We start from the raw sequence: 56,470 nt of genomic DNA, 5'->3' as shown, positions 1-56,470 counted from the left end.
CCCGTTCGGGCCCGCACCGTGATAGGCATTGACGTTCTGTCCCAGCAGGGTGATTTCGCGCACGCCGCGGTCAACCAGATCCTGCGCCTCGCGGATGATACGGTCCGCAGGCCGGCTGACTTCGGCCCCCCGCGTGTAGGGAACAACGCAGAAGGCACAGAACTTGTCACAACCTTCCTGAACGGTCAGAAATGCAGTTGGCCCACGGCTGGCCTTTGGACGGTTCTTGAGCTTCTCGAACTTGTCCTCTTCCGGAAAATCCGTATCCAACGCCTTTTCGCCCGCGCGGGTCTTCGCCTCCATCTCGGGCAGGCGGTGATAGCTTTGCGGCCCCACAACCAGATCGACCAGAGGCTGGCGGCGCATGATCTCTTCACCCTCGGCCTGGGCCACACAGCCCGCAACGCCAATCTTGAGATCGGGTTTTTCGGCCTTCAACCCCTTGAACCGGCCCAATTCGGAATAGACCTTTTCGGCGGCTTTTTCCCGGATATGGCAGGTGTTCAGCAGGATCATATCCGCGTCATCCGGACTTTTGGTTTCGACATAGCCCTTCCCGCCCAGAGTTTCGGCCATACGCTCGCTGTCGTAGACGTTCATCTGGCAACCATAGGTCTTGATGTACAGCTTCTTGGGTTCTGACATGAAAACGGCCTTTGCATTCGCGGGATCGGCGTCGTCTATACCCATAGAACGCCGCTTGCAATGCCGACGCGATTAACCGATTTTGGCCGGCAATTCCAGCACGGCGGATCAAGACAGGCGATGCACTACAAGACCCTCGACACTTTTATGCAGTCCGGCAGCGCCGCCCTCGCCAAGGGACCCATTGCCCTGATCATCGCCGAGGACGACGTCGAACTTGACGGAACCATCCGCCACCATCTGAACCTTGGCTTCAAATCCCTGATCGCTTTGATGCCGCCGGAGTTTCAACTGGACCCGGAACTGTCCGAACGCATTCACCGGGTAGATCAGACCTGCGCGCCAAGAACCGTTGTCTTTGACGCCCTCAATCGGATCATCCAGGCCGCGCCGGGGTTGTGGCTGTACTACTGCTACAACGCCGAGTACCTGTTCTTTCCGTTTTGCGAGACCCGAAGCATCGGCGAAATGCTGACGTTCCACACCGAAGAGCGCCGCAATGCGATGCTGTGCCACGTGATCGACCTTTATGCCGAGGACCTGACCGTATATCCCAACGGTGTCGCCCCCGATCACGCCATGCTGGACCGAACCGGATACTACGCGCACGCCCGCCACGATGCTGACGGACATCCGCTTGAACGCCAACTGGACATGTCAGGTGGCCTGCGGTGGCGGTTCGAGGATCACATCCCCTACGAACGCCGCCGCATTGACAGGATTTCCTTGTTCATGGCGAAAAAGACCCTGACGCTTCTGCCGGACCACAGCTTTAACGAGGCGGAATACAACACGTATTCGTGCCCCTGGCATCATAACCTGACGGCCGCGATTTGTTCCTTCCGCGCCGCCAAGGCCCTTAAAAGCAATGCCGGTTCCACATTCGATATCCCGACCTTCCGCTGGCAGAATTCAGTGCCGTTTGAATGGACCTCGCAGCAATTGCTCGATCTGGGCCTGATGGAATCGGGACAATGGTTCTGACAAGCTTTTCGTCTGTTTGAAAATGCCGCAGTGGAAGCGCGGCATTGTGGCGATGGGGGCAGAGTCCCCTACCGCTGCAACAAGACCGGAAACCAGTCTTCGCGCAGACGTTGCCCCGGCTGCATGTCATGCCCCGGAAACGGGGGCGAAGTCCGGCCCGGGCGCTCGACATAGCGTGCGTCGTCACCGACCAGCCGCAACGAAAACGCCCGGCGGCGGCTGTCCGACTGATTGCCCCGCGCTCCATGCAGTGTGCGGTAATTGAAGGCGACCGCATCTCCCGGCTCCATCTCGAACTCGACGATCCGCATGCCTTCGGCATCCGGATCGGGCACGGGGATGTACTGGCCTTCATCCGCAAAGAACCCTTCCTCGGAAACCCATCGTGTCGGCAGGACTTCTTTTTCCCACCGGTGCGACCCGGCAACGCAGCGCAAGGTTGCCTGCTTGACCGGATCAAGTGGCGACCAGAAGCTGATCGTTTGCTGGCCATCAACAAAGTAATAGGGACCATCCTGGTGCCATGGGGTCGCCATCGAGGTGCCTGGTTCCTTGACCAGCACGTGATCATGAAACATCTGAACACTGCGCGACTGCATCAAGTCTGCAGCCACCTCGGCAGCCGGCGAGTTGCGGATCACGTCTTCAAACTGTCCGATTCGCGACCAGTTGCAGTAATCGTCAAAAAACAGTCCGGTCTCGCCCCGTTTATGGTTGTCGGACGCATACGGTCCAGGCTTGGCCATGTTTGCGGCCACCCCGTCGCGCAGAGCCTCTACGTGATCGGCAAATAGGCCTTTGATCAGGACCACGCCGTCTTCCTGAAAGGTGTCAATCATTTCCTGTGTAACAAGGGGGTGTGTCATCTCGGTCTCCGTGCGTTCCCTGCCCGATCTGCACATGAAAATTAATTCTGTTCAAATAATATCTTTCGAACTTAGAATTAAGGGTATGTTATACGTTACGCTCCGACATTATGAATATATCTGCGCAATCGGCCGCTACGGCAGCCTGTCTGCGGCGGCTCAGCAGCTCAATGTCTCGCAACCCGCGCTGTCCACCGCTCTGACGCGGGTCGAGTCGCAATTGGGGTATCCGCTTTTTGCCCGCAAGCGAGGCGCCGCGATGGCCGTCACGCCACAGGGCCGCCGGTTTATCGGCGAGGCTGAGGCGCTGCTGGACCGTGCCGCGCGGCTGGAATCGTCGGACCAGACCAACACCGGCGCGGCGACGCTGCGGATCGGGTGTTTCGTGGACCTGGCCCCTTTCCTGATGGCTCCGGCTTTGCACCTTCTTCGGAATGCCCTGCCTGACGTCGCGATCACTTATCAGGTGGACGGATTCGAGGGACTGATTTCGGGAATGATAGATGGGCGCATTGACATTGCTCTGACCTATGGGCTGAGCATGGATGCCGGTTTCTCGCGGCGCATCCTGTTCGACAACATCCCCCACGCGGTGATGCCGCCCGAGCATATTCTGACGGGCAACGACACAATTTCACTGAAGGAATTGGAATCGCACCCCCTAATCCTGTCTCAGGAGGGTTTGTCGGCGCAGCATGTTCTGGGCCTGTTCCGGCAAAACGGGTTGTCGCCCACCGTCGCGCACCGCGCGGCCTCGCTGGAAATCCAGCGCAGCCTTGCCGCCCACGGCGAGGGAATCGCAATCAGCTACGCCATCCCGCACAGCCATTTCAGCTATGACGGGCGACCGCTGACCAGCAAGCCGATATCCAACCCGGAAGCGGCAGAACCCGTGGTTCTGGCACGTCACGGAATCGGTCCGGCGGACAGCAATGTTCAAAAGGCGGAACAGGCTCTGACTGAACTCGGCGGTTGAGAGGTGTTACTGTGTTTTGCGAAGGCGGATAACAACGTCGACCGACGCGATCTCGACCCCTTCAGGCGCTTCGGGAAGACGCTGGATCACCAACTGATCCGAGGGCGCATCGCTCAGCCGGCCTTCGTCTTCCCAGAAGAAGTGCGGGTGGTCGTGCGTGTTGGTGTCAAAATAGCTTTTTGACCCGTCCACGGTGATTTCCTGCAGAACACCGGCGTCGCAAAAGGCGCGCAGCGTGTTGTACACGGTCGCCAGCGATACGGCGTCGCCATTTTTCTTCGCCGCATCAAACAGGCTTTCGGCGGTGACGTGACGGTGTTTTCCGTCGCCGACAAGCAGTTCAGCCAAAGCAACACGCTGGCGCGTCGGGCGCAATCCGGCGTCTACAAGCCAAGTCGTGGCTCTGTTCTGGCTTTGAGGTGTCATGATTTCCGATACCCGCAATTCTGGCTGACTTACATATAAGTGCTTCGCCCCCACAATTTCAAATGAAATTCATTCGCAAAGAATGGGCTGAGCGCGACATGATATGGACCACAACTCTTGCAGGCCCTTGCAAACGGGTGCTAGACGAGGCCAGATATAACGAACGGACCCCTGGCAGGAGAGGCGGCAGAATGGCCCAATTCCCGAGCAGTTTTGACAAGGATGATCTGCTGAAATGCGCCCGTGGCGAATTATTCGGCCCCGGGAACGCGCAATTACCTGCCCCACCGATGCTGATGATGGACCGGATCACCGACATTTCCGGCGATGGCGGCGCACATGGCAAAGGCCATGTGGTGGCAGAATTCGACATCAATCCTGACCTGTGGTTCTTTGACTGCCATTTCCCCGGCAACCCGATCATGCCAGGCTGTCTGGGTCTGGACGGGCTATGGCAGCTGACCGGCTTCAATTTGGGCTGGCGCGGCTGGCAGGGTCGCGGATACGCATTGGGCGTGGGTGAGGTCAAGCTGACCGGAATGGTGCGCCCCGACCGCAAGATGCTGACATATTATGTGGATTTCACCAAAGCCGTACAAACCCGCCGTCTGACCATGGGTGTGGCGGATGGCCGGGTCGAAGCCGACGGCGAAGTGATTTATCAGGTCAAGGACATGAAAGTTGCGCTGTCCGAAAGCTGAACCCGGCTGACGGACTGGTAACAAGGAACGGAATACAGGAGTACGCATATGCGTCGCGTCGTCGTCACCGGTCTGGGGGTCGTTTCCTCGATCGGCAACAATGCCGAAGAGGTTCTCGCCTCGCTCAAGGCAGGTAAATCCGGGATCGAAGCCAACGAACAGATGGTCGAACACGGATTTCGCAGCCAGATCGCCGGAACGCTCAAGATCGACGTGGCCGAGCATGTGGACAAGCGCACCCTTCGTTTCATGGGCCCTGGTGCCGCATACGCGCACATCGCCATGAGCCAGGCGATCGAAGACGCCGGCCTGACCGAAGACCAGGTCGTCAACCCGCGCACGGGTCTTGTTGCCGGCTCCGGTGGACCATCGACCAGCGCCATGCTGACAGCGCATCAGACTGTGCTGAAAAACGGTGCCACAAAGCGGATCGGCCCCTTTGCAGTGCCGAAATGCATGTGCTCGACAATTTCGGCGAACCTTGCGACAGCGTTCAAGATCAAGGGTATCAACTATTCCATCACGTCGGCCTGCTCGACGTCGCTGCATTGTATCGGCAACGCGGCGGAACAGATCATGCTGGGCAAGCAGGATGTGATGTTTGCAGGCGGCGGCGAGGAACTGGATTGGACCCTGTCCTGCCTGTTCGACGCGATGGGCGCGATGTCCTCCAAATACAACGACACCCCGGAAAAAGCCTCGCGTGCATTCGATCAGAACCGCGATGGTTTCGTGATTTCCGGCGGCGGCGGCATCGTCGTTCTGGAAGACCTGGAACACGCACTGGCACGCGGCGCCAAGATCTATGCCGAGGTCACGGGTTATGCCGCGACATCCGACGGACATGACATGGTTGCACCGTCCGGTGAAGGCGGCGAGCGTGCGATGCGCCTGGCCCTGTCCACCCTGCCCGAAGGCCGTAAGGTCGATTACATCAACGCCCACGGCACCTCGACCCCGGTAGGCGATGTGGGCGAGGTTGAGGCCGTTCGCCGTATCTTCGGTGAGGGCAGCGTACCGCCGATTTCGTCGACCAAATCGATGACGGGCCATGCGCAAGGCGCGGCCGGCGCGCTTGAGGCGATTTTCTGCCTTTTGATGCTGCAAAATGACTTTATTACTCCGTCGATCAATGTCGACACACTTTCCGACGGCATCCTGCCCGGTGAAATTGCAACTCAGGTGGTTGAAAACGCAGGCCTGGACAGCGTGATGACCAACAGCTTCGGCTTTGGCGGCACCAACGGCTCCATGATCCTGTCCAGGTATAACGGGTGACTATGATGTCGGATCTTCTCAAGGGCAAACGCGGCCTGATCATGGGCGTGGCAAATGACCGCTCGATTGCGTGGGGCATTGCCAAGGCGATGCATGAGGCCGGTGCCGAACTGGCGTTCACCTATCAGGGTGAGGCGTTCGGAAAGCGTCTGGAGCCGCTGGCACAAAGCCTCGGCAGCGATTTCATGGTAGATGCGGACGTCACCGACGACGCCTCGCTGGACCGCGCTTTTGGCGAGCTGGGTGAGCGATGGCCGACCATCGATTTCGTCGTGCACGCCATCGCCTATTCCGACAAGAACGAACTAACCGGCCGGTTTCTGAACACGACACGCGCGAACTTCAAACACTCGCTGGATGTCTCGGCCTATTCCTTTATCGAGGTCGCGCGCCGCGCATATCCGCTTATGAAGGACAATGGCGGCACCTTGCTGACCCTGACCTATCAGGGGTCTAACAAGGTTGTTCCCAACTACAACGTGATGGGTGTGGCCAAGGCGGCACTGGAATCGGCGACCCGCTACCTGGCCAATGATCTCGGCCCCGATGGTATTCGCGTCAACGCAATCTCTCCCGGGCCGATGAAAACACTGGCCGGGGCCGCAATTGGCGGCGCCCGCAAGACTTACAAGTTCTGCGATCAGAACGCGCCGATGCGATCGAACGCGACGCTTGAGGCAGTGGGCGGCACTGCGGTATATCTGGCGTCGGACGCCGGGTCCTGCACATCAGGCGAAATCATCCGTGTCGATGGCGGTTTCCATATCCTTGGAATGCCGCAGCCCGAGGCGATGTGACCATATCTTTCCCTGCCGACGCCTAGATTTGACCATCTTTCGACGGCAGGGATTGGCTTATGAGCAAGCTAGACCAGATCATCGCAAACAACGCGCGCGGACCTCAGGTCCGGCGCAAGTCGGGACTCCTGACCAATCGGGGTCGTGTCATGTTACTGACGCTGACATCCCTTCTGGTGCTGTTTGTCTTTTTGACTCAGCCACCGGTGCGTGAAGCTGTGGATCGCCTTATCGGCATGATTGCAGGCTGACGGTCTTTTCGCCTTTTCCGGTCAGTTTACCGAAACCACCTCAATCTCAAAGATCAGGTCCTGTCCCGCCAGGGGATGGTTCCCGTCAAGAGTAACAGTGGCCTCATCTGCATCGACAACGGTAACAGGCAAGGCTTGCCCGTCAGGCGTCTGCATCTGCAGCTGAGTACCAGGCTCCAGCGGAATATCATCCGGGATGCCTTCGCGCGGGATGGCCTGGCGCATCGCCGGGTTGATCGGCCCATAGGCTTCCACACAGGCGATTTCGACCCGTTTTTTGTCGCCTGCCACCAGACCCGGCATGGCCGTGTCGAGGCCGGGAATGATCTGGCCCGAGCCAACGACGAACTCAAGCGGATCGCGCCCCTCGGAACTGTCAAAGACGGATCCGTCCAGCAAGGAGCCGGTATAATGGATGCGCACTGTGTCGCCTTGTTTGATTTCAGTCATATTGAACTCCGACCGGTAAGGAATGAACCGGTCAACCTAGGGTATGACACGATAATGTAAACCCTTGCCCCTTTAACCCACGAAACTCCTGTGCCAACCTGCCGCCGAACGGCAGTGAGGGTCCGATGGTAGTTTCCACCTGTGTTTTTGATGCCTATGGTACGTTGTTCGATGTCACCGCCGCCGCAAGGCAGGCCGCAGTTGAACCGGAGTTCGAGGCGCTACAGCAGAAATGGCCCGAGCTGGCCAATTTCTGGCGCCTGAAACAGCTGCAATATACCTGGTTGCGGGCGATAACAGACGCGCATGCCGATTTTTGGGACGTGACGCAGGACGGGCTTGATTGGGCATTGGAAGCCACGGGGCTAGATGGCAATGCCGCCCTGCGACAGAGGCTACTGGATTTGTACTGGCAACTGCAGTCCTATCCGGAAGTGCCCGAGATGCTGAAGGCATTGAAAGCGGGTGGTTTACAGACCGCCATCCTATCCAACGGATCTCCGCCGATGCTGGAAGGTGCCGTGCAGTCGGCCGGCGTCGGCGATCTGCTGGACGACGTGCTGTCGGTCGAAACCGTTGGTGTCTTCAAACCACATGCGATTGTCTACGATCTTGTGCAGCAACGCTTTGGCTGTGAACGCGATCAGGTCCTGTTCGTCAGCTCCAATGGCTGGGACGCTGCCGGAGCCAGCGGATACGGATTCGTGACCGCCTGGGTCAACCGTGCAGGCGAACCCCAGGACCGATTGCCGTGGGCTCCTGCTCATATTCTGTCCGACCTGACTTCGATCCCAAAGCTGGCCGGTCTTTGATGGCGTTTTTCACGACCTCGGACAACAAGCGCATTTATTATGAGGACAACGGCACAGGCGCTCAGGTCCTGTGTCTGGCCGGATTGACGCGCAATGGTCGGGATTTTTCTTTCCTTGCGCCCCACATGGTCGATTACCGCATGATCACAATGGATTATCGCGGGCGCGGTCGTTCCGATCATGACCCGGACCACGCGAACTACAACATCCAGCGCGAGGCGCTGGACGCAATCGAATTGCTGGATCATCTGGCCCTCGACCGGGTGGTCATTCTGGGGACGTCCCGCGGCGGTTTGATCGCGATGGCGCTGGCAATCAGCCATCGCCACCGGCTGGCGGGCGTTATCCTGAACGATGTCGGCCCGGTTATTGGACCTGCAGGCATTGCCAAGATCATGGAATACGTCGGCAAACCGCCGGTTTCCAGAACACTGGATCAGGCGGCACGGCAACTGAAACAGGCTATGGACCCTCATTTCCCCGGTGTCCCTCTGAGCATCTGGCGACGGCAGGCCGAGTTTCAGTACGAAGATCAGGGCGGGCATCTGTCGTTGCGCTACGACCCCGCCTTGCGGACCGCGCTGATCGAACAGGCCGCTGCCGGGGTGGCGCCGGATTTGTGGCCTTTGTTCGGGGCCTTGCGCGATTTGCCGGTTGGTGTCATCCGTGGCGCAAACTCGGACATTCTGGGAAGGGAAACACTTACTCAAATGCAAACTCGTCACCCCGGACTTATCGTGGCTGAGGTGCCGGATCGCGGGCATGTTCCCTTTCTGGACGAGCCCCCTTCGCTGACCGTCATTCGCAAAGTACTGGACGCCGCATGAGCACCATTGATCTGATCGAAGCCGCCGCCACCCGACTGCAGGGACATGTGCGGGAAACACCGATCCTGACCTCGCCCTTTCTGGACGAAATCGCAGGTCGGCGGGTGCTGGTGAAACCCGAATGCCTGCAACATACCGGCAGCTTCAAGTTTCGCGGCGCGTGGTCGGCAATCTCGGCGCTGGAAGAAAGTGACCGGCAGCGCGGCGTCATTGCCTATTCCTCGGGCAACCATGCGCAGGGGGTTGCGCTGGCCGCGTCCCGGCACGGGATATCATCGGTCATCATCATGCCCTCAGACGCGCCACGGCTGAAGATCGAAAACACCCGCGCATTGGGGGCCGAGGTTGTTCTCTACGACCGCACAACCGAAAGCCGCGAGGAGATCGGAGAAAGTCTGGCGCAGGAGCGTGGATTGACGCTGATCCGGCCCTACGACGAACCGCAAGTAATCGCCGGACAGGGCACCACGGGGCTTGAGATTGCGCGTCAGGCAGCCGAAGCCGGGGTTGCCAATGCGGACGTTCTGGTGTGTTGCGGGGGCGGCGGCCTGTCATCGGGCATTGCCTTGGCTTTGGAAAAACACGCGCCGGACCTGCGGGTCCGCCCGTGCGAGCCGGAAGGCTTTGATGATGTCAAACGATCGTTGGAAAGCGGCCGCATCGAAAAGAACACGGCGGCAGCGGGCAATCTGTGCGATGCAATCCTGACCCCCCAACCCGGCCGGATCACCTTCCCGATCCTTCAGCGTTTGTGCGGTCCCGGGCTGGCGGTATCCGAGGAAGAAGCCCTGCGGGCAATGGCGCAGGCTTTTTTGCGCCTCAAGATCGCGCTGGAACCGGGCGGGGCCGTGTCATTGGCGGCAGCCTTGTTCCGAAAGGACGAGATTCAGGGCGACGCGGTCATTGTAGTGGCATCCGGCGGAAATGTCGATCCGCAAGTTTTTGGCCAGGCGTTGGAATTCCTGACCTGACAGCAGGCGGCAATCCGTGCAAGTTGACCCCGAACTGTGAATCGACAGGGACCGAAATCATGCAAATCGCCGATCTTGGTGACGTGCAACTGCATTACCAAACGGACGGCAACCCGGACGGGGCACCGATCGTGTTTGCCAATTCCCTTGGGACCGATCTGCGCCTTTGGGACAGCGTCCTGCCGCATCTGCCGGATGGCCTGCGGATCATCCGTTTCGACAAGCGTGGTCACGGATTGTCTTCGCAGCCTCCCGGCCCGTATTCGATGGGCGCCTTGATAAGGGATACCGAGGCCCTTCTGGACCATCTTGGTGTCCGGAATTGCGTGTTCGTCGGCCTGTCCATCGGCGGCATGATCGCCCAAGGCCTGGCCGTCAAAAGGATGGATCAAATCCGCGCGCTGGTTCTATCAAACACCGCCGCCAAAATCGCGACCCCGGCCATCTGGCAGGATCGCATGGCCGCGGTGCGAGCTGGCGGGATCGAAGCGCTGGCCGATGCAACGATGGAACGGTGGTTTTCGAAGGCTTATCGCACATCGGCGGATCATCTGCTGTGGCGCAACATGATGGTTCGCCAACCGGTCGAAGGTTATCTGGGGTGCTGCGCCGCCATATCGGGCACCGATTTCTATACGCCGACCAGCGGATTGCGCCTGCCCACATTGGGCATCGCCGGCAGCGAGGACGGCTCGACCCCGCCCGATCTGGTCAGAGAAACAGTCGACCTGATCCCCGGCTCCCGGTTTGAACTGATGCGCAAGGCGGGACATCTGCCCTGTGTCGAACACCCGAAGCAATACGCCGCCTTGTTGCGACGCTTCCTGTCCGATGTCGGACACATCTGAAGGAGAGACGACTGTGGCGGATTTTTTGCTGATCCACGGGTCCTGTCATGGCGCATGGTGCTGGCGCGATCTTATACCTGCACTTGAACGTTTGGGGCATTCCGCCCATGCCATTGATCTGCCCAGCCACGGTTCCGACCCGACCCGCATCTGCGAGGTTACGCTGGACGGGTGTCGGGACGCTGTTCTGGCGGCCACAACACCGGAAACACTCATCGTCGGGCATTCCTGGGGCGGATATCCGATCAGCGCCGCCGCCGAGGCTCAGCCAAACGCAATGCGGGGCCTGATCTATCTTTGCGCGTATGTGCCGCACGACGGTTTGTCGATGGTCGAGATGCGAAAACGCGCGCCCCGGCAACTGATTGTTGACGCCGTGGACAAATCTGCCGACGGCCTGTCCTACACCGTCCATCCAGACCGGGTGCAGGATCTGTTTTATCACGACTGCCCGACCGGCACGACCCAATATGCGCTGGCACGAATGTGCCCTCAGCCGATCCGGCCTCAGGACACCCCTTTGCCGCTGTCCGCAAGACACGCCGGCGTCAAAAAGGCATATATCCGTACAACCGACGATCATACGATACCGACCGAATACCAGGAAACGATGAGCCACTGCGCGCCGCCGAACCTGCGTCACACCATCGACAGTTCGCATTCACCGTTTTTCGCGCAGCCGGAAAAGCTGGCCAAACTGTTGAGCGAGATCGAGCATGGGCTCTGAACCCGGCTGACCGGACGTCACGACACGGTACAGGGATGTTCCCTTCCCTGCGGCCGGTCGCTAGGGTCCGCGCAGAAACCTCTGAAACCGGTAATCATGCGTCTGCCATTTCTGTTTGTTCTCAGCATTGTGATGATCGACGCCATGGGCATCGGTCTGGTGATGCCCATCATGCCCGAACTGATCCTCGAAGTTCAGGCAGGAACACTGGCCAGTGCTGCGATCTGGGGCGGGATTCTCAGCACCGCATTCGCTGCAATGCAGTTTGTATTCAGCCCCATTTTGGGAAATCTCTCTGATGCTTACGGGCGGCGCACGGTTCTTCTGGTGTCGCTGTTTGTCATGGCGCTGGACTACGTGGTCATGGCGGTTGCAGGCAGTATCTGGCTGCTTCTTGCCGGGCGAATCATTGGCGGCATCACCGCCGCCACCCACGCAACCGCGGCGGCTTTCATGGCGGACGTGTCAAAGCCACACGAGAAAGCCGCCAATTTCGGGCTGATCGGGGCCGCCTTTGGCGTTGGCTTCGTGCTTGGGCCGGTACTGGGCGGTGTGCTGAGTGAATACGGAACCCGCGCGCCGTTCTGGGCGGCGGCGGGGTTGTCTGCGCTGACCTTCGTCGTCGGTCTGTTCGTCATGCCGGAAACGATCACGGACAAGACCCGGCGCGCATTCAGCTGGCGACGTGCCAATACCGCAAATTCGTTGCGCGCCATCGCCGGACTGCCGGGAATTCGACCGTTGTTGTGGGTCTATTTCCTGTATTCGGTGTCAATCTATGTCTACCCCGCAATCTGGTCGTATTTCACGACTGAGCGCTTTGGCTGGTCACCGCAGATGATCGGGGTGTCGCTTGGGGTCTACGGCATGGCCATGGCGGCCGTGCAGGGCGGTCTGATCCGCCCGGCCACGCGATATCTGGGCGAGCGGGCAACCATCATCTACGGCATGGGATTCGAGATAATCAGTTTCTTGCTGTTGGCGTTTCTGACCAACGGAACTGTCGCCCTGATCCTGATCCCGATCACGGCCTTTGGCGCCGTGATCACCCCGGCCCTGCAGGCCATGATGTCGCGGGCCACACCGGATTCCCAACAGGGCGAACTGCAGGGCGTTCTGACCTCACTCCATGCTCTGTCGATGATTATCTCTCCCTTGCTGATGACCGGCGTTTTCGCGCATTTCGTGCGACCGGACACAGCTATCTATTTGCCCGGGGCGCCGTTTCTTCTTGCCCTAGTCCTGATGATTGCAGGTTTCGTGTTGTTTTCCCGGGCGCGCCCGCTTGTGGTGTAACAACGACATCGCGATGACGGATTCCGCCTTGCAGCCTGCGCGCCATAACGCCACCGTGTGCGAAAGGGAGAGTTAACAACAATGCAAACCATCAAAGCCGCTGTATGCCATGCGTTCGGGGAACCGCTTGTCATTGAAGATGTCCGGATTTCGGCTCCGGGCAATGGCGAGGTCGAAGTGACCCTGCACGCCGTCGCGATCTGTCATTCCGACATAACATACGCCAGTGGCGCCTGGGGCGGGTTTCTGCCTGCCGTTTACGGGCACGAGGCGGCTGGCATCATATCGGCGGTGGGCAAGGACGCAGGCGGATTCCAGGTCGGCGACCCGGTCGTTGTCACGCTGATCCGGGCCTGCGGGTCCTGCCCGTCCTGCGCCGGCGGCAAACCAACGATTTGTGAAACCCCTTACGACACGGTCAAGGGACCGCTGCGTACAGCCGACAACGGTCCGCTTGAACAGGCCATGGCCTGCGGCGCTTTTGCGGAAAAGGTGGTCGTCAGCCACAGGCAGATCGTCAAAATCCCGGAAACGCTGCCCAAGGACGTTGCCAGCCTGTTGTCCTGCGGCGTGATCACAGGCGTTGGCGCAGCCGTCAACGCAGCCGGTTTGCGCCCGGGTCAGGACGTAGTCGTGATTGGCGCCGGAGGCGTAGGCCTGAACGCGATACAGGGCGCACGGCTTGCCGGGGCGCGGCGCATCGTGGCTGTGGACATGACCGAAGAGAAACTGGAAATCGCCAAAGAGTTTGGCGCGACTCATGGCGTGCTGGGCAGCCTGGACGAGCCGTGGAAGGCTGCATACAAGGCTTTGGGCGGGCGCGGGGCGGATGCTGTTCTGATTACCGTTGGCGCAATACCGGCCTATGATCAGGCCCCGCGTTACCTTGGGCGCGGCGGCAAGGCCGTCATGATCGGTATGCCGCATTCCGGCGATCAGTCTACCTACGAACCCGTCATCCTTGCCGCATTGGGACAGGGCCTGGTCGGATCGAAAATGGGCGATGTGGTCATTCAGCGCGATATCCCCTGGATGATCGACCTGTACGAACAGGGGCGGCTGAAACTGGATGAACTGATCTCGGGGCGCTGGACGCTGGACCAGATCAACGAGGCGATTGCCGACACGAAGACCGGCTCGGCCAAACGCAACGTCATTATCTTCGACCAGAACTAACGCGACCCGGCAGGAGGGCAGCTGATGAAACTGCAGGATCTCGATATTATCGTCACGGCCCCTCCGGCCCCAGGCTGGGGCGGACGTTACTGGATACTGGTCAAGGTCACGACCGATACCGGGATCATCGGCTGGGGGGAATGCTACGCCTCGTCGGTTGGCCCGGAGGCCATGAAACATGTTATCCGGGACGTGTTCGAACGGCACATGCTGGGCGAGAACCCGGAGAACATCGAGCTGATGTTCCGCCGCGCCTATTCAAGCGGCTTCACCCAGCGTCCGGACCTGACGGTCATGGGCGCGTTTTCCGGGCTTGAAATCGCGTGCTGGGACATCTTGGGCAAGGACCGGGACCGCCCGGTTTACGCCCTGCTAGGCGGGCTGATGAATGAACGCATTCGCGCCTATACCTATCTGTACCCCCTGCCCCGGCACAATCTGACCGATTTCTGGACGTCACCCGAACAAGCGGCGGAAAGCGCGGCCGAAATGGTCCGGCGCGGCTTCACCGCGGTCAAGTTCGACCCGGCTGGTCCTTACACGATGCGCGGAGGCCATATGCCGGCGATGTCCGATATCTCGATGTCGGTGGCGTTCTGCAAAGCCATACGCGAGGCGGTCGGGGACAAGGCCGACCTGCTGTTCGGCACCCACGGCCAGTTCAACACGGCGGGGGCCATTCGACTGGGTCAGGCGCTCGAGCCGTACTTGCCGCTCTGGTTCGAAGAACCCACACCGCCGGACATGATCGAAGACATGGCGCGCGTTGCCCGCAACGTCCGCATTCCGGTGGCAACAGGCGAGCGGATGACCACAAAGGCCGAGTTCGGGGCGGTTCTGCGGGCTGGCGCGGCAGAAATCCTGCAACCCGCGCTGGGACGCGCAGGTGGGATATGGGAGATGAAGAAAGTCGCCGCCATGGCCGAGATCTTCAACGCACAGATGGCACCTCACCTATACGCGGGGCCTGTGGAATGGGCCGCGAATATCCATCTGGCCGCATCCATACCCAACTTGTTGCTGCTGGAAACCATTGAAACCCCGTTCCACAACCAGTTGATCAACGGCAGTTTGCAGGTGGACAATGGATTCGTGATCCCGCCCACTGCTGCCGGCCTCGGGATCGACGTCAATGAAGAACTGGCCCGCGCGCACCCCTATACCGGGGATGGCCTGCACCTGCAGATGCAGGAGGCACCTTGTGACTACGTCAACGGCAACGCATTTCAGGGCGGCGCACCGGCTGTCGAGGGGTGACAATCACGACTGTAATCAGGCATAATGCTGACAATACAGACTAGTAGACAGGTCGCGCGTGACGTTCAAGGAAGTGCAGTCCCAACAACTGAGCCCTGAAAAACCTGCGGATATGAGCGAAAGCGCCGCCCGCGCGGCCGCATTTCTCAAGACGCTGGCCCATGAAGGCCGTTTGATGATCCTGTGCCATCTGGGCGATGGCGAAAAATCTGTAGGGCAACTGGAGGAGCTGTTGCAGCTAAGGCAAGCGGCAGTCAGCCAGATGCTTGCCCGCTTGCGCGAGGAAAACCTGGTCTCGACCCGGCGGGATGGCAAGACAATCTACTACACGCTGAAAGACGGCAATACCGCACAGGTCATCACATTGCTCTATGACCTGTTCTGCAACCCCGAGGGCGGCATCTAGTTCGAAACGTAACCGGCAATGACCTGCAACAGCTTGAACGCGGTTGCGGCATCGTTTTCGACGACGGCAAGGAATTCTTCTTCACCGATACGCAGGCAGGACAGATCGGTTTCGGCAATCATGCTCAGCGCGCGCGGCTCTTTGCGGATCAGGCCAAGTTCGCCAACCAGCGCGCCGGGTCCGACCTTGGTGATCAACTGATCCGGTTCGTCCTGTTGCGGCAGGTACAAACCCGCCTCGCCCTCAAGAACAACGTAGGCCCCATCCGTCGGCTGGTCGTCTTTCAGAAAGATCACCTCGCCTTTCGCGGCCTCGAACCAGCGCGCACCAAATGCAAGCAGGCGCAGCTGTCTGCGGTTCAGACCCGAGAACAATGGCGTCTGCTCCAATGCCCGCAGTTTGCGTGCAAGGTCGGCTGAGGCGGCGCTGTCTTCCTCCACGTCGATCGGTCCCTCCCCTGAAACGACACGACCTTGCCTGATTTCCACATGCATGTCGAATGCATCCGGATTCTGGAACTGATCATTCAAGTAGACAACCGTGGTGTCCGGCAGCAACTCGCGCAGGTTCTTGTAAACCGCCACTTTGGTTTTCATGTCATAACTGGCCAGCGCGTTCTCAAGGACCAGAACGTCCGGCTTCTTGATCGTTGCACGGGTAAAGGCCAATGGTTCGGCAAAAACGGCCGGAAGGTTTTGCCCGCCGAGCGCAACCGGAACGTTGTAGATCAGTTCGATCACCAGTGGACGCGCGCCTTTTTCGGACAGCACATCGACAATCACCTTGCGCAACTCGTCGGACCGGGCCCCTCCAACCTGGCTGACCTTGCCAAAAAGGGCGTTCTCCATCACGGTCAGCCCCGGTGCAAACTCGCCCTCATCCAGCGGCACGAAGACGTCATGCAATGTCTCAAGCAGTTTGTCAGAATGGCTGTGACGCAACTCGAGAATCCGGTCCTTCAGTTCATTGGTAAAGGCCGGCCCGATCTGTTCGGCCGAGATCACCAACGGCACCGCCAGCAGGTTTGCCAGCTGTTCATCGTTCAGCCCTGTCGCGCCTTCGTCCCGGGTGCGGTCTATCAGCTCGACCGCGGCCTCATAGGTCTGGGCTTCAAGGCCAAGTTTGCGGAACAGAGGGTGATCGGTTCCATCCAGCCCAAAGATCTGGCGCAGCATGTCGATCACGTCCCGGGTCAGGCTGACCAGCGTTTCATCCAGTCCGAGTTCGCGTAATTGCCCAAGAAACACGGATTGGCGCGCCAGAAGATCCTGCGTGACCCGGACGCGCGGGGTGGCAAACAGCAGGTTTTCGGCCACAGGCAAAGCCGGGTTATAGATATCTCGACCGAAAATCAGCGCCTGCTGTTCCAACCCATTCTGCCGAACGGCCTGCTGCACCACCGGGCGCAGTTCGACCAGTTTTGCCGCCAGCTCGGGGTGCTCGGCTGCATCGAATGTCTGCTCGCTGCCCCGCTGGAACAGGGCCGCGCCAGAGCCCATACCCTCGACCAGTTGCAGCCACCACGCACGCAGTGCCTGCGCATTGTCCAGACCGGCCAGTGAGGGATCCAGCCAATCTGCCCGGAACGGATCGGGGCTGTTTCCGGCACGCTGGGTTTCGGCAAATCCGGGATCGGCCGGCCCGTCCGACAATGGCTTGAACCGCATCGGCATCATGACGTTGTCGCCCAGCGTTCCCTGAAACATCACGGGCCGCGACGTGGCATACCCGATCCGAGCCGCCACAACCCCCTGATGCATGTCGGCCAGGTTCTGCCCCCCGATTTCAACGCGCCCGGCACTTGGCAGGATTTCCCGTGTCAGCAGTTCCGCCAATGCACGCCGGTCTTCCTCGCTGGGGGCGGAAATACCAACCGTCTTTCCACCCGGAAACGTAAGATTCAGATCGTCCAGCACCTGATTTCCATCCATATCGCGCACCGAGACATGGTTCAGATGGATATCACCGTTCAGATGCGGGCGTGTTTCAGGTTCGCCGTCGAATAGTCTTTCATCCAGCATTCCCGAAGGCGCAAAGCGTTCGACCACCACGTCCCAGCGCAGGGACATGTCCTGTGTCTGGTTGTAATAGGTCAGCAGTTCCTTCCACGGGGAACTCAGGTCCTTGTAGGCAGCCAAGGCCGCGACCAGCGCCCCCAGCGAGACCGCCCCCTGAAGCACCAGAAGCCCGCCAACCAGATAGAACATGAACGGCGTCAGCTGCGAGATGAAGTTGTTTATGAATTTCATAAAAAACTTCTTTTGGTAGATCTCGAACCGGATGCCGAACAGCCGCCCCAGCTGATCCGAGACCATCGCGCGACGATACCGCCAGCCGCCGTTTGACCGCAAAGTCGATGCGCCCGCCGCGTTTTCACCAATCTGGGCCGCAAGCACGCGCACTTCCTGAATGCGTTTCTTGTTCAGCAGGTTGATCTGCTGTTGCAGGCGCGGGATAAGCCAGGCCTGCAAGGGGATCAGCGCCACTGCTGCCAATCCGAACCAGACGCTTTGCAGAAACAGGAACGACAGGATCGTGATCATCTGTCCGGCCTGCAACACCGGCTGGCTGATCGCATCGCCCATCAACCCGCCCATCGGCTCGCTTTCGGCTGTGACCATCGAGACCAGTTCACCCTGGCTGACCCGCTCGAAATAAGGTTGCGGAAAACGCAGCGCGCTGTTGATCAGCTGATAGCGGAACCGGCGCAACATCCGTTCGCTAAGGATCCCCTTCATCGTGTTGATGCGCATCTTCATCAAACCATGCGCCAGAACCGAGGCCAGAAATGCAAAGCACAGGATGATCAGGAAATTGGTCTGCGTCAGGCTGTAGCCCCAGACCTCGACCACGCTGCTGGTTGCGCCGATGGCGTCATTGATGATGCGCTTGGGCAGTTCCAGCGTCAGGTAAAGCAATGGAAACAGTGTCGCCGTCACGGCCAGCAGCACCAGCTGATCGCGTTTGGAGTACTTCCAAATAAACCGGAAAATCGTTCTTTCTATTGAACCCGCCCCTACTTCAGGTCATCGACCCGTACGTCATGGTAATCTTTAAATTCAGCAGTACGAATTTACCGCAATCCCAACAAAAGACGCAAATAGTTTCCAATTGATCGAAAATTCCCACCTTGTGTGAACTAGTTCATTTGCGCGAGCCCAATTTAGCACCTAGAGTTTGAGACAGACTGATATGGGGAAGGCGATTTTGACTGCTACACTTGGCGCGGTGTTGCTGATGATTTGCTTATTGCAGGTCAAACATATGTTCGCGGATTTTTATCTCCAGACAGCAAAAATGCTGTCGGGCCGCGGGGAATATATGCATTTGGGACGCGCGCAGCATGCAGCGGTGCATGCGGCGGGGTCTGCTATTGTGTTTCTGCTGTTCGGGACCGCGATAGCTTTCATCCTTGTTATCGCCGTTCTGGAATGGTTCGTGCATTTCAACATAGACTTTGCCAAGGCCCGGTACTCGGACAAGCGGCAACTGCAGCCCAATCAGGCGGCATTCTGGCGGGCTGCCGGGCTGGATCAGTTCATGCACAACCTGACTTACGTCGCCATGGTCTGGGCCTGGGTGGTCTACGCTTCCTGAAACCTTGGCTTCAAAGGTTGGCGCTGGGTCGTTCCTTGATCCCCTCGAACCATGCCAGCGTCGCCGTGTTTTCCTGAGGTATGCGCGTTCTGATGACCCGCGCAAAATCTACAAAAACAAAAGCCGAAATATCCGCCAGTGAAAACTCTGCCCCGGCCAAGAATGCGCTGTTTCGCAAGCGCTGCTCCAGAAGATCGAAAAACTGTGCTACACGGTCGGTGCCGCGCTGCGCCAGTTTGGGGATCTGCGCGTAGTTGACCGGTCCTGGGATCGCCCGGTCCCGAAAGAAGGGATTGGTGTTGCGCAGCACTTCGGCAATCGGGGCGCCGCCCTGTTGCTCGACAATACTGTTCCACATCAGAACAAGGCCCTTATCGTCCGGACCACGGCCCAACAAAGGCGGATTGGGAAAGCGCGCTTCAAGATAGGCAGCGATTCCAAGGTTTTCGGTCAGGACTGTGCCGCCATCCGTCACCAGAACCGGCACCGTTGCCCTTGGATTTACCGCTTTGAAATCGTCGCTCAACTGCTCTCGATCAGCGATCGAGATGTGCCGGGTTTCAATATCAAGCCCTTTTTCAGCGATGAACATGCGAGCCCGGCGCGGGTTGGGGGCGGTTGAGCAGTCATAAAACAGCATTGGCGCTCTTTCCTGTGGCCCGGATCAGCGGCGATAAATGAAACAGCGGCCTTCCACAGCACCTGCCGGCAGCGGCACTTCGGTTAGGGCCTGGAAATACATGCGATCACTGGACACCATCAATCCGCCCTCGGCCAGAAGCGGCTCGATCAGCGGCGATACAAATCGTGCGAACGCATCGTTCTTGGCCCTGTTATGCCCGCCCAGATCCGCATGTATCAAGCTGGCCGATGCGCCAAAACGGTCGACCGACGCGGGCAGAGTTTCCCGCACGTCGCCAAGGATCACCCGATCGTCGGGCGGTGTGGACTCCGGGTGCGACGCAACCGCCCGTTCAAAAACATAAACCGGGCGATCCTGAATACGACCGATCATGTGATGATAGGTTCGCCCGTTGCCCAGCCCGAGCTCAAACACGGGACCCGGCATGCTGCGGGTTTGCGCAATGGCAAAATCCAGGCAGGCGCGCTGTGACACCATGCGGTCGATGAACAGATCCAGACGGCTTTGATTGTCGGACACGGGGCAAGTCTCTCCTTGATGGCAGTCGACAGACAAGATGTGGCCGACACTGCCCTAGATGACAAGAACTCAAGACTTTGTGTAGATAAATTGCCCCCGGTTTCACGTTTCCGCGACGTTTGGGCCCAAGAACGGTTTGACTATGCGGCACTAACCGCGCGAAACTGAGCCAAAAAACACAGGGAGTCGAACAAGCCGATGCCGACCTACGGTCAAACAGGTGGTAAACCTGCATGAATGCTTTGTTGTCTGTCCAAGACCTCAGCATTGGCTTTGGCAGTGCGGAATCTGTTGTCAAAGGCGTGAATTTTGACGTCGAGGCGGGGCAAACGCTTGCTTTGGTCGGAGAATCCGGATCGGGCAAAACCATTTCCTGCCGGGCAGCGTTGCGCATTCTACCGCGCACGGCCCAGATTCGCAGCGGAACAATTACCTTGAATGATTCCAAGGGTCTGGTGGACCTGACCCGAATCAACGAACGCCAGATGCGCGATATTCGCGGCAATCGCGTTTCGATGATATTTCAGGAGCCGATGCGATCCCTCTCTCCATTGCACAAGATCGGCAATCAGGTCAGCGAGGTTCTCTGGCTGCATCGCGGTGCGTCCGAGGCGCAGGCTCGCAAAGAGGTTCTGACCCAGTTCGAGCGCGTCGGGTTTCCCGACCCTCAGCGGGCATATGATTCTTACCCTTTCGAATTGTCCGGCGGCATGCGGCAGCGGGCGATGATCGCCATGGCGATGGTCTCGAAACCCGAATTGCTGATCGCAGATGAACCGACCACCGCGCTGGACGTGACGACGCAGGCGCAGGTTCTGGGGCTGATCAAGGAGCTACAAAAAGAAACCGGCATGGCGCTGATCCTGGTCACGCATGACTTGGGCGTTGTCGCCAACATGGCCGAGCAGGTTGTCGTCATGCACAAGGGTCGCGTGATGGAGGCCGGTCCGGCCGAGCCGATGCTGAATGCGCCCGCGCACCCATACACGCGGCAACTGTTTGATGCCGCACCGGAAATCCCGGACAAGGATGCCGTCGGCCTGCCGATGCCGCAGGATGATCTGATCCTGCAGATGAAGGACGTCAGCAAGACTTACACCATGCGTTCAAGCAAGGGTTGGCAGGACGACAAGAAAATCTTCGCCTGTCAGGGTGTCGATCTGCAGCTGGCCCGGGGCAAAACGCTGGCCGTTGTAGGCGAAAGCGGGTCAGGCAAGACCACCGCCGCCCGCATCGCCTTGGGCGCCGAGCTACCTGATCCGGGCGGCGAAGTGCTGTTCCGCACTTCGGCTGATGCCGATCCGATCACGGTCCACAAGATGACACGCGCACAGCGCACCGCGTTTCAACGCAATGCGCAGATGGTGTTTCAGGATCCCTACAGTTCGCTTAGCCCGCGCATGCGCATTCAGGACGCCATGACCGAGCCGTTGGAAATCCACCGCATCGGGTCTGTTTCCGAACAGCGGGACAAGGCGGCCGAGATGCTGCAACGGGTCGGTTTGAACGCGGACATGCTCAAACGCTACCCGCATGCGTTTTCCGGTGGTCAGCGCCAGCGCCTGTCGATTGCCCGCGCCATGATGCTGGACCCGTTGCTGATCGTCTGTGACGAGCCGACCTCAGCACTGGACGTGTCGGTGCAGGAACAGATCCTGACATTGCTGGAGAATCTACAGGACAGTCTGAACCTGTCCTATTTCTTCATCTCCCACGACCTTGCCGTCGTGGCGCGCATCGCTGATGAGGTCGCCGTGATGCGACGGGGACTGATCGTCGAACAAGCCCCGCCTGAGACCCTGTTTTACAATCCCCGCCACCCTTACACCAAAGCGCTGATTGCCGCTCAACCGGAACCTGACATCAACCGCCCCATCGACCTGAAACTGGTCGCTTTGGGCGCGGGGGCACCGAGCAGCTGGGAAGAAGCCTTTCGTTTCTCTGACACCGTGGTACCCTCATTGATAGAGCTGGAGCCCGGCCATAAGGTACGTTGCCATGTTTAAAACCACTCGTCCCCTGTTTCTGGCCGCGTCGCTGGCCCTGACCTGGATGCTGCCCGCCACGGCAGAGACCGTTCCGACACCACAGGAAAGCGAATTCTGGGCCACTGAAGTCAACGCAGGCAACCTGCCCCCGGTTCAGGAGCGTTTGCCGAAGGACCCCCTGATCGTTGATCTGGCCGCAAAGGGGCGTGAATTCGGCACGCCCGGCGGAACTTTGCGCACGATGGTGACGCGATCCAAGGACATCCGCCAGATGGTCGTCTATGGGTATGCCCGCCTGGTCGGTTTCGACCAGAATTATGAAATTGTCCCGGACCTGCTGGCCTCATTCGACAACGAAGACAACCGCAAGTTCACGCTGCATCTGCGCGAAGGGCACAAATGGTCCGACGGCTCTCCCTTCACCTCGGAAGATTTTCGCTACTGGTGGGAGGATGTGGCCAACAATGAACTCCTCAGCCCCTCCGGTCCGCCGGATTTCCTGCAAGTCGAAGGCAAGTTGCCGACCGTGACATTCCCGGACGAACGGACAATCATGTACGAATGGGACGATCCGAACCCGAATTTCCTTCAATCTTTGGCGCAGGCCCGCCCCCCCTTCATTTACCGCCCGTCCGCCTTCCTCAAGCAATATCATGAGAAGTTTGCAGATGCCGAAGATCTGGCCTTTCAGGTTGACGATGCAAGGGTCAAAAGCTGGGCCGCGCTGCACAACAAGCTGGATAACCTCTATAAATTCGACAATCACGAACTGCCAACCCTGCAACCCTGGCTGAACGCGAGCTCGGGCAAGAAGATCCGGCACAACTTTGTCCGCAACCCTTACTATCACCGCATCGACTCCAAGGGCGTGCAACTGCCCTATATCGACGTGGTCGAGATGGAGATCGTCGCCCCCGGCCTTGTTGCAGCCAAGACCAACGCGGGTGAGACCGATTTGCAGGGGCGCGGGCTGGCTTTCCGTGACGCATCAATCCTGAAAAAGGGTGAGGAGAAGGGAAACTACAAGACACTGCTTTGGAAAACCGGGGTGGCGTCACAGATCGCAATCTACCCGAACTTGAATTACTCGGATGATGGCTGGCGCGAAGTGTTGCGCGATGTGCGCGTGCGCCGCGCCCTTTCACTCGCAATTGACCGCCAGACGATCAACCAGGCGCTTTACTTCAAGCTGGCCCAGCCCGGTGCGATGTCGGTGCTGCCTGCCTCACCTTTCTACAACGAAGAAAATGCACAGGCCTGGGCGCAGTTCGACATCGAGCAGGCCAATGCCCTTCTGGACGAGGCCGGGCTGGACAAGCGGGATAACAATGGAATCCGATTGCTGCCTGACGGACGTCCGATGGAACTGGTGATCGAAACCGCTGGCGAACGGCAAGAAGTTGAAAACGCATTGCAGATCGTCACCGACACCTGGCGCGAAGTTGGCGTCAAGCTGGTCATGCGCCCGCTGGACCGGGACATCCTGCGCAACCGCGTCTTCTCGGGTAATACGATGGCATCCGTCTGGTTTGGCTGGGATGACGGTATCCCGCAAAATCACACTTCCCCCGCCTATCTGGCCCCGACCGATCAGGTGTTTCTGGCGTGGCCGAAATGGGGGCAGTATCATCAGACAGGTGGCGAAGCGGGCGAGTCACCAGACATGCCTGAGGCAGAGCGGTTAATGGAACTGGCCCACAAATGGGAAATCGCCACAACCGACGAAGAGCGTCAGGCGGTCTGGACCGAAATGCTGAAAATTCATGCCGATCAGCTTTACGCCATCGGTATTCTGAACGGTGCACCGCAACCGATCGTGGTTTCGAACCGTCTGCGCAATGTACCTCAGCAAGCCATGTGGGCGTGGGAACCCGGTGCGCATTTCGGCGTCCACCGGCCAGACGAGTTCTTTTTCGCCGACTGACAGGAGCAGCTAAATGATCATGCTGCGCTACGCGGTGTACCGATTTTTCACGATGCTGCTGACACTGCTGGTGGTGTCGGTTTTGATCTTCGTGATCATCAACCTTCCGCCCGGCGACTATCTCAGCAACCAGATTGCTGAATTGCAGGCCTCGGGCCAGTCGGCCGGCGTGGCCAAGGCCGAGTTTCTGCGCAAGGAATACGCGCTGGACCGGTCGATGCCGGAGCAATACCTGATCTGGATGGGGTTCTGGCCCGGTCCCCACGGGTTCGAAGGATTGTTGCAGGGCAATTACGGCTGGTCCTTTGAATTCGACCGCCCCGTGTCCGAAATCGTGGGTGACACGCTGTGGCTGACGGTCGTGGTCAACCTGGCCGCGATCCTTTTCGTCTATGCAGTGGCCCTGCCGCTGGGTGTTTTGGCTGCTGCAAAGTCGCGGACCTGGATCGACTACACCTCGGCCTTTGTTGGCTATCTTGGTCTCGCCACGCCAAACTTTCTTCTGGCGCTGATCCTGTTCTATTACGGCCACCGCTATTTCAACCTGCCCATCGGCGGGCTGATGGACCCATCCTTCGAAGGCCAGCCGATGAGTTGGGACAAGCTGAAGTCCATTCTTGTCCACCTGATTGTTCCGACCTTTGTCATCGGCACCTCAGGCGCATCCGCGATGATGCAGCGTTTGCGGGCCAATATGCTGGACGAGTTGGGCAAGCCATATGTCGAAACCGCCATCGCCAAGGGCATGGCCCCGTCGCGGATGCTGACGAAATACCCGTTACGCGTTGCCTTCAACCCGTTTGTGGCGGACATCGGCAACCTGCTGCCCTCGATGGTGTCGGGATCGGTACTTGTGTCGGTCGTTCTGGGCCTGCAAACCATCGGCCCGACCCTGCTGACCGCGCTTAAGACACAGGATCAGTTCCTGTCGGCCTTCATCCTGATGTTCGTCGCCCTGCTGACCCTGATCGGGACGATGATCTCCGACATCCTGCTGGTCATGCTGGACCCGCGCATCCGATACGAGGGCCGTGAAGCATGAGCAAACTTCCTGACGGCCGCTATGTCGACGACGCCCCGTTCGATCCCGAAGCCTCGATCCAACAACTCGAACGCGCGGATTTGGACGCGCCGAACTGGGTTCTGGTCTGGCGCAAGTTCCGGACCCATAAGCTGGGCCTGATTTCGGGTATCTTCCTGCTGCTATGCTATCTGATGCTGCCCTTCGCCGGCTTCATTGCGCCTTACGGGCCGAACGACCGCAATGGCGAACACCTCTATGCCCCGCCCCAAAGCGTCAACTGGTTCCACGAAGGTGAATTTGTCGGGCCTTACGTCTATCCCATTGTAGCCGAAGCTGATCTTGAGACCTTTCAGTGGAAATTCGTCCCCGACACCGAAGACCAACGCCCGATCCGGTTCTTCTGTGAAGGGTCCGAATACAAGCTGGCAGGACTGATCAAAACAAACAGGCACCTGTTCTGCGCCCCCGAGGGCGCCACGCTGTTCCTTTGGGGCTCGGATCGGCTGGGCCGGGACGTGTTCAGCCGCATCCTTTACGGCGCGCAACTGTCGCTGACCGTGGGCCTCATCGGTATTTCGGTGTCGTTCTTTCTGGGTATCCTGTTCGGGTCGATGGCGGGATATTTCGGCGGCAGGATCGACTGGACCATCAACCGGGTGATCGAAATCCTGCGCTCGCTGCCGGAGCTGCCTCTGTGGCTGGCCTTGTCCGCTGCGGTCCCGTCGAACTGGAGCCCGGTGGCGGTGTTCTTCATCATCTCGATCATTCTCGGCATTCTCGACTGGCCCGGTCTCGCCCGATCCGTTCGCGCCAAGTTCCTGTCCCTGCGCGAAGAGGAATACGTACGCGCGGCGGAAATGATGGGCGCAAGCTCGGGGCGGGTGATCCGCAAGCACCTTTTGCCGAACTTCATGTCACACTTGATCGCCTCGGCCACATTGTCGATCCCGGCAATGATCCTCGGGGAAACGGCGCTCAGTTTCCTCGGCCTTGGCCTGCGGGCTCCGGCGGTCAGTTGGGGCGTGATGTTGAACGACGCACAGAACCTCGCCTCGATCGAGATCTACCCATGGACAGCCATCCCGATGCTGCCGATCATCGTCGTGGTGCTGGCCTTCAACTTCCTTGGCGACGGGCTTCGCGACAGTCTGGACCCCTATCAGCAATGAGCCTGCTGTCGTCCCTTCCCGCCGCAGACAGCTATCGGACTACCGGGAACGGCGCACTTTCAAGCGTGTTTGCGGTGTCAGAGCTTGCCACGGCCAGCTTTGCCGCAATCGGGCAAGAGCTTGCTTCATTGACTTCAGCCCTGAACCTGTCCGCGAAGCCACCGGAAATCACCGTCGATCACCGCCTGGCATCGCTCTGGTTCGGGTTTTCGTTCAAACCCGATGGCTGGCAGATGCCGGACCTGTGGGATGCGGTTGCCGGCAACTACAGGGCATCGGACGGTTGGATCCGGTTGCACACCAACCTGCCGCACCACCGCAGCGCGGCCCTCAAGGTTCTGGATACACCCGCAGATCGGGAAGCCGTATCCCAGGCGGTCAGGCAGTGGGCGATTTCGGAACTTGAAAGCGCAATTGTTGCCGAAGGCGGTGTTGCCGCTGCCATGCGCAGCCGGGTGGAATGGCTTGAACATCCTCAGGGCCGTGCCGTGTCGCGCGACCCGCTGATTACCTGGGAAACCCCGCGAATCGTCACCCTGCGCGACCGGCCAAATGCCACAGCAGAACGGCCACTCGCTGGCTTGCGGGTCCTTGATCTGACCCGCGTTCTGGCTGGCCCGGTTTCCACCCGAACCCTCGCCGGATTCGGCGCTGAAGTGCTGCGGATCGATCCCCCCGGTTGGGACGAGCCCGGGGTCATTCCCGACATCTCGCTGGGCAAACGATGCACCTATCTGAACTTGAAATCTCCTGCCGGGGTTCAAAAGTTGCATGACCTACTGGCCGAGGCGGACGTCTTTGTTCACGGCTATCGTCCCGGCGCACTGGACGCGCTTGGATTGACCAAAACCAAACGGGATGAACTGGCCCCGAACCGGGTTGAGGTGACACTGGACGCCTATGGGTGGCAAGGCCCCTGGTCGACCCGACGCGGGTTTGACAGCCTTGTCCAGATGAGCGCCGGGATCGCCGATGCCGGGCGCATCTGGGCGCAGGCGGACAAGCCTACCCCCCTGCCCGTGCAGGCGCTGGATCACGCCACCGGTTACCTGATGGCCGCATCAATCCTGTCGGCGCTTGCTCAGGCCGCGCGGGGGAACCCGGTGATGCACGCCAAACTGTCACTTGCACGCACCGCAGAGTTGCTGGTGGCACTCAGCAAATCCGACCCCGAGGTCGAGATGCAGGGTGCCACCCCGCAGGACTATGCCCAGGCTACCGAGGTTTCGGGTTGGGGGCCTGGCCACCGCCTGAAATCCGCGCTGAGCGTCGGGACTGCCAGGATGCACTGGCCGCTGCCCGCATCAAGGCTTGGCACCTCCCCGCCGCAGTGGGCTGGTCTGTCTGCCTGACGCTTTTCCGACAGACCCTCGCTCGCAAAAACCCCAACCGCTCTGCACGTTCTCGGCCCGCCGTGGCTCAAAGGCGTGTCAGTTTATCCCACTCATCCAAAGAGCCACCGCTGCGCGGGACGCGCGGCCCAGCCCAACTCTTTGCTGGCGTCTCGTCAGAGACGCCGGTCAAAGGGGCGGGAGGATGCGCTATCTGTCATCGCCGCCGCCCGGGCCAATATCGTCAAGATAGTCTTCATCAATCGCCGCCTGCACTGCGCCTGTTACGGCCTCGCGCTGCTTGGGCGTCAGGTCCTCGGCATTCTTGTCATCGGCCAGACGCACGGTGACCTCGCGGTGGGCGAAACGAATGCCCTCGCGCGCGAACAGCTCGCGAATTTCCTGATAGACCTTCTTGCGCACCAACCACTGGTCGCCCGGCTTGGTCATGAACTTGACCCGGATGATCATCGCTGAATCCTGCATCTCGATCACGCCTTGCGATTTCAATGGCTGAATGAAGTTCTCGCCGATCACCGGATCGCTCAGCAACTGCTGGCCCAGCTTCTTGATTAGCTTGCGCACTTGCTCGACATCGGTGTCATAGGTCACACGCAGCGGCAGCTTCATGATCACCCAGTCGCGTGAGTAGTTGGTCAGCACCTTGATCTCGCCAAACGGAATGGTGTTGAGCGCCCCAAGATGGTGGCGCAGCTGGAAGGACCGGACCGAGATTTTCTCAACTGTCCCCTTCACGTCGCCGATATCGATATATTCGCCTTTACGGAAGGCATCATCCATCAGGAAAAACGCGCCCGAGAAGATGTCCCGCACCAGCGTTTGCGAGCCGAACCCGACGGCCAGACCAACAACACCGGCACCCGCGAACAGCGGACTGACGTTGATGCCCAGCTCCATCAGCACAATCAGAACTATGGTCACGACGACAACTGCAAGGATCGCACCGCGGAACAGCGGCAGCAGGGTGGCCAGACGGCTTTGCCCCCCTTCGCCGCCTTCATCGCCCAGTTCCGCTTCGCCGACATCGACCTCTTCTTCGGCGATTTTGGAATCGATCCAGATGCGGAAGAAATGGAACAGGATATAGCCCATGAAGATGATTACCATCACATCGAGCACCCGCTCGATCGGAAGATCCTCGCTCCAGTTGGCGTCCGGGTTCCAGATCACCACCAGTGCGTAGGCACCAACCACAAAGGCCAGAATGCCCGCAACGCGCCGGGCCAGATCCTCGTAGGTCAGGATGGTGTGCTTTCTCTGCTCAGCTTCAGGTGTTTCCGCTGCGCCTTGCCCCTCTTCGGTTTCGGCCTCTTCCGCGCGGGCGTTCATTTCCTCGATCTGACGGTTACGGTCGAAATACCGCTCCAACAGATAGTTCATGGCGCCGTAAGCAATCACGACGGACATGAAAATGAGATAGCTGCTGGCGACAATCGGTATTGAGTTCTGATTTTCCAGCAACAGATCCACGGCCAGTTTCAGCCAGCTGAACACCAGATACACGATCAGCACAGGAGCCCAGGCGAACGAGATGAACCGCAATATCCACGACACCTGATCCGGCGCGCGTCCGCCGCGAATGGCGTTCGAGATAGCACGGGCATTGAATAGGATCATGAAGACATTGGCGACAGCGCCCAGCATCGTCAGACTTCCGTAGACCATCGCGTAGACGTTGTAGTTCAGCCCGAAATCGGCAACCCAGGTGGAAAACAGAACGACCGAAATGTCATAGGTCGCGATGGCCGAAGCCCAGATGTACAACCGCTTTGCGTCCCTGTCGGAAAAGGGTGGCAGTCGGTATTGGCTCAGGTAGGGCGACAGGACCATCCGCCACAGATCCGACACTGTCCGCGACAGGAAGAACGCCGTGAAGATGGCTGTGACCGTGAACTGGATCGAGATGTCCTCGGCCTCGCCAAGAAACAGATACCCCACGATCAGCGCCAGCAACATGGCAAACACGGTGGCCCCGATCCCCATCAGGAAACGGAACACCAGGAACGGCATCTTCTCACGGTACCCCTGGGGGTTGTCCTTGGATCGCGCCACCACGATACGCCGCGCGATACGCTTGCCGTAGATCTCGATGGACAGCCACCGTCCCAGCAGCAGGAACAGGACATTCCAGGCCAGAACCTCGACATAGGTCATGATCCGCCCGTCCGGGCTGGTCTGGCGCAGAATGTACTGCACTTCGAAGATCGAATAGGGCAACGCCTCCAGCCGCGACTGAACCGACTCCCGGAAAGTCCTGAACCTCTCCTGCGCCTTCATCAGTTGCGAGCCTTCACCCATCGGGTCGTTCTCAGCACCCGCAGCCGCACCGGCGGCTCCGGTGGTTCCGGCAGTTGCGACCTGCCCGGCGCTGTCGATCACGATCACGCTTGCGCCAGCTTCGGTCGCGGCGCGGATGGCTGCGGCTATGTCTCCGTCGGCGCTCGTCTCGGCACTGGTGTCGCCAGCAGTCGGGTATCCCGGAATCAAAGATGTCTGAGCGACGGCCCCCGTTCCGGTAGCAAGCACTGCCCAGAAAGTGAAAACCAGCGCGGCAAACAGTTTGAAGTGCATGGGTTTAGGTCCAGTTCGCATGTTGCCGCACAGAATACTCAAGCGTTTACAGGTGTTCAAATTATCCAACCTTCCCATCTCGATAAAGTGTCCAGCCGTGTTCCTGGCGCACAGTTTTGGACAAGGCTGTTTTCAACCTGACAAAAACTGAATATGACCAATCCTGTAACAAGTGAACACCGTCAGACCGGTTTGGGCGGGACAATCCGGTGCCACGCGCCTGTTCTGCTCTGGAATTGATGTTGCCAAATCGCAATGCATGGCGCATTTGCAGGTCGGGCAGCGCTCGTTTGGCGGGCAGAGACTGAAATAATAAGATACGGGTGCATTTGCGCGGATACTGCACCGAAATGACAAAAAAACGGGCGAAGGCATGAGCCTAGAACGACATAGTGAGATATCCGGCCGCGCGCCGCGCATTTTGTTTTACAGCCACGATACGTTCGGGTTGGGCCATTTGCGCCGTTCCCGTGCGCTGGCCGCCGCAATCACCCAGGCAGATCCGACGGCCTCCGCGCTGATCCTGACGGGCTCGCCCGTGGCGGGGCGGTTTACGTTTCCACGCCGCGTCGACCATGTGCGCCTGCCCGGCGTCACCAAGCGGGCCGACGGTTCATATGCCTCGCAGACCATTGGCATGGGCATCGAAGAAGTCACAGAGCTGCGCGCGCGCCTGATTCAGACCGCGGTCGAGCAGTACGATCCCGACGTCTTTATCGTGGACAAAGAGCCGACAGGGTTTCGGGGCGAGTTGCTGCGCACATTGGAAACCCTTGAACGTTCGCGCCGGACACGGCTTGTCTTGGGTCTGCGGGATGTTCTGGACGAGCCCGAGGTTCTGGCCGCCGAGTGGGCCAGAAAGGACGCAGTGGCCGCGACGGAGCGGTTTTACGACGAAATCTGGGTATACGGCTTGCGATCGGTCTACGATCCGACCAAGGGGCTGCCGCTCAGCCCGGCGGCGCAGTCCCGTATTCACTGGACAGGTTATCTTAGGCGCGATCTTGGCCCCGTTGGCGACCCACCCAAGCAGCCTTACGTGCTGATCACGCCCGGCGGCGGCGGAGACGGCAAGGCGCTCGTCAATCTGGTGCTGTCCGCTTACGAAAGCGACCCCGACCTGTCGCCAAGGGCGGTGCTGGTCTACGGACCGTTCCTGTCGGGCGAATTGCGGGAAGAGTTCGAAACGCGCGTTGCCGCGCTTGATGGGCGTGTTACCGCGGTAGGATTTGAATCGCAGATTGAAACCCTGTTTGCCGGCGCCACCGGAGTTGTCTGCATGGGCGGGTACAACACCTTTTGCGAGGTTCTGTCCTTTGACAAACGTGCGGTCATCGTACCGCGCACGACACCGCGCCTGGAACAGTGGATCCGGGCTTCCCGGGCCGAAAACCTGGGCCTGATCCGCATGCTGGACGAACGCCGGGAAGGGTTGACAACCGAGGCAATGATCCAGGCCATTCGCAATATTCCGCACCAGCCGCTGCCGTCAGAAGCCATCCGGGGCGGATTGTTGGGCGGGCTGGATTACGTGACCGATCGCATTGAGGTTCTGCTGGGCCGCAAACGGGAACGGGCCACCGGATGACCGCAGACCTGCCGAAACTGGCGGTGCTGGTCAAAGGTTGGCCGCGCCTGTCCGAGACGTTCATCGCCCAGGAACTGGTGGCCCTGCAAGAGGCTGGCCACCGCTTTGAGATTTGGTCCCTGCGCCGCCCAACGGATGTCAAGCGCCACCCTCTGCACGACCGATTTCAGGGTCGTGTCCATTACCTGCCCGAGTACTTGTACGAAGAACCCGGCCGTGTCTGGGCTGCCCGTCTTGTGGCGCGGGCTTTGCCTGGCTACAGCCAGGCTTACCGCGTCTGGCGCGATGATCTGCGCCGCGACCCTAGTCACAATCGCATCCGGCGCTTCGGGCAAGCCTGCGTTCTGGCCGCCGAACTGCCGGAGCAAACGCTGGCGCTTTATGCGCATTTCATGCACACGCCCTCCTCGGTCGCGCGATATGCCGCGATCATGCGGGGATTGCCGTGGAGCTTTTCCGCCCACGCCAAGGACATCTGGACCTCACCAGAATGGGAGAAGCGGGAAAAACTGCGGTCCGACACGTTTGGTGCCACCTTCGGGGCCACTTGCACCGCAATTGGCGCAAAACACCTGCGTGGGCTTTCTGATGATCCCGCGCGGATTGAACTGATCTATCACGGGCTGGATCTGTCGCGCTTTCCGTCCCCTCCCAACCGTATGATCCGGGCCGCAAACGACCCGTTTCACATGCTGTCCGTCGGCCGGTTGGTCGAAAAAAAAGGGTTTGACCGACTGATCGACGCATTCGCCCTGTTACCGGATGCACTGGACTGGCACTGGACCCATATCGGGGGCGGTTCATTGAACAAACAGCTGCAGGAACGGGCCGTCGCTGCGGGTTTGGCGGACCGGATCAGCTGGAAAGGTGCCTGCGATCAGCCCGAAGTGATCGAGGCGATGCGGCGTGCCGACCTGTTTGTTCTTCCCAGCCGGATTGCGGTGGACGGCGACCGTGATGGTTTGCCCAACGTGTTGATGGAAGCGGCCTCTCAGCAGTTGCCAATCCTGTCCACCCCGGTTTCCGCCATTCCCGAGTTCATCGAGACCGGCGTGCACGGTGTTCTGGCGGACGATGATCCCGCAGCGCTGGCATCCGCAATGTCCGGTGTTGCCGCCGATCCGGAAGAGGCGGCCAGAATGGCTGCGGCGGCTTACAAGCGCCTGATCACCGAATTCCAAATGGATCCCGGCATTGCCCGGCTGTCCGCCCGCCTGAACGCCTTGTGTCTGGAACCTGCCTGATGGCACGGGTTGCCTTTTACGCCCCCATGAAATCTCCGGACAGCCCGGTTCCCTCGGGCGACCGCGAAATGGCGCGCAATCTAATGAAGGCGATCGGCGCGCAGGGGGACAAGGTCGACCTCGTTTCCACGCTCCGCATCTATGACAAGACCGGAGATACCGGAATCCAGCAGGCGCTGCATGCCGCGGCACGGGTCGAAGTGGAACGCGTTCTGGACACGATGCCAGCCGAAACGGCTCTGTGGGTGACCTATCATAATTATTACAAGGCCCCTGATCTGCTGGGGCCACAGGTCTGCAAGGCCCGGGGTATTCCGTATGTGCAACTAGAAAGCACCCGCGCCTCCAGCCGGCTGAACGGCCCATGGGCCGATTTTGCCAGCGCTGCGCACCGGGCCTGCGATGCGGCGCGGGTGATCTACTATCACACCGCCAACGACCTGATCACGCTGGAACGGGACCGATTTGGCGATCAAATCCTGGCCGAGTTGCCGCCGTTTCTGCCCATTGCAGATCTGCCCGCCGTTTCGGAACGCAACGGGCCCATGCTGGCGGTCGGCATGATGCGGCATGGCGACAAGCTGACCTCGTACCGGGTTCTTGCCGACGCACTGGCCCAGCTTGACGGGGAATGGGCCTTAAATATCGTTGGCGATGGGCCCGCCCGACCCGAAGTCGAAGCACTGATGGCCCGGTTTAACGGGAAGGTGCGTATTCTGGGTCTGCTGGACCGGGCCGGGGTCCAAACTGCCTACCTAAAGTCGTCCTTTCTTGTCTGGCCCGGCGTGAACGAAGCCTATGGCATGATCTATCTTGAGGCTCAGGCCTGTGGCCTTCCGGTTGTTGCGCAGGACAGACCCGGTGTTTGCGATGTTCTGGCCCCCTCGGACCATCCGACTGTCGAAGCGGGCGCTCAAGGCCTGGCCGACCGGATGCAGCTGTTGCTGAATGACTCGGTCCTGCGCCGCGCGCTGGGAGAAAACGCGCGCGCGCATGTGGCAGCGCGCAACCTGATGCCCGAAGCCACCAGGCGCTTCTGGCAACACGCCCGCCCGCTATTGGGGGTGCCTACATGACCCGGCTTGCCCTTCTTCGCCATGGCCACACGCATTGGAACCGTGCGGGGCGCATTCAGGGGCGCAGCGATATTGCACTGGATGACGACGCGCAAGCCGAGCTTTCGGGTTCCGCCCTCCCTTCCCCGTGGGACACGGCCGAGCTGTGGTCCAGCCCTCTGACGCGTGCAAGCGAAACGGCGCGACTGGTGTCCGGACGCGCGCCGCAGACATCAGACGCCCTGATCGAAATGAACTGGGGGGCCTGGGAGGGTAAGCGTGGCGTTGACCTGATCGCAGATGCCAGCAGCGGTTACCGCCATATCGAGGACTGGGGATGGGATTTCCGCCCCCCAAACGGAGAAAGCCCGTCCGACGTCCGAGCCCGTCTGGCCCCTTGGCTGTCAGGCCTGCAAAGGGACACACTTGCCGTCTGCCATATCGGTATCATGCGGGTCATTCTGGCGCAGGCCTGGGGGTGGGACTTTAACGGCCCCGCACCCTTCAAAATCAAGCGCAACCGGCTGTATATCGTCGACATGAGAAACATGCACCCTGATCCCGAACCGGTTCGCCTGCTGCGCCCGAAGGGCAGTTCATGAAGGTTCTGATCGTAGTCACGCACCTGTTGGGCACTGGTCATCTCAGCCGTGCCCTGACACTTGGGCGCGCCTATGCGCGGGACGGGGCTGAGGTGTTGGTCGTATCTGGCGGGATGCCCGCACCGCAACTGAACAGTGCGAGGCTGACGCTTTTCGGGCTGCCTCCCCTGCGGTCGGATGGAACGGACTTCACGCGACTTCTGACCGAAACAGGCTCTGTTGCGGACGACATATATCTGTCAGCCCGGATCGTCGCGCTGACGCAGGCCGTTCGGCGTTTTCAGCCGGATGTTCTGATCACCGAACTGTTTCCGTTTGGTCGGCGCTCGCTGGCCCGAGAGTTCACGGCTGCCCTTGAAGCAGCACATGGCCTGCCGCGCCGCCCGCTGATTCTGGGGTCGATCCGCGACATCCTTGCGCCGCCCTCCAAACCAGAGAAAGCTCATCGCGCACTTGCGATGGTGATGCGGTACTATGACGGCATCCTTGTCCACTCGGACCCAAAATTCACGAAACTGGATGTCAGTTGGCCTGTCACGGCTGAGCTGTCCGAGCGGTTGCACTACACCGGTTTTGTTGCCCCACCGGCACCGCAACCGCACGCGGACGGCGTCGGCCGGGACGAGGTCATCGTCAGCGCCGGTGGCGGATCGGTGGGCCAGCCGATCTTTCGCGCGGCCATCGAGGCCGCCCAAAAGATGCCAGACAGGCGCTGGCGCCTGCTGGTCGGCGGACGAGACGCAAGCGCGCGCATCGCCGATCTGTCGAAACAGGCCGAAGGCACCAACATCACGCTGGAACCGGTCCGGCCGGATTTTCGTGAAATGCTTCCAATTGCCGCCGCTTCGGTCAGCATGTGCGGTTACAACACTGCGCTGGATATTCTGCAAAGCGGAACGCCGGCGGTTTTCATACCCTTTGACGACGGCAATGAGGTCGAACAGGGTTTGCGCGCTCAAAGCCTTGCAGATCTTCTGGGCATCGGGGTGCTGCCCAGCGCCCGGTTAAGCGGCACTGCTCTGGCCGAGGCTGTCGGCACAGTCTTGTCAGACGGTGCACGCGTGGTTCCGACACAAGGGTTCGATGGCGCACGGAAAGCCGTCGAGATCACGAAAACGCTGCTGGAGCGGTGCCGATGACCGCAAACTGGAACCCTCTGACACACGAACTGAAACTCTGGTCGGATGCAGAGTTGACCCTGCCGCTTTGGTGGCGGGACGACGATGCGGTAACCGTGACGCCGCAGCTTGAAACCCTGTCGGCTCTGTCTTGCCGCATCGGCCTGCCCGTACATCTTGCCGTAATCCCCCGCGACGCAGACCAAGCCCTGGTCGATTATGTCGCGCAGCATTCCGAACTGGTCCCGGTGGTGCACGGGTGGTCCCATCAAAACCATGCGCCGACCACCGAGAAAAAAGCTGAATTCCGCCTGCATCGTCCAATGGCGCAAATTGCGCAGGACGCGGGGGCTGGGTTTTCGACTCTGCACAAACTGTTCGGCGACCGGCTCAGGCGTGTTTTCGTTCCGCCATGGAACCGCATCACCCCCGAAGTGGCGCAGGTTTTGCCCGATCTCGGCTATCGCATTCTGTCAACGGCAACGCCGCGTGCGTCAAGGCTGGCCGCGCCTGGTCTGGAACAGGTGAATACCCATCTGGACCCGATCGACTGGCGTGGGACACGGGGACTTGTTGATCCGGACATACTGATCACCCGAACCGCAGGCTTCCTGCGCGACCGGCGCGAAGGTCGCGCGGACAATGCCGAACCGTTTGGCGTGCTGACCCACCACCTGGTGCACGATCCAGACATCTGGCGATTTACCGAAACCCTGCTGGCCAGATTGCTGGACGGACCCACAGAAATCTGGGTCGCCCCCCCCATCCGATACACCCACGGAGTACCCGATGAGCCGACTTGATTCCATGCTGCGCCGCCTGACCGCGCAACGCGACGGTCTGAACTGGGCTGCAGCCCGGATCGCCGAAACACCTGGGGATATTCTGGATATGGGACTTGGCAATGGCCGGACCTATGACCATTTGCGGGAGATCCTGCCCGACCGGCGCATCTGGGTCATGGATCGCGTGTTGCAATGCCATCCCTCCAGCACACCCCCGGCCGAAGATTTTCTGCAGGGCGAGGCAGAACCGATGCTGGAAAAGCTGGCAGAAAACGGCCCCTGCATCGCCATGGCCCACTATGATTTCGGACGCGGCATCAAGGAAGAGGATGTTGCCGAGGCCACCCGCCTCAGCCCGCTGATCGCGCGGGTCATGCTGCCGGGCGGATTGCTGATCTCCGGCCAGCCCCTGGTGGGATTCAAGCAATTTGCCGGACCCGAGACCATAGCCCCGGACCGCTATCTGTTCTACAGGACCTGAGCGGCCTTTACCCTGCCGCTCTAAGCGACGCGGCGCCCTCGCGACCAAGCCGCGCTCAGCGCCGGAATACCATCGCGCAGGCGAAAGCGGATCAGATCGGCACGCAAACCCGCGCGCAGTTCACCCCGATCGGCCAGACCGGCGGCCTGCGCGGGGGTCTGTGTCACTGTCTTCAGGCCCTGCGCCATGTTGCCCCACAGCTCACCCAGCATCGTGGCGGACAGCAGCAGCGCCGACGGCACGTAGTCCGAAGACAGAATATCCAGATGTCCAAGTTCGGCCAGATCACGGGCGGCCACATTGCCCGAATGCGAACCACCCCGGATCACGTTCGGCGCGCCCATCATAACCTTGATGTCATGCGCATGGCAGGCCTGCGCCGCCTCGACCGTTGTGGGAAACTCGGCCAGACGAATGCCGTGACCGGCTGAGATACGAACCTGATCTGCTGTGGTGTCGTCATGGCTGGCAAGAACCGCACCGAACCTACGGGCGGCCTTGACCGCCTCGGTTTCGTGTTTGTCACCATTGCGTTCCCGCAGCCCCCTGAGCTGGGCCACGTGCCGCGTGAACATCGCGTCATCCATCGCGTATTTGCCCTTCAGATAGGCTTCAAGCTTGTTCATGTCCCGGAACTGCCGCTGCCCCGGCGTATGATCCATCAGCGAGACCAGCCCGACACGATCTTCGGGGCCGAATTCGGCCAACTCCTCGATCAGCGTTTCCGAACAGACCTCGGCCCGCAAATGCAGAAAATGGCTGATCTTCAATGCGTCCTGCTCGCGCAACTGCCACAGCTCGCGCGACAAACCCCGGGCATATTTTCCGTAACGCCCCGCGCCCGAAGGTATGGAACCCACGCGCATGGCATCAAAGACGGTCGTAATGCCGGTGCTAGCAAGTTCCGCATCATGGGCAATGATGGCCGCGGCGTGCGGCCAGTGTACGTTTGGACGCGGCTGAATGTGACGCTCCAGATTGTCGGTATGCAATTCGACAAGACCGGGGCTGACGTAATCGCCTTCGCAATCCGCCGCCCCCTTGGGGACTGCCACCCCAGTATCGACCTGAGCAATGGTTTCGCCGAGGATGCGAATGCTGCCCGTAACCGTTTCATCGGGCAAAACAAGCGTCGCATTGGCAAGGATCAATTCTTCTGTCATCTGAACTTCACGCAGTTTGGGCTATGGATCGGCCACACAGGTAGGAGGCCAATGTGACATTCACGCGATACGCGATCTATTTTGCGCCACCCGGCGACGCGGACTGGACAAGGTTCGCAACAAGCTGGTTGGGTTGGAACATGGAAACGGGCTCCGTGGCAGCGCATCCGTCCGTGGACGGCGTTGACGTAGCCACCGTCACCGAGGTTCCGCGCAAATACGGCCTGCATGCGACGATGAAACCGCCCTTCCGCCTGCACAAAACCCGAACAGCCGCAGAACTGCAGGACGCCTGCATACGACTGGCGGCATCCTACGCTCCGGTCAAGTTGGAGGGTCTGGAGATTGCGCGGCTCGGCCGCTTCCTCGCCCTGTGCCCCTTGGGAGACACCGCGAAACTTGGCGAACTGGCCGCCGCTTGTGTTCGCGATCTTGATACGTTCCGCGCCCCTGCGACCGACGCGGATCTGGCCCGCCGTCGTGGCAACGGCCTGACACCGGAACAGGACGCCAATCTGGTCAACTGGGGCTACCCTTACGTGTTGGATTCGTTCCGATTTCACATCACGCTTAGCGGCAAACTGGACAAACCCACCCTTCGCAGCGTTCAGGCAGCGCTTGCAACACACCTTGAACCGATGCTGCCAAACCCGTTTCGGATCGACGACTTGGCATTGGTGGGCGAGGCTGAAGACGGTCGGTTCCATCTGATCCATCGCTACGCTCTTTCCGGCTGAAGCCGGGACAGGATCTCATCCACTGTGGCATCAAGGGGCCCTGAGTTGTCGATTTCGATCACCCGGTTCAAACCTTCGGGCAGCGAAGCCTCCGCCCGACCCAGACGACGCGCTTGTTCCGCTGCACTTTCACGTCCGCGCGCCGACAGGCGTTGTGCCAGAACGTCCGGATCTGCGGTCAGCGTCACGACAATCAGCTCACCAAACACATCCTGCGCCTGCAACAGGACCGCACGCGACAGGTTGACCAGCAACGCCTCGGCCCTGCGGCGCTGATCCGCGACCCCGCCCGGAATTCCGTACTGCAACCCATGGGCGCACCAATGCAGCGCAAACGCGCCATCCTGTGCCATTAGTCGGAACATCTCGACCGGAACACGTTCGAAATCTTCACCGCCTTCGCCTTCGGGTCGCGTGATCACCCGCCGCACCCGCTGAATGCCGTCCACCCGCGCCTCCAACGCCTCCATCACACTGTCCTTGCCCACACCCGAAGGGCCAACAATCGCTATGACGGGGGCCAAGGTCATGCAGCCACCCCCGGCGTGAAATCCGAGACGTTGACCTCGCGATCGCACACCCGCTCCCGCGCCGCGACATCGTGGAAAATCCCGACAATCGCAGCGCCGCGCTCCTTCGCCTCCTGGATCAGCGACAGGACGGTTTCACGATTTTGCGCATCCAGACTGGCTGTAGGCTCGTCCAGCAGCATGGCAGGATATTCATGCGCAAGACCACGCGCGATGTTCACCCGCTGCTGTTCGCCGCCCGAAAATGTCGTCGGGCTGAGTGTCCAAAGGCGTTCGGGAATACTCAGACGCCGCAGCAACCCGGCCGCGCGGTCCAAGGCCGCCTGCCTGTCGCAGCCAACCGCCAACAACGGCTCGGCCACTACCTCAAGCGTCGGCACCCGGGGCACCACGCGCAGGAACTGGCTGACATAGCCCAACGTCTCTCGCCGTAACGCCAAAATCTCGCGCGGTTCAGCCCGCGCCACATCCACCCCGCCGACCCGCACCTGACCCGAGGCGGCCAGATAATTTCCGTAGATCAGCCGCATCAGGGTCGACTTGCCCGCTCCGGAGGCTCCGGTCAGGGCCACGCATTCACCCGGTCCGACTTGCAGACAGGCACCTTCCATCACCGGGATCACCGCGCCGCCCTGATTGTGCAGGGTGAAGCTCTTGCTCACGTTGACTAACTCAATCATCGCACTTCATCTTTTCCCAAATAGTCAAACCTGCAGAACGCTCGACACAAGCAGCTGCGTATAGGCGTGTTGCGGGTCGTCCAGCACCTGATCCGTCAACCCAGCTTCGACCACGCGACCATCCTTCATCACTATCAGCCGGTCTGCCAGCAGGCGCACCACGGCCAGATCATGGGTGACAATAATGGCGCTCAGCCCCATTTCACGCACAAGCCCACGCAGCAGATCCAGCAGACGCGCCTGAACCGAGACATCCAGTCCGCCGGTTGGCTCATCCATGAACACCAGCCGCGGTCCGGTCACCAGATTCCGCGCGATCTGCAACCGCTGCTGCATCCCGCCCGAAAACGCGGTCGGGCGGTCATCGACACGCTCTGCCTCGATTTCGACCCGGCCCAGCCAGTCGATGGCCTTGTGGCGGATATTGCCGTAGTGACGATCGCCGACCGCCATCAGCCGCTCGCCGATATTGCCGCCGGCACTGACCGACATGCGCAAACCATCCCGCGCATGCTGATGCACAAAAGCCCAGTCGGTACGGCCAAGCATCCGACGTTCGGGTTCCGACATGGTAACGGTGTCAACCGGTCCATTCGCCCGAGTTTCAAAGATCACCTGACCCGCATCCGGTTCCAGATGCCCCGCCAGGCAGTTCAGAAGGGTCGACTTGCCTGACCCGCTTTCGCCCACGATCCCCATCACCTCGCCAGGGTAGAGGTCGAAGCTTACATCCATGCACCCGATCCGTGCACCATAGCGTTTCCGGATGCCTTTGACCTGCAACAAAGGGGTCATGCCGCGCTCTCCTCAGCCAATCGGCCCACATGGCCTGCCTCACGGCGTGACCGGCAATAGTCAGTGTCAGAACAAACAAACATCCGGTTGCCCGCATCATCCATGATCACCTCGTCCAGATAGCTGTCCTCGGCCCCGCACAGATTGCACGGATGGTCGGCCTTCGTCGCTTCAAACGGATGGTCTTCGAAATCGAGGCTCACGACTTTGGTGTGCGGCGGGACCGCGTAAATCCGCTGCTCCCGGCCCGCGCCAAACAGCTGGATCGCATCCATTTCAAGCTTGGGGTTGTCGAATTTCGGGATCGGCGACGGGTCCATGACATAGCGGCCCGACACCTTGACCGGATAGGCATACGCGGTCGAAATCGCGCCGTGCTGGCTGATATCCTCATACAGCTTCACATGCATAAGCCCGTATTCCTCAAGGCTGTGCATCTTGCGCGTCTCTGTCTCGCGCGGCTCCAGAAAACGCAGCGGCTCCGGGATCGGCACCTGATAGACAAGTATCTGATCTTTGGTCAGCTTCGCCTCGGGGATGCGGTGGCGGGTCTGAATGACTGTGGCCTTGGCCGTCTCTTCGGTTGTCGCGACGCCCGCCGTATTCTCGAAGAACTTGCGGATCGACACCGCATTCGTCGTGTCATCCGCGCCCTGATCGATCACTTTGAACGTGTCATCAGGCGTCAACGTCGCCGCTGAAACCTGCACACCCCCGGTGCCCCAGCCGTAAGGCATCGGCATTTCACGGCTGGCAAACGGCACCTGATAGCCCGGAATGGCAAGGCCTTTGAGGATGGCCCGGCGTATCATTCGCTTGGTTTGTTCGTCCAGATATGCGAAGTTATACTCAGTCATTTGGCGTATCGTTTTGTTTTTTGGTGTTTTTGTGGACGTAATGTTAATTGGTTCGTTCTTATTGATCGTTTTCTTCTATTTGCTTTGGCACACCCGCCATGCAAAACGGCGACGTGAGGCGCAACAACGCGACCCAACAGACGAATGGAGCGCGATCGGCGCTCCGACGCAGACCTCTCTCGGCAAAAATCCGCCAGCCCGCGCGGATACACCGGAGCGTTCCCCAGCTCACTTCGCCCCGGACGGACAATCCTGAACCCCGTCACAGGAAACCCCTTTCGGTCAGTTCTGCCTCCAGCGCCCGCGGCGTCGTAAAGTGAATACCATCCATGCCAACCGCACGCGCGCCTTCGACATTGTGCAGACCGTCATCGATGAACACACACTCCTCGGGCGCAATACCGGCACGAGCGCAAAGCAGTTCGAAAATTCGCGCGTCGGGCTTCATCACGCCCTCCTGCCCCGAAACGACCAATGTTCCGAACACCTCGCCCAGACGCGGGTGCACCTTCAGTCCTTCTGGCCAGGTTTCGGCTGACCAGTTGGTGATGGCATGAACTGGAGTACCCTGCGCCCTGAGCCGGTCCAGAACATCCCAGGTTCCATGGATCGCGTTTTCAACGGTACGCGTGTACAATCCTACATATGCCGCAAAAAGGCGCTGGTCCTGCGGATCGTCAAGTTCCTGTGCCAGATCGGCAAAACGCTCGCCATTGTCTCCGCGCGCATTGCGCGCCAGGAAGTCCGTACGTTCGATAAACGCATGTGCGGCGTCTTCCGACCCAAGCGCCTCGGCCCAGGCCAGATGCGGTTTCCAGTCGACCAGTACACCGCCAATATCAAAAACAACCGCCTTCATTCTGCTGCCTCCTTCCCTGTAATCCGTTCTTCGGCTTCCCGGCGCAGTTTTCGCACCAATTCCAGTTCAGACTGGAAATCCACGTAGTGCGGCAACTTGATATGCTCGAGAAAGCCCGTGGCCTGAATGTTGTCCGCGTGGCTCAGAACAAACTCCTCGTCCTGGGCCGGGGCGCCCAGATCGTCCTCGCCCAGTTCTTTCCAGCGCAGGGCACGGTCAACCAGAGCCATTGCGATGGACTTTCGCTCGGACTGGCCGAAGACCAGACCATAGCCGCGCGTAAACTGCGGCGGTTCGGTTTTGGACCCTTTGAACTGGTTCACCGTTTCGCATTCGGTCAGTTCGACCTCGCCAATCTCGATGGAAAAGCCCAACTCTGGGATGTCCATCTCGACCGCGACCTTGCCAATCCGCAACTCTCCCACGAACGCATGATTGCGGGCATAGCCGCGCTGGGTCGAGTAAGCCATGCCCAGCACAAACCCCTCATCCCCGCGCGTTAGGGATTGCAGGCGCAGTGGCCGGTTAGACGGGAACTCCATCGGCTCGCGTGTCAGGTCCCCCGGTGTCTCGTCGCTGGGCGGTTCATCCTGAATGATATCCTCACCCTTCAGGAATTCGGTGATATGCGGTGTTGGTTCCTGCCTGGCAGACCCTTCGGGCGCAGCAGCCACCTCTCCGTCAGCGGCCAGTTTGAAATCCAGCAGACGGTGCGTGTAATCAAAAGTCGGCCCAAGAACTTGTCCACCCGGCGCATCCTTGAAGGTGGCCGAGATGCGGCGATCACATGCCATGCCACCCGTCTCAACCGGACTGGAATAACCAAACCGCGGCAGTGTCGTGCGATAGGCCCGGATCAGGAAAATCGCCTCGATCAGATCACCGCGTGCCTGTTTGATCGCCAGCGCCGCAAGATCTGGATCGAACAGGGACCCTTCGGCCATCACGCGGTTCACGGCGAGGCTCAGTTGTTCCCGGATCTGCGCAAGGCTCAGCTCGGTAACATCCGTTGATCCGCGCCGTTCCTCGGCCAACCAGGCATGGGCGTTTTCGATGGCTTTCTCGCCACCTTTGACAGCAACATACATCGCTTAACCCTCTGCCCTGATCTGCGTGCTGCGCGGCAATGCCGCGACCTGGGTGCCACAGGTGAAAAAGAAGTCACATCCCAGCGGGTAGAGCGCCGCATTGCCTTGCAAAGCCGAGACGTCCGGCAGCGACAGATGCGCCACCTCCTTGATGCCCGGCCCGCTGAGTGCCGCGCCCTGCTGTTCGAGCGCGTCGCATTCCACGATCAGCGTGGCAGACCGGTCGGGATATTCCGGCGTGCCAATCCGGTAGGAGTTCAGCGGCATGAGATCTTCCCAGCGGCCAACCGAGAAATCGGCCTCGGCCGCGGGAACAATCGGCGCTCCGGTATGGAAGGTCAGCCATTTCCGCACCGCTTCGGTATCAGCCTCCCCAGCAAGGTGAACGCGGGTTTCAGGATCACATAGGGTCAACAGCAACGTACCCGCCGCTATGGACAAAGGTGCAGGGGGTTCAGCACCAGTCAGGTCACGCACCTCTCCGGGTCGCGCCATGACGGTCATTGCCGCACGAAAGGCATGTGCGGCATCAATCGGCGCATTTAGGAACCCACCCGAGAATTGGGTTTGCGCGCTCATTGATTTTCTCCGCGTACCATGGTGAAGAACTCGACTTTGGTGGCCGCTGCCTTGGCCGCACGTGCCGTCTTGGTGGCCTGCATCTCCCGTGCGAGCGGATCAATCACTTTTGCCCGGACCATGTCGGCAGACCCGGTCTGCATCAGCGCATCGACCAGAGCCGCCGTTCGGGCCTTATCCCGGGATCGGCCCTGAACATAGCCGTGCCCGACCGTGCCATCCTCCAGCACCAGTGAGCATCGCGTCACTGTCATCTCACCCAGATTAAACGGGGCACCCGTGCCACCCGTGCGACCGCGCACCATGACGCCACCGATTTCGGGCGCACGCAGCCATTCATATGTCGGGTTCAGCTGCAGGCCGTCCCATAGCGCCATCAGGGCATCCTGCGGCGCCCGGGCCAGCACACCCATCCATGCCTGCCTGGTTTCGGCTGATTTATCTGTCTGTTCCACCATCAAAGCCTCTTGGCCAGGTTGTCTATTTTTACTATACAACTAGACAAATATTACACCTGTTGATCTCGAGTCGCAATCTCCGCAGCCGTGAAGTTTTTATGACATGAGCAAAACACCGATCTGGAAAAGCATCGCCCTGACCCTGACCTCGGACATAGCCGAGGGCCGCTACAACACCGGCGACCGCCTGCCGACCGAAGCGCAATTGGCCGCAACCCATGGCGTAAACCGGCATACCGTTCGACGGGCTTTGTCCGATCTGGCCGAGCATGGGTTGGTCCACGCCCGGCGCGGTGCAGGCGTGTTTGTTTCGGCCCGCCCCACCGACTACCCGATTGGCAAACGTGTCAGATATCACAAGAACATCTCGGCCAGCGGCAAGATCCCGGGCAAACGGGTACTGGCCCTGACGACCCGCACATCTGATGAGGCCGAAGCGGAAGCGCTCGGCCTGCAAACAGGTGACCCGGTTCATGTCTATGACGGCTTGTCTCTGGCTGACGGGCAACCTGTGGGTCTGTTTCAGAGCGTCTTTCCGGCAGAGCGATTTCCCGACCTACTGGACGCCCTGTCCGAAAACGCATCGGTGACAAAGGCCCTGCAAACCTGCGGTGTACCGGATTACACCCGTATTTCGACCCGCCTGACCGCGCGGTCCGCCAGCGCAACGCAGGCACTGCATTTGCATTTGACCGAAGGTGCCCCCGTGCTGCATTCGCTGGGGATAAACGCTGATCCTGACGGACAGCCCGTTGAATATGGCAAGACCGTATTCGCGGGTGAGCGCGTAACACTAACCCTAAGCGAAGAATAAAACGGGATTGCTCCCGCCCGTCTTCAACCTCCTGACGGAGGCCTCATCCCGTTGGGCATAGCGCCGCGCAATGCGCGGCGCCGGGCCCAAGGCCGCCAAGGGGCGTCGGCGCAGCCGATGTCCCCGCAGGCGCGGGAGCCGTCTTGGCTGACTTGATCACGCCTCGTGTTTTTCCAGAAATGCTTCGGCAGACATGGCACGGAAATCTGGCAGGGCAATACGAAGCCTGCTGTTGTCCCAATCCCACCAGGCCAGTGCCATCATGCGATCTGCAATATCCTCGGGAAAGCGACGACACACTGGTTGTGCAGTCACACCAGCAACAATCGTGTATGGCGCTACATCCTTGGTGACAATCGCACCAGAGGCGACGACCGCGCCATGGCCGATGGTAACCTCGGGCTTGATGATCGCGGCATGACCAATCCACGTGTCATGGCCGATAAACGCTGTGCGACCCGCGCGATGGGCAAACCAGTCGGCATCGTCCTCGGCATCGTCCCAATAGTCAGCTGACCGATAGTGGAAATGATGCAGCGAGGCTTTCTCCATCGGATGATCGGTCGCCCCGATCCGAGTGAAGCTGGCGATGTTCGCAAACTTGCCGATCCGGGCATTGGCGATGTCGCAGGTCCGGTCGCAATAGGAGTAATCGCCGAACTCGGAATTCGCCACGCGGGTACCGGCACCGATCTCGACAAACTCGCCAAAGGTGCTGCCGGCAATCTGGCAATCGGGATGGATGAACGGCTGGTCGGAACGCAGTCGCGCCATGGTCTTTTTGTCCTTGTTCTTAGGTCACGGCAATAGGAACGGCTTGCCCTTGCGATCCCGCGGTTTGCGCGTCTTTCCGGTTTCACCCTGGATCAGACGTCGGCGCAGCCAGCCCGAGAACCAATCCATCAACATCACCATCAGGATGATCAGGACGATGTAATAGGCGACCTCTTCCCAGTCTTTTTGCGTAATGATGGCCTGCGTCAGCAGCAGGCCGATCCCGCCGCCGGTGATCGCACCGATCACGGTAGCGCTGCGGGTGTTGGATTCGAGGAAGTAAAGCAACTGGCTCAACAACACCGGAGTGATCTGCGGGATCACCCCAAAGCGATAGCGCTGTGGCGCGTTCGCTCCGGTGGATTGCACGCCTTCGATCTGCTTCTGATCCACATTTTCCAACGCCTCCGAGAAAATCTTGCCGAATGTGCCTGTGTCCGTCACCAGAATGGCCAGTGCCCCCGTCAACGGGCCGGGACCAAAGGCCCGGGCCAGAACAACCGTCCAGATCAATGCGTCCACGCCACGGACAAAATCGAACACCCGGCGCGTGATAAAGCGTACCGACCGCAACGGATTGAAATTGCGCGTCGCCATGAAGGCCAGCGGCAATGCGATCAGGCCAGCCCCAAGGGTTCCCAGAAAGGCCATCAGAATGGTCTCAAAGATCGCCCAGGCCACATCCTGATGCCGCCACATCTTGTTGGTCCAGAAGTCATTGAAGATCGCACCGGCTTCACCTGATGCGGCACGCCCCATCAACTCCGAGAAGGATTTTCCGTAATACGGGCTATCCAGCGTGAACCAGAACAGCTCCCAACCAGTGAAATAGCGGAATACTTCTGATCGGTTGCGGGTAACCGTCAGACGGCCCGCATCCGTCGTGATCGCCAAACGGTTCTTGGAGACATTGATCCATTCAGGCACATCCTCTGACGGCAATTCCGCCTGCACGCCAGCGGATCGGCTGGGTGTCGCGCGTACCCTACCATAACCCGGGATGTCGTACTCGACCGTCTCAGGACCAAAGCGCACAACGTGTCCGTCTTCCAGATCGATTACGGTCGTCTCACCCAACGCGACCCAATCCGGCGCGGTCCCCTCGGGATAGGCACCCTTGCGCTCACCCTCGATGGCAACCGAAACTTCACCATTGCGGTTGTCGCGCTCGACATGGGTTTTGTAGCTGTAGCTATCCGAAACCAGCGTCTTGCCGTTTTCCCAATTGGCGCGTTCGGCCAGCCCTGGCACGTCAAAGGCAAAGAAGACATAGATCAGGTACAGGACAACCAATCCCGGCAATCCAAAGTTCACGATACGCTTGCGGCTGAACAGGCGGTCGGCCTCGGCCTTGAGGTCATCTATCGACAGGTCGGTGGCAAAGGTACTCATGCCGTAGCTCCTTTTTCCGACCGGTGGGTCAGGCGGTCGCGCAGCAGCCCGGACAGCTGATCCACGATAACGATGGTGACGAAAAGCAGGATGAAGATGGCCGCGGCCTCATCGTAACGCCCCTGCCCCCAGGACATGGCGTTGCGCAACTCGTAGCCCAGACCACCCGCACCGACGAAGCCCAGAATGGCCGAGGCGCGAATGTTGATCTCAAAACGCAGCAGGGCGTAGCTGACATAATTCGGACCGACTTGCGGGATCACGCCCAGATACATGCGTTGTGACCAGTTGGCTCCGACCGACTGCAATCCTTCCACCGGTTTGATCGAGGCGTTTTCATTGACCTCCGAGAACAGCTTGCCCAGCGCACCCGCCGTGTGAATGGCAATGGCGATCATCGCCGGGATCGGGCCACCACCCAGAATGAAGATCAGAACCAGTGCAATCACGATCTCGGGAATGGCGCGGAAGATATCCGAGATCCGGCGGAAGACCGGGATCAGGGATGGCCAAAGCGCCATGCCCCGCGTCGACATCAGCGCCAGAAACGTTCCGCCGATGGTCCCAACCAAAGTTGCCGCCGCCGCGATGTTCAGTGTCTCGATCAATGCGGGAAAAAACTCGACAAGGTTCGCCGGCATAGCGCCGATCTTTTCCCAGGCTTCCGACAACACCTCGGCCGGATAGTCCAGAATGCGATGCCAGCCGTCGGTGAAGCTCCCCGCATTGCGGCTGTCGGCAGTGCGGAATCCCGCAGCCATCAAAGCCACGAACAAGATCAGAAGGATACCACCATAGACCCTCTTGCGTCGCGTCATCGCTGTATATTCGTCGCGGATCTGATCGACGCTTTGGGACCCTGCAGTCAGGTCTGTCATGGAATGCTCCTGAGGGGAAAACGGGGTCCGGTATCGAACCAGACCCCGATCATTGGATAGGCAGGCTTAGTTGGACTTAAGCTTGCGTGCTTCGATGATGATTTCGTAGGCGTCATGCGTGATCGGCTCGAACGCTTTTGCCTCACCCGCGGCAACACCGTAGAAGCATTCGCGGTCTTTCTCATGCAGGCCAGCCATCAGGGCAGTCATCTTTTCTTTGACATCCGCAGGCAGCGCGGTGCGCAGAACTACCGGACCTTCCGGGATCGGCTTGGATTTCCAGATTTCGACCATGTCGTTCATGTCGACCAGACCGGCATCAACAGCGCGGCGCAGGGCACCCGAGTTGTAGCCGTCTTCCCAGTTGCCCAGACCGTCAGCCCAGGTAACGCCACCGTCAACGTCGCCATTGTTGACTGCAACGATGGTCTGCTCGTGACCGCCGGTGAACTTCACTTCACCAAAGTAGTCGCCCGAATCCATGGTCGCACCAGTGGCCTGCGGGATTTCGATCGACGGGATCAGATAGCCCGAGGTCGAGTTCGGGTCACCAAAACCAAAGGTCTTGCCCTTCATGTCATCCAGCGAGGTGATGCCGCTGTCCTTGCGTGCAAACCCGATCGAATAGTAGCCGTAGCCGCCGTCGACATTCACTTTGACCAGAACCGGCTCAACCGCCTCAGGATCGCTCAGATAGGTTTTTGCGTAGCCCGACGCGCCCAACCATGCCATGTCGATGGTGCCGCCCAGCAGACCCTGAATAACGCCGTTATAGTCGGCAGGGGCAAACAGCTTGGTCTCAACGCCCAGCGCTTCTTCGGTGTATTCCCGCAGGCACTCGTTGTTGTTCAGACGGTCCTGAGCGTTTTCGCCGCCCAGAATACCGATGCGGAATTCGCTGATGTCCTGAGCCATTGCAGGTGCGGCCATGGCAGTGGTCGCAACAAGGGCAGCCATTAGTTTTTTCATCTGTCTCTCTCCAGTTTGATTGCCCCGACCTCTCATCGGGCCGGGCGATGAAAGGTCGTGGGGGTGGCTCAGATGGTGGCCTCGGCTTCCATCAGGGCCTTCTGGGTGGCGCCGAGCGTTTCGATCTCGGTCGATGTCGCCTCTTCCGAGAAGCTGGCGTCGGCGCCATAGATTTCGCGGGCAACCCCGGTGGTCAGCTGCTCGGGCAACCCGTCAAACACGATGCGCCCGTCACGCATGCCAACCACGCGGTCGCAATAGCGGCGCGCGGTGTCCAGCGTGTGAAGGTTTGCGATGACGGTGCGGCCGTCCTCTTCGTGGATACGGCGCAGGGCCTGCATCACGACCTGCGCATTCATCGGGTCCAGCGAGGCGATAGGTTCGTCGGCCAGAATAATCCTGGGATCCTGCATCAGGGCACGTGCGATGGCGACGCGTTGCTGCTGCCCCCCCGACAGGGCCTCAGCCCGCTTTGGCGCATGTTCGGCAATGCCAAGACGATCCATTATGTCGATGGCGCGATGGATATCCTCCATCGGGAACAGGTTGAATATCGTCGCCAGTGTCGAGTGTCGGTTCAGCGTCCCGTGCAGCACGTTCGACACGACATCCATGCGCGGCACCAGATTGAACTGCTGGAAAATCATCGCGCACTCGGCCTGCCAGGACCGTTTTTCCCGGCCTTTCAGTCGGGTAACATCGCGGCCTTCGTACAGAATGCGGCCATTGCTGGAATCGGTTAACCGGTTGAGCATTCGCAACAGCGTCGATTTACCCGCCCCGGACCGGCCGATGATCCCGATCATGCAAGGTTTGTCCACATCCAGCGTTGCCGCATCGACAGCAACGTTGTCACCAAATCGCTTGGTCAGTTTTTCGATACGCAGCACGTGCCACCCCCAAATCGTGTTGGTGGCCAGCTAAAGACGGCACTCAACGGGGATGTGTCGGTTCGATGAAAGTTTTGTAACTGCGATCCGTGCTGCAAGTATCGGCCACCCGGCTCCAAGCCCCGCAAACGCGGGATTGGGCCTACCCTTTGGCATCAATCGCGGCTATATGCGCGGGCAACAAGTTACCTGCGCACGAGGCCAGCCATGAGCTTTGACCGTTCCATCAAGATTGCCCCATCCATCCTGTCCGCCGATTTCGCCAATTTCGGACAAGAAATTCAGGCGATCGAGGCCCAGGGCGCCGACTGGGTGCATGTCGATGTGATGGACGGTCATTTTGTGCCGAACCTGACCTTTGGTCCGCCTGCGGTAACGGCATTCCGCCCGCATGTGAAGACAGTGATGGACGTGCATCTGATGATCACGCCGGTCGACCCCTACATTCAGGCTTATGCCGATGCGGGTGCCGACATCCTGACCGCCCATGTCGAGGCAGGCCCACATACGCACCGCACCTTACAGGCGATCCGAGCCGCCGGGATGAAAGCGGGCGTTGCGCTGAACCCGGGAACTCCTGCCGAGGCGGTCGAGCATCTGCTGGACCTGACGGACCTCGTTTGCGTCATGACGGTGAACCCTGGATTTGGTGGCCAGAAATTCATCGATATGACCGCAAAGATCCGCCGCCTGCGGCAGATGATCGGTGATCGCCCGGTTCACATCGAGATTGATGGCGGCGTTGATCCCCAGACGGCACCGTTGGTCGCAGCCGCCGGGGCGGACGTACTGGTCGCCGGTTCCGCCGTATTCAAGGGCGGCTCGGTCTCCCGACCCGAAGTATACGGTGCAAACATTCAGGCAGTCCGGGCGGCCGCAAACTCCGCACTCTAGGCGTCATCGCGGCCAGAGAACCCTGGGGAACTCTTGGCAACGAAACCCAAGCCCGCATGTAACAGGCTTGGGACACCGGCATTCAGCCCTGATAGCAAGAGCCTTTACACAGGAAGGCTCTTGCAGGGTGATCAATCTGCGCCGAACGCTCCGATATAAGACACACCGTTCGCGCCAGTGGTCTGGAATGTTCCGCCAACTTCTTCCGCATTGGGGCCGTAGAAAACACCATGGGCCTGACCGCTGGTTCCCGAACCGGCGACATTCGCCACGAACCCCGAGTTCGAAACGCTGCCGGTACCTGCGAAATCCAGCTCTGGGGCGAGACCGGTGCCCCCTCCGACCAGCAGGCTGTCTGCCACGGTATTGGTGCTGCTCATCGAAACGGTGGAGAAATCTGTCGACACATTGACTTCGGAAACCGTCTGATAGTGGGTTCCATCGGCGCGCCGTGCAATCCCGGTGCTGGCACCCTGATAGCTGGCGGTCTGCCCGCGCGGCATGTCGGCGGTCGGCGTAACCGAGCCATAGGACCCGGCGCCCGCAGTACCGGACGGCTGGTTCCGGTCATGCAACCACGCGCCAAAGGTCTGATACTCGAACCGTGTCCGGGTTGGGTCCAGAATGGTTGCACCGGAATTCAAATCCGGAGAGTTGAAGGTGACCGCTGCCGTACCCTGATCAATCCTGTCACCATTGCGGCTGTCCAGATTGAAACTGGATCCCCCCGAAACAGCCGTCGCCGCAACGATGTTTCCGCCGCTTGTAATCAGCGTCAGATCCGATGGAATCGGGCCAGTCTGGTTTTGAACGATGACTTGACCATTCACCTGATTTGACGAATACGCCTGCACGACTGCCCTGCCATTCAAGGTTGCAGTGCCATCCTGCGGCAGATTGATTTTCTGCGCCAGCGTTGTTGAAATCGGCCCTTCGGCAGAATTTCCACCACCAGAGGACGAATCACCACCGCCGCCGCCATCAAAATCAAGACCGGCGGCTCCGCCGCATGCGCCAAGGAATAATACGGGGATGAATGCTGCAATCAGGCAACGTGTTTGGGAATTCATAACTGCTCCATAGTCAAATCTGAAACGGCACATTAGTTACTCACCCATACGGCGCAAGTGATGCCGCCCGTGCAATCTATAGGATATGTTTTTGTTGTTGAAAATGCGACAGGCACCGTGGGCCGAATTGACGCAAAAGTTTGTTTTCACGGCAAAAATGGTTTCCCGCAACAACAATAATAGACCGCGCCGCTCAATTTCGTTCTGGCGCCGGATGACGTCCAAAAAGGCTTGTTCTTGACCCGTATTCTGCTTACCGCCCTCAGCTTTCTGTTTGTCCTGTTACCCAATACCGAGGTCCGCGCCCAGTCAGAAAACAAAGTTCCAGTCGCTGCGTTTGTCGACGAAACGGAAATCGAAGCTTTGTTTCTAAGTGGCCTTGCGGATCTGCAACGCGGACAACCGCAAGCTGCAATCGAAAAGTTCTCCTCGATACTGGCGGCCAATCCGAATCTCGTGCGGGTCAGGCTGGAACTTGCCCGCGCATTCTTTCTGGCCCATCAGTGGGACCGGGCACGAAACGAGTTCTTTGTCGTTCTTTCCGGCGATCTGCCGGACCCTGTGCGCGCCCGTGTTCTCAGCTACATCCGGCAGATCGACGCCCGCCGGGGGTTCGACTGGGATCTCAGCCTCGGCCTGACCACCGTCGGCAATCCGCGCAAATACGACACGGACCAGATCACACTGAACCTGTTCGGGCTGAAGCTGCCGTTCACGTTGGACCGCGACACCTCGACCGAGCTCGGCCTGCGCGTCACCGGAGCTGCGAATTTCCGCAAACCGGTCGACCTGTCCTTTTCCACCCTCGATACCGTTGCATTTGCATCATTGGCGTTTGACGTGACCGAGGCGCGAACCTCGAACTACGATGACTACATTTTTGTCGGAAGGTTCGGTCTGCGCACCCTCGCCTCGTTGACCACCGTGTCTTTCGGGCCGGCCCTCTCGACCCGACTTGTCGGCGGCAATGTGTTCGAAAACCGCATCGCTCTGGAAACTGCGTTCGAACGCAGAAACCTGCTCGGGGGATCTGTCTTTGGCCTTGTATCCGCGTCGCGCCTGCACAACCCGACAAACAGCGCGCTGGACGGTCATGAGTTTCAGGCCGAACTTGGTGTCCGCCGGTCCATCGGCGGGCGGGGATCCATCGGGTTGAGCGCGCTGATCCAGGACAAGTCAGTCGAAGGCGATCTGGACAATTACTTGCGCAAGCGATTGACCCTGTTTGGTCAGGTCGACACACGCGGCGGCTTCACGTTTCGTCCGTCCGTCTATCTTGAAAACAGGATATTCCAATCACCCAGCCCGATCCTCACCGCCTCGCCGGACGAGACGTCGTGGGGTACGGCAGTCAGGGTCGAAAAAAACGATCTGTTTTTTGGCAACGGCTTCTCGCCGTTCATGCAACTGGAATACAACCGAACTCAGTCTGATATCAGGGCCTACAGCTATATGGAAACCGAGTTTGAGCTGGGCTTCGAGCGGCGTTTCTGAAAACGGGCGGTCCGGTCCGCAGGGCAAACCGCTTGCAGGAGTGGAACGGCCTTATGTTCAGCAGAGTCCGCACCCCGAGATCATTCGCGAAGAAGTCTCGGCCGTGTACGAAGCAAAAAAGGGCGTCCCGCAGGGCGCCCTTTCCGTAGCATTTCGCAGATGCGATTTACTCGATGATCTTCGACAAAAAGCCTCAGCTTTCCGCTAAAAAAAATTATGTTAATTCCGCACGAGCCATGGGGTTTCGACCTTCATCCCTTGATAAACCGCATGCAGAAAAAGATGCGCGATTACTGGATCATTCGAAAACGGCGAGAATTGCAGATTGCCTTCCCTGATACCGTCTTCGGCCTCATAGACAACTTCGTCCCCCTTTATGGTCACAAGTACTTCAAGTTCGGCCAGCTTCTCGGGATCAACAGCAGTTGGATCGTCGGACAAAATGACGAAATCGGCGACTTTTCCAACTTCGATTGAGCCCTTCTGATCTTCTTCGAAATGTTGCCAGGCGGGCCAAATTGTCATGGCTTTCAACGCAGTCATCACATCAACCCTCTGGTGCGGCCCAAGAATGTCACCAGACCGTGTTCGACGTGTAACCGTCGCCGCAAGGACACGCATACTGTCCGGAAAGGCGACCGGGGCATCGTGATGCGTGCCGAACATCATGTCCCGCTCACGCAGCCACCCTGTTGGAGAGATATTGTCGGCATTCACTGGACCGACTGTGTGTTCCCGGTGCCAATCACCCCAGTAAAATGTGTGCATAGGGAAAAGCGTCGGGAACACTCCCAACCGTTTTATGCTGGCAACCTGGTCCTCTCGCAGAAACTGACCGTGAACCAGAACAGGGCGGTTGCCCGGATCCCCATACTTTATCTGCGCCTCTTCGAGGGCCGCAATCAGCATGTCAGATGCCCCTTCACCGTTGGAATGCACGAGGATCTGGAAACCGTTCTCGAAACACCAGTTCACGGCATCCTGGAGTTGCTCCATCGTGATGGCGGAGTATCCTGCATACCCAGCTGCATAGTTGCCAACCGGATCGTAATAGGGTCGATCCCGCAAAGCCGTGAAGCCCTGCGGCGATCCGTCAATTGTCAGCTTGCAGCCACCTACCCGAACCCTGTTGTCATAATCCGCCGAGGTGTTTGCGCCAATATACTCCCTCGACTCAAGAACATCTGGAAACGCGACAACGTCGATAGGAAGTCCTTCTTCGGCGGCAACTTTCTTGAGAGCTTCGACGATTTCACCCGATGACCGGCCTTCTTGCCCGGTCGTATACCCAAACTTTGCCCAAAGTTTGGTTCCGGCTCGGGCAAATGCTGCCAGACCTTCCTCGCCCAGACTCCCCAATATCGGCACCAGAACCGAAAAGAACGCGTATTCTTCCAGAACACCATTTGGTTCCCCGGCCTCATCGCGTTGAATGACACCGCCCGGAGGAGCCTCTGAGGCCGCTGTGATACCTGCCAACTCCAGGGCTTTCGAGTTTGCCACACCCAGGTGCCCAGACTGATGAATAATGACAACGGGCAGGTCCTCGGACACCACGTCCAACTCTTGTCGTGTTGGGTGACGCAGTTCCTTTAGTTGCGCATTGTCGTAACCAAAGCCGATGATCATTTTGACCTTTTCGACAGCCTGCGCATTCTCCTCGGCCCAGTGAGTCAGTGTGGATTGCAGACTGGCGATATCAGTGACCTCTCCATCCGGTGGCGCAAGAAGGTTGGCGGACAAAGCCTGCACACCCCCCAAAACGACATGCCCGTGGCTGTCGACGAAACCTGGAAGCATCGCGCGCCCTTCCAGATCATAGGTTTCGGTTTCTTCACCCTGATGCGCCGACAAGTCAGACAGCGACCCAACGGCAAGAATGCGCCCATCTTTGACTGCGACAGCTTCGGCGGACGGAGCCGTATCGTTCATCGTTACGATGGGCCCTCCGAGATAGATCTTATCTGCAATCTGTTGTGAAGACGCTGAGGTAGATGAGAAAACAACTGCTACGACAAGACAAAATGAACGCGCCGAAAAATGCATCTTATGACTCTTTCTAATTGCAATGTCTCAATACGAAAGAAGTTAGCATTACAGAAGGCGTAGCAAAAACAAAAAAAGGGCGTCCCGTGGGACGCCCTTTCCGTAGCTTTTCGCAGATGCGAATTACTCGATGATTTTCGACACAACGC

The 56,470-nt window shown here is 59.5% G+C and carries 56 protein-coding genes (1 of these 56 cut by a window edge); 32 read left to right on the top strand and 24 right to left on the bottom strand.

What is annotated here, in order from left to right; translation table 11 throughout:
* Positions 1-645, bottom strand: partial view of a tRNA (N6-isopentenyl adenosine(37)-C2)-methylthiotransferase MiaB gene (gene miaB / locus AC2FIR_RS07085; RefSeq protein ID WP_321254901.1) — the 5' end (the start) only. It extends 675 nt beyond the left edge of the window; 645 of the gene's 1,320 nt are visible here — the first part of the coding sequence; the start codon lies at positions 643-645; its stop codon lies off the left edge, out of view.
* 60 nt (positions 646-705) lie between these two features.
* On the opposite strand from miaB, the gene AC2FIR_RS07080 reads away from it, so the two are divergent.
* Positions 706-1,629, top strand: a complete 924-nt coding sequence (locus AC2FIR_RS07080) for a glycosyltransferase family protein (RefSeq protein WP_496715469.1) — start codon at positions 706-708, stop codon at positions 1,627-1,629.
* A gap of 68 nt (positions 1,630-1,697) precedes the next feature.
* Here AC2FIR_RS07080 and AC2FIR_RS07075 read toward each other — a convergent pair whose 3' ends face one another.
* Positions 1,698-2,495, bottom strand: coding sequence for a phytanoyl-CoA dioxygenase family protein (locus AC2FIR_RS07075; RefSeq protein ID WP_170613457.1), 798 nt, complete (start codon positions 2,493-2,495; stop codon positions 1,698-1,700).
* A gap of 85 nt (positions 2,496-2,580) precedes the next feature.
* Here AC2FIR_RS07075 and AC2FIR_RS07070 point away from each other — a divergent pair, with 85 nt between their 5' ends.
* Positions 2,581-3,471: a LysR family transcriptional regulator gene (locus AC2FIR_RS07070; RefSeq protein WP_170613459.1), complete on the top strand. Its 891-nt coding sequence runs from the start codon at positions 2,581-2,583 to the stop codon at positions 3,469-3,471.
* 6 nt (positions 3,472-3,477) lie between these two features.
* On the opposite strand, the gene irrA is transcribed toward AC2FIR_RS07070, so the two are convergent.
* Positions 3,478-3,897: an iron response transcriptional regulator IrrA gene (gene irrA / locus AC2FIR_RS07065; RefSeq protein WP_170619440.1), complete on the bottom strand. Its 420-nt coding sequence runs from the start codon at positions 3,895-3,897 to the stop codon at positions 3,478-3,480.
* Between the two features lie 191 nt (positions 3,898-4,088).
* Between irrA and fabA the strand changes: the two genes are divergently transcribed.
* From fabA to AC2FIR_RS07045, 4 genes are read left to right on the top strand one after another with little or no spacing between them, the layout of a single operon-like run.
* Positions 4,089-4,598 carry a bifunctional 3-hydroxydecanoyl-ACP dehydratase/trans-2-decenoyl-ACP isomerase gene (fabA, locus tag AC2FIR_RS07060; protein ID WP_170613463.1) on the top strand — a complete coding sequence of 170 codons (510 nt, stop codon included), beginning with the start codon at positions 4,089-4,091 and terminating at the stop codon, positions 4,596-4,598.
* Positions 4,599-4,646: 48 nt separating this feature from the next.
* Complete coding sequence (gene fabB, locus AC2FIR_RS07055; protein WP_170613465.1) at positions 4,647-5,876, top strand: beta-ketoacyl-ACP synthase I; 1,230 nt, start codon at positions 4,647-4,649, stop codon at positions 5,874-5,876.
* Between the two features lie 5 nt (positions 5,877-5,881).
* Positions 5,882-6,673 (top strand): enoyl-ACP reductase FabI, encoded by a 792-nt coding sequence (locus tag AC2FIR_RS07050; protein ID WP_170613467.1) that lies wholly within the window; start codon positions 5,882-5,884, stop codon positions 6,671-6,673.
* 59 nt (positions 6,674-6,732) lie between these two features.
* Entirely contained in the window at positions 6,733-6,924 is a 192-nt protein-coding gene (locus AC2FIR_RS07045) for a hypothetical protein (RefSeq protein ID WP_170613469.1), read from the top strand.
* Positions 6,925-6,945: 21 nt separating this feature from the next.
* Here AC2FIR_RS07045 and AC2FIR_RS07040 read toward each other — a convergent pair whose 3' ends face one another.
* Complete coding sequence (locus tag AC2FIR_RS07040; RefSeq protein WP_170613471.1) at positions 6,946-7,374, bottom strand: FKBP-type peptidyl-prolyl cis-trans isomerase; 429 nt, start codon at positions 7,372-7,374, stop codon at positions 6,946-6,948.
* 125 nt (positions 7,375-7,499) lie between these two features.
* On the opposite strand from AC2FIR_RS07040, the gene AC2FIR_RS07035 reads away from it, so the two are divergent.
* The 9 genes from AC2FIR_RS07035 (at position 7,500) to AC2FIR_RS06995 (ending at position 15,694) form a co-directional block, all read left to right on the top strand.
* Positions 7,500-8,186: a haloacid dehalogenase type II gene (locus AC2FIR_RS07035; protein WP_496715472.1), complete on the top strand. Its 687-nt coding sequence runs from the start codon at positions 7,500-7,502 to the stop codon at positions 8,184-8,186.
* A complete protein-coding gene (locus tag AC2FIR_RS07030; RefSeq protein ID WP_496715474.1) occupies positions 8,186-9,013 on the top strand; it encodes an alpha/beta fold hydrolase in 828 nt (275 codons plus the stop codon). Before AC2FIR_RS07035 ends, AC2FIR_RS07030 begins: the two co-directional genes overlap by 1 nt.
* Positions 9,010-9,984, top strand: coding sequence for a threonine ammonia-lyase (locus tag AC2FIR_RS07025; protein ID WP_496715476.1), 975 nt, complete (start codon positions 9,010-9,012; stop codon positions 9,982-9,984). The genes AC2FIR_RS07030 and AC2FIR_RS07025 overlap by 4 nt, the downstream gene beginning before the upstream one ends.
* 59 nt (positions 9,985-10,043) lie before the next feature.
* Positions 10,044-10,832, top strand: coding sequence for a 3-oxoadipate enol-lactonase (pcaD, locus tag AC2FIR_RS07020; RefSeq protein WP_480911595.1), 789 nt, complete (start codon positions 10,044-10,046; stop codon positions 10,830-10,832).
* Between the two features lie 13 nt (positions 10,833-10,845).
* Positions 10,846-11,559, top strand: coding sequence for an alpha/beta fold hydrolase (locus AC2FIR_RS07015; protein ID WP_480911597.1), 714 nt, complete (start codon positions 10,846-10,848; stop codon positions 11,557-11,559).
* Between the two features lie 96 nt (positions 11,560-11,655).
* Positions 11,656-12,855, top strand: coding sequence for a TCR/Tet family MFS transporter (locus tag AC2FIR_RS07010; protein ID WP_496715478.1), 1,200 nt, complete (start codon positions 11,656-11,658; stop codon positions 12,853-12,855).
* 81 nt (positions 12,856-12,936) lie between these two features.
* Positions 12,937-14,031, top strand: a complete 1,095-nt coding sequence (locus AC2FIR_RS07005; protein WP_480524953.1) for a Zn-dependent alcohol dehydrogenase — start codon at positions 12,937-12,939, stop codon at positions 14,029-14,031.
* Between the two features lie 24 nt (positions 14,032-14,055).
* A complete protein-coding gene (locus AC2FIR_RS07000; protein WP_496715480.1) occupies positions 14,056-15,288 on the top strand; it encodes a mandelate racemase/muconate lactonizing enzyme family protein in 1,233 nt (410 codons plus the stop codon).
* A gap of 112 nt (positions 15,289-15,400) precedes the next feature.
* Entirely contained in the window at positions 15,401-15,694 is a 294-nt protein-coding gene (locus AC2FIR_RS06995) for an ArsR/SmtB family transcription factor (RefSeq protein ID WP_170613792.1), read from the top strand.
* Here AC2FIR_RS06995 and AC2FIR_RS06990 read toward each other — a convergent pair.
* Positions 15,691-18,687 carry a cyclic nucleotide-binding domain-containing protein gene (locus AC2FIR_RS06990; RefSeq protein WP_170619461.1) on the bottom strand — a complete coding sequence of 999 codons (2,997 nt, stop codon included), beginning with the start codon at positions 18,685-18,687 and terminating at the stop codon, positions 15,691-15,693. The genes AC2FIR_RS06995 and AC2FIR_RS06990 overlap by 4 nt on opposite strands.
* A gap of 214 nt (positions 18,688-18,901) precedes the next feature.
* Here AC2FIR_RS06990 and AC2FIR_RS06985 point away from each other — a divergent pair, with 214 nt between their 5' ends.
* Complete coding sequence (locus AC2FIR_RS06985) at positions 18,902-19,291, top strand: DUF3307 domain-containing protein (protein WP_170816776.1); 390 nt, start codon at positions 18,902-18,904, stop codon at positions 19,289-19,291.
* A 10-nt stretch (positions 19,292-19,301) separates the two neighbouring features.
* Here AC2FIR_RS06985 and AC2FIR_RS06980 read toward each other — a convergent pair whose 3' ends face one another.
* Positions 19,302-19,931 carry a glutathione S-transferase family protein gene (locus tag AC2FIR_RS06980; protein ID WP_170613489.1) on the bottom strand — a complete coding sequence of 210 codons (630 nt, stop codon included), beginning with the start codon at positions 19,929-19,931 and terminating at the stop codon, positions 19,302-19,304.
* A 24-nt stretch (positions 19,932-19,955) separates the two neighbouring features.
* Entirely contained in the window at positions 19,956-20,453 is a 498-nt protein-coding gene (locus AC2FIR_RS06975; RefSeq protein WP_170613491.1) for a class I SAM-dependent methyltransferase, read from the bottom strand.
* Between the two features lie 233 nt (positions 20,454-20,686).
* On the opposite strand from AC2FIR_RS06975, the gene AC2FIR_RS06970 reads away from it, so the two are divergent.
* The 5 genes from AC2FIR_RS06970 to AC2FIR_RS06950 are packed head-to-tail and all read left to right on the top strand — an operon-like array spanning position 20,687 to position 27,910.
* Positions 20,687-22,459, top strand: coding sequence for an ABC transporter ATP-binding protein (locus tag AC2FIR_RS06970; protein WP_170613493.1), 1,773 nt, complete (start codon positions 20,687-20,689; stop codon positions 22,457-22,459).
* A complete protein-coding gene (locus tag AC2FIR_RS06965; RefSeq protein ID WP_170613495.1) occupies positions 22,452-24,365 on the top strand; it encodes an ABC transporter substrate-binding protein in 1,914 nt (637 codons plus the stop codon). The genes AC2FIR_RS06970 and AC2FIR_RS06965 overlap by 8 nt, the downstream gene beginning before the upstream one ends.
* A gap of 13 nt (positions 24,366-24,378) precedes the next feature.
* Positions 24,379-25,407 (top strand): ABC transporter permease, encoded by a 1,029-nt coding sequence (locus AC2FIR_RS06960; RefSeq protein ID WP_170613497.1) that lies wholly within the window; start codon positions 24,379-24,381, stop codon positions 25,405-25,407.
* Entirely contained in the window at positions 25,404-26,558 is a 1,155-nt protein-coding gene (locus AC2FIR_RS06955) for an ABC transporter permease (protein WP_496715484.1), read from the top strand. Before AC2FIR_RS06960 ends, AC2FIR_RS06955 begins: the two co-directional genes overlap by 4 nt.
* Complete coding sequence (locus AC2FIR_RS06950) at positions 26,555-27,910, top strand: CoA transferase (RefSeq protein ID WP_170613501.1); 1,356 nt, start codon at positions 26,555-26,557, stop codon at positions 27,908-27,910. The genes AC2FIR_RS06955 and AC2FIR_RS06950 overlap by 4 nt, the downstream gene beginning before the upstream one ends.
* A gap of 189 nt (positions 27,911-28,099) precedes the next feature.
* On the opposite strand, the gene AC2FIR_RS06945 is transcribed toward AC2FIR_RS06950, so the two are convergent.
* Positions 28,100-30,481, bottom strand: a complete 2,382-nt coding sequence (locus AC2FIR_RS06945; protein WP_480490546.1) for a mechanosensitive ion channel domain-containing protein — start codon at positions 30,479-30,481, stop codon at positions 28,100-28,102.
* A gap of 373 nt (positions 30,482-30,854) precedes the next feature.
* Between AC2FIR_RS06945 and AC2FIR_RS06940 the strand changes: the two genes are divergently transcribed.
* The 7 genes from AC2FIR_RS06940 to AC2FIR_RS06910 are packed head-to-tail and all read left to right on the top strand — an operon-like array spanning position 30,855 to position 37,354.
* Entirely contained in the window at positions 30,855-32,069 is a 1,215-nt protein-coding gene (locus tag AC2FIR_RS06940) for a glycosyltransferase family protein (protein WP_496715486.1), read from the top strand.
* Positions 32,066-33,313, top strand: a complete 1,248-nt coding sequence (locus AC2FIR_RS06935) for a glycosyltransferase family 4 protein (protein ID WP_480490550.1) — start codon at positions 32,066-32,068, stop codon at positions 33,311-33,313. The genes AC2FIR_RS06940 and AC2FIR_RS06935 overlap by 4 nt, the downstream gene beginning before the upstream one ends.
* Positions 33,313-34,389 carry a glycosyltransferase family 4 protein gene (locus AC2FIR_RS06930; RefSeq protein WP_170619446.1) on the top strand — a complete coding sequence of 359 codons (1,077 nt, stop codon included), beginning with the start codon at positions 33,313-33,315 and terminating at the stop codon, positions 34,387-34,389. The genes AC2FIR_RS06935 and AC2FIR_RS06930 overlap by 1 nt, the downstream gene beginning before the upstream one ends.
* On the top strand, positions 34,386-34,970 hold the full coding sequence (locus AC2FIR_RS06925) for a histidine phosphatase family protein (RefSeq protein ID WP_170613511.1): 585 nt from the start codon (positions 34,386-34,388) through the stop codon (positions 34,968-34,970). The genes AC2FIR_RS06930 and AC2FIR_RS06925 overlap by 4 nt, the downstream gene beginning before the upstream one ends.
* The gene (locus AC2FIR_RS06920; protein WP_496744815.1) at positions 34,967-36,109 is read left to right on the top strand and encodes a glycosyltransferase family protein; all 1,143 of its coding nucleotides are present in this window, start codon (positions 34,967-34,969) and stop codon (positions 36,107-36,109) included. The genes AC2FIR_RS06925 and AC2FIR_RS06920 overlap by 4 nt, the downstream gene beginning before the upstream one ends.
* Positions 36,106-36,891, top strand: coding sequence for a polysaccharide deacetylase family protein (locus tag AC2FIR_RS06915; protein ID WP_170815897.1), 786 nt, complete (start codon positions 36,106-36,108; stop codon positions 36,889-36,891). Before AC2FIR_RS06920 ends, AC2FIR_RS06915 begins: the two co-directional genes overlap by 4 nt.
* The gene (locus AC2FIR_RS06910) at positions 36,878-37,354 is read left to right on the top strand and encodes a class I SAM-dependent methyltransferase (RefSeq protein ID WP_170816773.1); all 477 of its coding nucleotides are present in this window, start codon (positions 36,878-36,880) and stop codon (positions 37,352-37,354) included. The genes AC2FIR_RS06915 and AC2FIR_RS06910 overlap by 14 nt, the downstream gene beginning before the upstream one ends.
* A gap of 20 nt (positions 37,355-37,374) precedes the next feature.
* On the opposite strand, the gene AC2FIR_RS06905 is transcribed toward AC2FIR_RS06910, so the two are convergent.
* Positions 37,375-38,517, bottom strand: a complete 1,143-nt coding sequence (locus tag AC2FIR_RS06905) for an alpha-D-ribose 1-methylphosphonate 5-triphosphate diphosphatase (RefSeq protein ID WP_170613519.1) — start codon at positions 38,515-38,517, stop codon at positions 37,375-37,377.
* A gap of 53 nt (positions 38,518-38,570) precedes the next feature.
* Between AC2FIR_RS06905 and AC2FIR_RS06900 the strand changes: the two genes are divergently transcribed.
* The gene (locus AC2FIR_RS06900; RefSeq protein ID WP_170613521.1) at positions 38,571-39,254 is read left to right on the top strand and encodes a DUF1045 domain-containing protein; all 684 of its coding nucleotides are present in this window, start codon (positions 38,571-38,573) and stop codon (positions 39,252-39,254) included.
* Here the strand turns inward: AC2FIR_RS06900 and phnN are convergent.
* The 8 genes from phnN to phnG form a co-directional block, all read right to left on the bottom strand.
* On the bottom strand, positions 39,236-39,784 hold the full coding sequence (phnN, locus tag AC2FIR_RS06895; RefSeq protein ID WP_496762086.1) for a phosphonate metabolism protein/1,5-bisphosphokinase (PRPP-forming) PhnN: 549 nt from the start codon (positions 39,782-39,784) through the stop codon (positions 39,236-39,238). The two genes, AC2FIR_RS06900 and phnN, sit on opposite strands and share 19 nt — an antisense overlap.
* Positions 39,781-40,464: a phosphonate C-P lyase system protein PhnL gene (phnL, locus tag AC2FIR_RS06890; RefSeq protein ID WP_170613525.1), complete on the bottom strand. Its 684-nt coding sequence runs from the start codon at positions 40,462-40,464 to the stop codon at positions 39,781-39,783. Before phnL ends, phnN begins: the two co-directional genes overlap by 4 nt.
* A gap of 24 nt (positions 40,465-40,488) precedes the next feature.
* A complete protein-coding gene (gene phnK, locus AC2FIR_RS06885) occupies positions 40,489-41,259 on the bottom strand; it encodes a phosphonate C-P lyase system protein PhnK (RefSeq protein WP_170613527.1) in 771 nt (256 codons plus the stop codon).
* Entirely contained in the window at positions 41,256-42,116 is an 861-nt protein-coding gene (locus AC2FIR_RS06880; protein WP_480440678.1) for an alpha-D-ribose 1-methylphosphonate 5-phosphate C-P-lyase PhnJ, read from the bottom strand. The genes phnK and AC2FIR_RS06880 overlap by 4 nt, the downstream gene beginning before the upstream one ends.
* A 262-nt stretch (positions 42,117-42,378) precedes the next feature.
* Positions 42,379-42,975 (bottom strand): HAD family hydrolase, encoded by a 597-nt coding sequence (locus AC2FIR_RS06875; RefSeq protein WP_170613529.1) that lies wholly within the window; start codon positions 42,973-42,975, stop codon positions 42,379-42,381.
* Positions 42,972-44,063: a carbon-phosphorus lyase complex subunit gene (locus AC2FIR_RS06870; protein WP_170613531.1), complete on the bottom strand. Its 1,092-nt coding sequence runs from the start codon at positions 44,061-44,063 to the stop codon at positions 42,972-42,974. The genes AC2FIR_RS06875 and AC2FIR_RS06870 overlap by 4 nt, the downstream gene beginning before the upstream one ends.
* A gap of 3 nt (positions 44,064-44,066) precedes the next feature.
* Positions 44,067-44,642, bottom strand: coding sequence for a phosphonate C-P lyase system protein PhnH (phnH, locus tag AC2FIR_RS06865; protein ID WP_170613533.1), 576 nt, complete (start codon positions 44,640-44,642; stop codon positions 44,067-44,069).
* Positions 44,639-45,100 (bottom strand): phosphonate C-P lyase system protein PhnG, encoded by a 462-nt coding sequence (gene phnG, locus AC2FIR_RS06860; RefSeq protein ID WP_170613535.1) that lies wholly within the window; start codon positions 45,098-45,100, stop codon positions 44,639-44,641. Before phnG ends, phnH begins: the two co-directional genes overlap by 4 nt.
* A 103-nt stretch (positions 45,101-45,203) precedes the next feature.
* Here phnG and phnF point away from each other — a divergent pair, with 103 nt between their 5' ends.
* Positions 45,204-45,914, top strand: coding sequence for a phosphonate metabolism transcriptional regulator PhnF (gene phnF / locus AC2FIR_RS06855; RefSeq protein ID WP_170613537.1), 711 nt, complete (start codon positions 45,204-45,206; stop codon positions 45,912-45,914).
* A 156-nt stretch (positions 45,915-46,070) separates the two neighbouring features.
* On the opposite strand, the gene AC2FIR_RS06850 is transcribed toward phnF, so the two are convergent.
* From AC2FIR_RS06850 to phnC, 5 genes are all read right to left on the bottom strand, one after another.
* Complete coding sequence (locus tag AC2FIR_RS06850; RefSeq protein ID WP_170613539.1) at positions 46,071-46,688, bottom strand: LbetaH domain-containing protein; 618 nt, start codon at positions 46,686-46,688, stop codon at positions 46,071-46,073.
* Between the two features lie 24 nt (positions 46,689-46,712).
* Entirely contained in the window at positions 46,713-48,080 is a 1,368-nt protein-coding gene (phnE, locus tag AC2FIR_RS06845) for a phosphonate ABC transporter, permease protein PhnE (RefSeq protein WP_170613541.1), read from the bottom strand.
* Positions 48,077-48,958: a phosphonate ABC transporter, permease protein PhnE gene (gene phnE / locus AC2FIR_RS06840; RefSeq protein ID WP_496715493.1), complete on the bottom strand. Its 882-nt coding sequence runs from the start codon at positions 48,956-48,958 to the stop codon at positions 48,077-48,079. Before phnE (AC2FIR_RS06840) ends, phnE (AC2FIR_RS06845) begins: the two co-directional genes overlap by 4 nt.
* 66 nt (positions 48,959-49,024) lie before the next feature.
* Positions 49,025-49,927, bottom strand: a complete 903-nt coding sequence (phnD, locus tag AC2FIR_RS06835; RefSeq protein ID WP_155148824.1) for a phosphonate ABC transporter substrate-binding protein — start codon at positions 49,925-49,927, stop codon at positions 49,025-49,027.
* 68 nt (positions 49,928-49,995) lie between these two features.
* On the bottom strand, positions 49,996-50,817 hold the full coding sequence (phnC, locus tag AC2FIR_RS06830; protein WP_170613543.1) for a phosphonate ABC transporter ATP-binding protein: 822 nt from the start codon (positions 50,815-50,817) through the stop codon (positions 49,996-49,998).
* 207 nt (positions 50,818-51,024) lie between these two features.
* On the opposite strand from phnC, the gene rpe reads away from it, so the two are divergent.
* On the top strand, positions 51,025-51,711 hold the full coding sequence (gene rpe / locus AC2FIR_RS06825; protein ID WP_170613545.1) for a ribulose-phosphate 3-epimerase: 687 nt from the start codon (positions 51,025-51,027) through the stop codon (positions 51,709-51,711).
* Between the two features lie 131 nt (positions 51,712-51,842).
* On the opposite strand, the gene AC2FIR_RS06820 is transcribed toward rpe, so the two are convergent.
* Complete coding sequence (locus AC2FIR_RS06820) at positions 51,843-52,781, bottom strand: transferrin-binding protein-like solute binding protein (protein ID WP_170815896.1); 939 nt, start codon at positions 52,779-52,781, stop codon at positions 51,843-51,845.
* 237 nt (positions 52,782-53,018) lie between these two features.
* Here AC2FIR_RS06820 and AC2FIR_RS06815 point away from each other — a divergent pair, with 237 nt between their 5' ends.
* Complete coding sequence (locus AC2FIR_RS06815; RefSeq protein WP_170613549.1) at positions 53,019-54,275, top strand: tetratricopeptide repeat protein; 1,257 nt, start codon at positions 53,019-53,021, stop codon at positions 54,273-54,275.
* 219 nt (positions 54,276-54,494) lie between these two features.
* Here AC2FIR_RS06815 and AC2FIR_RS06810 read toward each other — a convergent pair whose 3' ends face one another.
* Complete coding sequence (locus AC2FIR_RS06810) at positions 54,495-56,207, bottom strand: amidohydrolase (RefSeq protein ID WP_496715499.1); 1,713 nt, start codon at positions 56,205-56,207, stop codon at positions 54,495-54,497.
* Positions 56,208-56,470 lie beyond the last annotated feature (263 nt).

This window comes from Ruegeria sp. CDSB136, from assembly GCF_059610965.1.
Note: the sequence above shows the minus strand (reverse complement) of the source record. Positions and strands in the feature narration are given on the sequence as shown.

Excerpts from the sequence above, each read along its gene's own strand:
- AC2FIR_RS07080 (WP_496715469.1), top strand. The coding sequence starts at position 706 with ATGCCGACGCGATTAACCGATTTTGGCCGGCAATTCCAGCACGGCGGA.
- AC2FIR_RS07075 (WP_170613457.1), bottom strand. The coding sequence starts at position 2,495 with ATGACACACCCCCTTGTTACACAGGAAATGATTGACACCTTTCAGGAA.
- AC2FIR_RS07070 (WP_170613459.1), top strand. The coding sequence starts at position 2,581 with ATGTTATACGTTACGCTCCGACATTATGAATATATCTGCGCAATCGGC.
- irrA (WP_170619440.1), bottom strand. The coding sequence starts at position 3,897 with ATGACACCTCAAAGCCAGAACAGAGCCACGACTTGGCTTGTAGACGCC.
- fabA (WP_170613463.1), top strand. The coding sequence starts at position 4,089 with ATGGCCCAATTCCCGAGCAGTTTTGACAAGGATGATCTGCTGAAATGC.
- fabB (WP_170613465.1), top strand. The coding sequence starts at position 4,647 with ATGCGTCGCGTCGTCGTCACCGGTCTGGGGGTCGTTTCCTCGATCGGC.
- AC2FIR_RS07050 (WP_170613467.1), top strand. The coding sequence starts at position 5,882 with ATGTCGGATCTTCTCAAGGGCAAACGCGGCCTGATCATGGGCGTGGCA.
- AC2FIR_RS07045 (WP_170613469.1), top strand. The coding sequence starts at position 6,733 with ATGAGCAAGCTAGACCAGATCATCGCAAACAACGCGCGCGGACCTCAG.
- AC2FIR_RS07040 (WP_170613471.1), bottom strand. The coding sequence starts at position 7,374 with ATGACTGAAATCAAACAAGGCGACACAGTGCGCATCCATTATACCGGC.
- AC2FIR_RS07035 (WP_496715472.1), top strand. The coding sequence starts at position 7,500 with ATGGTAGTTTCCACCTGTGTTTTTGATGCCTATGGTACGTTGTTCGAT.
- AC2FIR_RS07030 (WP_496715474.1), top strand. The coding sequence starts at position 8,186 with ATGGCGTTTTTCACGACCTCGGACAACAAGCGCATTTATTATGAGGAC.
- AC2FIR_RS07025 (WP_496715476.1), top strand. The coding sequence starts at position 9,010 with ATGAGCACCATTGATCTGATCGAAGCCGCCGCCACCCGACTGCAGGGA.
- pcaD (WP_480911595.1), top strand. The coding sequence starts at position 10,044 with ATGCAAATCGCCGATCTTGGTGACGTGCAACTGCATTACCAAACGGAC.
- AC2FIR_RS07010 (WP_496715478.1), top strand. The coding sequence starts at position 11,656 with ATGCGTCTGCCATTTCTGTTTGTTCTCAGCATTGTGATGATCGACGCC.
- AC2FIR_RS07005 (WP_480524953.1), top strand. The coding sequence starts at position 12,937 with ATGCAAACCATCAAAGCCGCTGTATGCCATGCGTTCGGGGAACCGCTT.
- AC2FIR_RS07000 (WP_496715480.1), top strand. The coding sequence starts at position 14,056 with ATGAAACTGCAGGATCTCGATATTATCGTCACGGCCCCTCCGGCCCCA.
- AC2FIR_RS06995 (WP_170613792.1), top strand. The coding sequence starts at position 15,401 with ATGAGCGAAAGCGCCGCCCGCGCGGCCGCATTTCTCAAGACGCTGGCC.
- AC2FIR_RS06980 (WP_170613489.1), bottom strand. The coding sequence starts at position 19,931 with ATGCTGTTTTATGACTGCTCAACCGCCCCCAACCCGCGCCGGGCTCGC.
- AC2FIR_RS06970 (WP_170613493.1), top strand. The coding sequence starts at position 20,687 with ATGAATGCTTTGTTGTCTGTCCAAGACCTCAGCATTGGCTTTGGCAGT.
- AC2FIR_RS06965 (WP_170613495.1), top strand. The coding sequence starts at position 22,452 with ATGTTTAAAACCACTCGTCCCCTGTTTCTGGCCGCGTCGCTGGCCCTG.
- AC2FIR_RS06960 (WP_170613497.1), top strand. The coding sequence starts at position 24,379 with ATGATCATGCTGCGCTACGCGGTGTACCGATTTTTCACGATGCTGCTG.
- AC2FIR_RS06955 (WP_496715484.1), top strand. The coding sequence starts at position 25,404 with ATGAGCAAACTTCCTGACGGCCGCTATGTCGACGACGCCCCGTTCGAT.
- AC2FIR_RS06950 (WP_170613501.1), top strand. The coding sequence starts at position 26,555 with ATGAGCCTGCTGTCGTCCCTTCCCGCCGCAGACAGCTATCGGACTACC.
- AC2FIR_RS06945 (WP_480490546.1), bottom strand. The coding sequence starts at position 30,481 with ATGCACTTCAAACTGTTTGCCGCGCTGGTTTTCACTTTCTGGGCAGTG.
- AC2FIR_RS06940 (WP_496715486.1), top strand. The coding sequence starts at position 30,855 with ATGAGCCTAGAACGACATAGTGAGATATCCGGCCGCGCGCCGCGCATT.
- AC2FIR_RS06935 (WP_480490550.1), top strand. The coding sequence starts at position 32,066 with ATGACCGCAGACCTGCCGAAACTGGCGGTGCTGGTCAAAGGTTGGCCG.
- AC2FIR_RS06930 (WP_170619446.1), top strand. The coding sequence starts at position 33,313 with ATGGCACGGGTTGCCTTTTACGCCCCCATGAAATCTCCGGACAGCCCG.
- AC2FIR_RS06925 (WP_170613511.1), top strand. The coding sequence starts at position 34,386 with ATGACCCGGCTTGCCCTTCTTCGCCATGGCCACACGCATTGGAACCGT.
- AC2FIR_RS06920 (WP_496744815.1), top strand. The coding sequence starts at position 34,967 with ATGAAGGTTCTGATCGTAGTCACGCACCTGTTGGGCACTGGTCATCTC.
- AC2FIR_RS06915 (WP_170815897.1), top strand. The coding sequence starts at position 36,106 with ATGACCGCAAACTGGAACCCTCTGACACACGAACTGAAACTCTGGTCG.
- AC2FIR_RS06910 (WP_170816773.1), top strand. The coding sequence starts at position 36,878 with ATGAGCCGACTTGATTCCATGCTGCGCCGCCTGACCGCGCAACGCGAC.
- AC2FIR_RS06905 (WP_170613519.1), bottom strand. The coding sequence starts at position 38,517 with ATGACAGAAGAATTGATCCTTGCCAATGCGACGCTTGTTTTGCCCGAT.
- phnN (WP_496762086.1), bottom strand. The coding sequence starts at position 39,784 with ATGACCTTGGCCCCCGTCATAGCGATTGTTGGCCCTTCGGGTGTGGGC.
- phnL (WP_170613525.1), bottom strand. The coding sequence starts at position 40,464 with ATGATTGAGTTAGTCAACGTGAGCAAGAGCTTCACCCTGCACAATCAG.
- phnK (WP_170613527.1), bottom strand. The coding sequence starts at position 41,259 with ATGACCCCTTTGTTGCAGGTCAAAGGCATCCGGAAACGCTATGGTGCA.
- AC2FIR_RS06880 (WP_480440678.1), bottom strand. The coding sequence starts at position 42,116 with ATGACTGAGTATAACTTCGCATATCTGGACGAACAAACCAAGCGAATG.
- AC2FIR_RS06875 (WP_170613529.1), bottom strand. The coding sequence starts at position 42,975 with ATGAAGGCGGTTGTTTTTGATATTGGCGGTGTACTGGTCGACTGGAAA.
- AC2FIR_RS06870 (WP_170613531.1), bottom strand. The coding sequence starts at position 44,063 with ATGTATGTTGCTGTCAAAGGTGGCGAGAAAGCCATCGAAAACGCCCAT.
- phnH (WP_170613533.1), bottom strand. The coding sequence starts at position 44,642 with ATGAGCGCGCAAACCCAATTCTCGGGTGGGTTCCTAAATGCGCCGATT.
- phnG (WP_170613535.1), bottom strand. The coding sequence starts at position 45,100 with ATGGTGGAACAGACAGATAAATCAGCCGAAACCAGGCAGGCATGGATG.
- phnF (WP_170613537.1), top strand. The coding sequence starts at position 45,204 with ATGAGCAAAACACCGATCTGGAAAAGCATCGCCCTGACCCTGACCTCG.
- AC2FIR_RS06850 (WP_170613539.1), bottom strand. The coding sequence starts at position 46,688 with ATGGCGCGACTGCGTTCCGACCAGCCGTTCATCCATCCCGATTGCCAG.
- phnE (WP_170613541.1), bottom strand. The coding sequence starts at position 48,080 with ATGAGTACCTTTGCCACCGACCTGTCGATAGATGACCTCAAGGCCGAG.
- phnE (WP_496715493.1), bottom strand. The coding sequence starts at position 48,958 with ATGACAGACCTGACTGCAGGGTCCCAAAGCGTCGATCAGATCCGCGAC.
- phnD (WP_155148824.1), bottom strand. The coding sequence starts at position 49,927 with ATGAAAAAACTAATGGCTGCCCTTGTTGCGACCACTGCCATGGCCGCA.
- rpe (WP_170613545.1), top strand. The coding sequence starts at position 51,025 with ATGAGCTTTGACCGTTCCATCAAGATTGCCCCATCCATCCTGTCCGCC.
- AC2FIR_RS06820 (WP_170815896.1), bottom strand. The coding sequence starts at position 52,781 with ATGAATTCCCAAACACGTTGCCTGATTGCAGCATTCATCCCCGTATTA.
- AC2FIR_RS06810 (WP_496715499.1), bottom strand. The coding sequence starts at position 56,207 with ATGAACGATACGGCTCCGTCCGCCGAAGCTGTCGCAGTCAAAGATGGG.